Origin of the sequence: Mitsuokella sp. AF21-1AC, assembly GCF_003458855.1 — a bacterium.
Taxonomy (GTDB): domain Bacteria; phylum Bacillota; class Negativicutes; order Selenomonadales; family Selenomonadaceae; genus Mitsuokella.
In genome coordinates, this window is sequence record NZ_QRVW01000005.1 from 55998 (window position 1) to 110727 (window position 54730).

Here is a 54730-nt window from a genome sequence, read left to right on the forward strand (position 1 = left end):
TACCGCAGGTAACCGGGCAGAGCTTGCACTCGACCGTACCCTTGCGGATGACCTTCTTAATCTCTTCCTCGGTGATCTCTTCACCGCCGAGGTATTTCTCCATGAAGTCATCATCGAGCTCAGAAAGAGCCTCGAGGAGGATCTCACGGTATTCTTCAGCCTGATCCTTCATGTCATCCGGGATTGCAACCTCATCCTCGACTTTGCCGAGATCGTCTTCATAGACGATGGCTTCCATCTTGACGAGATCGACGATACCCTTGAAGGAATCCTCAGCACCGATCGGCAGCTGGATGGCAACTGCATTTGCATTGAGGCGTTCCTTCATCATCTTGATGACGTTGAAGAAGTCCGCGCCGGTGATGTCCATCTTGTTGACATAAGCCATACGCGGAACGTTGTAGTTCTCAGCCTGACGCCAAACGGTTTCAGTCTGAGGCTCGACACCGCCGCGAGCAGTCAGGACTGCTACAGCGCCATCGAGTACGCGCAGGGAACGCTCAACCTCTACCGTGAAGTCCACGTGACCCGGCGTATCGATGATGTTGATGCGATGATTCTTCCAATGGCAGGTCGTTGCAGCGGACGTGATCGTGATACCACGCTCCTGCTCCTGAACCATCCAGTCCATCGTTGCGGCACCATCATGTACCTCGCCGATCTTGTGGTTTACACCCGTGTAGAAGAGGATACGTTCCGTGGTCGTCGTCTTACCGGCATCGATGTGAGCCATGATACCGATGTTACGAGTTTTTTCAAGGGAATACTCTCTTGCCACTTTTAATATCGCTCCTTAATGATATAGAAGGGATTACCAGCGATAATGTGCGAATGCCTTGTTGGCCTCGGCCATCTTATGCGTATCTTCCTTCTTCTTGATTGCTGCACCCGTGTTATTGGCAGCATCCATGAGCTCACCGGAAAGGCGCTCATCCATCGTCTTCTCACCGCGCAGGCGAGCGTAGTTGACGATCCAGCGAATGCCGAGCGTCATGCGACGATCCGGACGAACTTCAACCGGAACCTGGTAGTTTGCACCACCGACGCGGCGTGCGCGTACCTCGAGGACCGGCATAACGTTCTTGAGAGCAGTCTCAAAAACCTCGAGAGGATCCTTGCCCGTCTTGGCACGGATCGTCTCAAACGCATCATAAACGACGCGCTCTGCAACGCTCTTCTTACCGGAGAGCATTACCTTGTTGATGAATTTCGTAACCGTCTTGCTGTGGTACACCGGATCCGGCAGTACGTCGCGCTTCGGTACGGAACCTTTTCTTGGCATTGTTTTACCTCCTTCTTCATTAGCATATGTCTCCCGCCCTCAGGCAGGAATCCGTTTCTTATTTCTTCTTCGCTTTGGCTTTCTTCGCACCGTACTTGGAACGGCCCTGGCCGCGATCCTGCACACCGGCAGTATCGAGCGAACCACGGATGATGTGGTAACGAACACCTGGCAGGTCCTTGACACGACCGCCGCGAATCAGAACAACGCTATGCTCCTGAAGATTATGACCAATGCCTGGGATGTATGCGGTAACCTCGATGCTGTTCGTCAAACGAACACGGGCAACCTTACGCAGAGCCGAGTTCGGCTTCTTCGGCGTAGACGTGTAAACACGCGTGCAAACACCACGTTTCTGCGGGCAATTCTTGAGTGCTGGTGCTTTGGACTTCTCCTGCATGCTCTTTCTGCTCTTACGAACTAACTGATTGATAGTAGGCATACATGCACCTCCTTCCTTCATATTGAGAATTTATTATTTATTAAAACCCCGAAGCAGTGCTCCTGAGTTTTTAACAAATAGGCTGCTTGAGGACCGCCGCTGCCGCTGCACCGACTTCGATGCCGCACGCTTTGCCGAGCTCCTGCATTGTCTCTGCATGCTCAACCGTGACGCCATGCTCTTCACAGAGAAGAACGAGCGGCGCCGTCACGCGCTCATCTGCATCATCGGCGATGAAAACGCTCATCACGCTTTCCCGCTTCACAGCTTTGGAAACCTGCTTGATACCAATCACCCGACTGGCACTTTTCAGTGTATCCAGTGTCATTGCTTTCACTCTCCTGTATCACTAAATCGTGCGCTCAAATCAGGCACTCCTATAATATAACACCCTCCAAAACCCTTGTCAACACTTATTTTATAAAGATTTTCTTGTCCACGCACCCTAGCGTATCATTTTCTATATCAAGTGCGATAAAAAGGACATTTGTGTTATATATCCCTACATTTTGAGGATAAAAGATTACAAAAATAAGAGGCCTGCCAAAGCAAGCCCCTCATGTATACAAAACGATACGTTATTTTACTTGTTGGCAGCGATGACCTTCATGGCTGTTTCAACCACATGCTGCTTCGTGAAGCCGAACTTCTCAAAGAGCAGGTTGGCAGGTGCCGAGGCACCGAAGCCCTCCATGCAGACCGTAGCGCCGTCAAGGCCGACGTAGCGGCCCCAGCCGAAGCTCGAGAGTGCTTCAACGGCAACACGTGCGCGGACATCCTTCGGCAGGACGCTTTCCTTGTACTCAGCGCTCTGCTGCTCGAAGAGATCCATGCACGGCATGGAAACGACGCGAACGTCGATACCGCTCTTGGCGAGCTCTTCCTGTGCCTCAATGGCCAGCGAAACCTCAGAGCCCGTACCGATGAGGATACCATCCATGTTCGCAGTGTCCTTGGCTTCCGAAACGACGTAAGCCCCCTTCAGAGCATCCTTGCTGGAGCCCGGCAGCTGCGGCAGGTTCTGGCGCGTGAGCACGAGAGCCGTCGGCGTATGCTCGGACGTGACAGCCAGATACCAGCCGGCAGCCGTCTCCGTGGCATCGGCCGGACGGAAGACGTTGAAATTCGGCAGCGAGCGCAACATGGCAAGCTGTTCGATTGGCTCATGCGTCGGGCCGTCTTCGCCGACACCGATGCTGTCATGCGTCAGGACGTACGTCGTCGGCAGGTGCATGAGAGCTGCGAGGCGCATCATCGGCTTCATATAGTCGCTGAAGACGAAGAAGGTAGCGACATAAGCGCGCAGACCGCCGTGAAGCATCAGGCCGTTCTCGATGGCAGCCATGGCCAGCTCGCGGACGCCGAAGTGCAGGTTGCGGCCCGCATAATTCGTCTTGCTGAAATCGCTCTCGCCTTCCATATGCGTCTTGTTGGACGGTGCGAGGTCAGCACTGCCGCCGATGAGGTTCGGCATGATGTCCTTGAGGAAGTTGATCTTCTTGCCGGAGAGAGCACGCGTTGCCACAGCCTTCTCTTCCTTAGCCCAGAATGCATCGTTGTTGTAGAGAGCCTCAGCGTTGACAGCCGTGTGATATTTCTCCCAGCGTGCCTTGTCTTCCGGGAACTTCTCGCAGTACTCAGCGAACATCTTGTTCCAGGCAGCTTCTGCCTCTTCGCCTTTCTTGGCCTTCTCTGCATAATGCGCATAGACATCCTCCGGGATGTTGAAGGTCTTCTCAGGCTCCGGCCAGCCAAGGTTCTCCTTCAGGGCCTTGACGTTCTCATCGCCGAGCGGCTCGCCATGAGCGCTGGCCTTGCCCTGCTTGGCCGGGCAGCCGTAGCCGATCTGCGTGCGCACCGTGATGAAGGACGGATGCTCTTTATCTGCCTTGGCCTCTTCGATGGCCTTGCCGATGGCTTCAAGATCGTTGCCGTCCTCGACCGTGATCGTCTGGAAGCCGAAGGCACGCATGCGGGCCTGGACATCTTCCGTGAAGGCGATATCCGTGTTGCCCTCGATGGAGATCTTGTTGGAATCGTAGAGGACGATGAGCTTCGACAGGCCAAGCGTGCCGGCCAGCGAGAAGGCCTCGGAGGAAATGCCCTCCATCATGCAGCCGTCGCCGCCGAGCGCGAACGTGTAGTGGTCAACGACCGGATAGCCCGGGCGGTTGAACATCGATGCGAGATGTGCCTCTGCCATTGCCATGCCGACAGCCATGCCCATGCCAGCACCGAGCGGGCCCGTCGTGGCTTCTACACCGACCGTGTGGCCGTATTCCGGATGGCCCGGCGTCAGGGAACCGAGCTGACGGAACTGCTTCATATCGTCCATGGTCAGACCATAGCCGAAGAAGTGCAGCAGCGAGTACAGCATGGCCGAACCATGGCCGCCCGAGAGGATGAAGCGGTCGCGGTTTGCCCACTTCGTATCCTTCGGATTGTGATTCATATGGTTTGCCCACAGCTCATAGGCCATGGCTGCACTGCCGAGCGGCAGGCCAGGATGACCAGATTTTGCTTTCTGGATGGCGTCTGCAGACAGGACGCGGATCGCATTGACGCATTTCGTATCGATGTTACTCAAAACGTATCTCCCCTTACCATTTGATTCTGAAATGTTTTATTTTACTTATTCATTGTACAAGATTTTTCTGTAAAAGTACAGAGCCTGGCAATCCGTAAAATACAGATAACGGCCAAGAATGAGCACTCACAACATGATTCAACATAATTCAACTATATGCATATAAGAAAATAACATAAAAATCTTTTCTTATGTGCATATATTAAATCATTGGTTCGTTTCTTTTTCTTTTGTAAAAATAAACGGCAGATGCATCTGACACAAGCCATGCATCTGCCGTTTTTCAGTTCATAAATCAGCCGGCAATATCCGGACGAAGGCGTGCGGCTTTACCAAGATAGACATGCCGGATCTCCGCCTGTCTGAGGTCCGTATCGGCCAGGACAAGCACGCGAATGCAGAGCGGCAGGCTTCCCTCGATGGCACACTGACGCGCATCAAAGAGCGGCACGAGTTCAAAACCTGGAATACGGCGCACGCCAGCAGTCGGAAAAGACGCTGTGAGATCCTCCGTCATCGAAAAGATGACCGCGCCAATATCCTCGGGCTGCAGCGCATTGCGCTGCAGGATCTCCTGCATCATGTCCTGTGCTGCCTGCCAGATCTCTTCCTTCTCATTGTGTGCAACCGTGATTGCCCCGCGAATCCCTCTCATGCCGTTTCCTCCTCGGACAAATCGTTTTCCTGATCCTGCGCTGCCGGCAGCTTCACCGGCAGCAGGAATATATAAGGGAATTTTACCATGTTTCCCGCCAGAATGCCACACTCAAATCCCCTTGTGGATATCCCAGATGATGCGGATGCTCAAGATAAAGGCAATCGCATAGCCCAGGAATCCCAGAAGGGGAATCTCCATGATCTTCGGCGTCATATTCGTCGTGCATATCGTGCTGGAAGCCAGCAGCAGAGCCGCACAGAGCACGGCCAATATGACCTTGTTGATCATGCGGTCGAGGTGCCGGAGCGGCTCTTCCGCCCCCGTCAGATCGAGATTGACCTTCGTCTGGCCGCTCATCGTCATCTTGAGGATGTCCGAGATCTGCTCGGGCAGCTGCGCGGACTTGCGCAGGAGCACGAGTCCCTCGCGCTTGGCCTTGTCGAGCTCATCGCGCCAGTTGAAGTTCTTCTTGAAATCGACCGACAGGCTCTTGGCAAAGATCTCGACAAAGCTGACCTTCGGACAGCAGAGGCGCATGACGCCCTCTATCGTCAGGACGCCGCGCGCGAACATCGAGAGCCCCTGCGGACAACCGATATGATGCACGCGCAGGATATTCATGATCTGACGCGTCAGCACGCCCATCTGCAGCGAGCGGAAATCCAGCGAACTGTACTGAGCCATCAGCGCATCGATGTCCTGATAGAGCGCCGTGTGATTGATGCGTCCATGGACGACGCCGAGCGACAGGACGGCCGCCTTCATCTCAAAGGTATCGTGATTCGCAAGCGCATAGACGGCCTTGCGGATGGCCATGCGGTCGCGGCTTGAAAGCCTGCCCATCATGCCGAGGTCCAGCCAGACGATGCGGCCGTTGCGGATCCAGATATTGCCGGGATGCGGATCGGCATGGAAATAACCGTCCTCGATGATCTGCTTGACGTAGTTTTCGCCGAGGCGCCGGCCCAAAAGCGTGATGTCATAGCCATTGGCGCGCAGGGCATCGAAATCATCAAGGCGCACGCCGTCGATAAATTCCATGACGAGGATGTGCTGGGTTGAAAGCTGACGATAGACCTTCGGGCAGGAAACGTAATCGACATCGCGGTTGAGATGCTCAAACTCCTCGATGTGATCTGCCTCCATCAGGAAATCCATCTCCTGCTTGGCAATCATCCACATCTCGTCGAGCACCATATTGAAATCGAGGACATCCTGCGAGCGGCTGATGATCTTGAGCAGGGTCGCCGCCCGCTTCAGCAGCAGGATATCCTTGCTCATGATCTCATAGATGCCCGGGCGCTGCACCTTGACGACGACTTTCTCCCCCGTCGTGAGCACGGCGCGGTGCACCTGTGCGATACTCGCTGAGCCCAGGGCTTCCTCGTCAATGCTCTGGAACACCTGATTCCAGCGCCGGCTGTATTCCTGCTCGATGACCTCGAGAATCACGCGAAACGGCAGCGGCTTGGCCCCCGTCTGCAGCTTCATGAGCTCATCACAGTACTCAGGCGGCAGGAAATCCGGGCGCATGCTCATGACCTGGCCGAGCTTGACAAAAGTCGGGCCGAGATCCTCGAGCACCTGCCGGAGTTTTTCCGGCGTCATGCCGCGCACGACCTCGCGCTTGCGCAGCACGGCGATCATCTCGCGCAGCCGTGCCGTGGCACTGGCATCTTCTATGGCATTATGCAAGAATTTATCGAACATCGGTTTATCGCCTTATTTCTTATATTTCTCCGCCAGCTGCTGACGCACCGTCTCATTGGCCAGGAAGTCGTCGTACGTCGAAAGGCGGTCGACGACGCCATCCGGCGTGATATCGATGATGCGGTTGGCAATCGTCTGAACAAATTCATGGTCGTGCGACACGAAAAGGGCCGTTCCCTTGAAGGCAATGAGGCCGTTGTTGAGCGCCGTGATGGACTCCAGATCGAGATGGTTCGTCGGTTCATCGAGCAGCAGGACGTTGGCGCCGGAGAGCATCATGCGCGACAGCATGCAGCGCACGCGCTCGCCGCCGGAAAGAACGGATGCCTTCTTCTGGCTCTCCTCGCCCGAGAACAGCATGCGTCCGAGGAAACCGCGCACGAACGTCTCATCCGGGTCCTTTGAATACTGGCGCAGCCAGTCGACGAGATTGAGATCAACGCCGTCAAAATAAGCGGAGTTGTCGGACGGCAGGTACGCCTGCGTCGTCGTCACGCCCCATTTGAACGTGCCTTCATCTGCCTGTTCCTCACCCATGAGGATCTTGAAGAGCATCGTCTTGCCGATGCTGTTCGGACCAACAAAAGCGACCTTATCGCCGCGCTTCAGCGTGAAGCTGACATTCTTGAGCACCTGCTCGCCGTCGACCATCTTCGAGATACCGTCGACCTGCAGCAGCTGGTCACCAGCCTCGCGGTCCGGCGTGAAGGCAATGTACGGATAACGGCGCGAAGAAGGCTTGATATCCTCGACCTTGATTTTGTCGAGCAGCTTCTTACGGCTCGTCGCCTGCTTGGATTTGGCGGCATTGGCGGCAAAGCGCGCGATGAAGTTCTGGAGTTCCTTGATCTTCTCCTCCGCCTTCTTGTTCTGCTCCTTCTGCAGCTGCAATGCCAGCTGGCTCGACTGATACCAGAAGTCGTAGTTGCCGGCATAGAGCTTGATCTCGCCAAAATCGACGTCGCAGATATACGTGCAGACCTGGTTGAGAAAGTGACGGTCATGCGAAACGACGATGACCGTATTCGGGAAATCCGCGAGGAAATTCTCGAGCCAGTTAATGGACTCGACGTCGAGATGGTTCGTCGGCTCATCGAGCAGCAGGATATCCGGGTTGCCGAACAGCGCCTGTGCCAGGAGCACGCGGACCTTTTCCTTGGCCGTGAGATCTGCCATCTTCATGCTGTGCTCATTCTCAGGAATGCCGAGGCCATTGAGCAGACGTGCTGCCTCCGATTCCGCATCCCAGCCGTTGAGCTCGGCAAACTCCGCCTCGAGCTCCGACGCGCGCATGCCGTCTTCCTCCGAGAAATCCGGCTTGGCATAGAGCGCATCCTTCTCGTCCATGATCTCCACGAGACGCTTGTGTCCCATGATGACCGTGCGCAGGACCTCGTAATCATCGTAGGCGTAATGGTCCTGCTGCAGCACAGCCAGGCGCTCGCCCGGCGTGATCTCGATCACGCCGCTCGTCGGCTCGATATCGCCGGCCAAAAGTTTCAGGAACGTGGATTTGCCAGCACCGTTCGCACCGATGATGCCGTAGCAGTTGCCCGGCGTGAACTTAAGGTTGACATCCTTGTAGAGGACACGTTTGCCAAACTGGAGGCTGACGTTGTTCGTAGTAATCATTAGTAGATCTTCATCCCTTTCAAATACAAATCGCTTTCTTCATCATAGAGAACGTAACAGGAAATTCTATGGAATCATCCGGACGATGCGGTTCTCATTCGGTCAGCATGGCGCGGAACATCGAGAGGATGCTCTGTCCATACGTATGGCCCGGTACGGCCCAGCGTCCGTTGAGGTCTTCCCAGCGTCCAAGCGTGCGGTCACCATAGGAGTCACGCACGAGCTGATAGCGCGGATCGATGACGGGTGCGCTCGGCTCGCGCGTCGAAGCATAGGCCAGGAGGTGCTGGATATGTGCGCGGACGCCGAGCTGTGCCGTTTGGAAGAACGCCCCCTTGACGCCGCCGCCCGTCGTGCCGAGCCCGCAGAAGTTGTTCTGCTGCGGGATGACGTCGCCGCCGTAGCGGAAGAAGCCCGTTTCCTTCAGCGCCTGTGCAAAGGCCACATCGGGGCGGATGCCCTCGCGCTCGCCCTCTTCATAGTAGTATGAGACGAGCTCCTGCGGCGTGACCGTGATGTCCGGATGCGGATTGACGCTCAAGAGATAGCGCACGCACTGTTCCTGGCTGGCAAGCGGCGTGCCGATGATCGAATCATCGTAGGCCGACATGGTCTGCGGCACCGAAAGAGGCGTCATGGACGGGCTCTGCTGTCCGCCCGGATAGAGGATTGCATGGATGCGCGACTGGAAGTCACTGCCTCCCGACAGCTCCTTTTCCGACGTGGCATGCAATTGGTCTTCCCGGCGCAGATCGGGGTGCATCTCCACACGCGAATCCACCTTGGCAGAAGCATGCTGCTCCACTTTGGTCTGCGGCTGTGGCTGCGTTTTATGACGCTTTGCCTCTGTGACATGCGGTGCATAAAACAGGAAGGATCCGAGGACGACCCCCGTCAAAAGATATTTTCCATAAGAATTCCAATGCATTGACACGAATAAGAACACTCCTTATCTTTATTCCATTCACGATATCATCAAATCATTGACCAAAACCCGAAGAAAAAATACAGGGCAAAACAAACGGCGAGCACCCGCATCGGGCGTGGCACCTCGTCATCGCAGCCGGCCAGCAGCTTGAGGCAGACATAGGCAATGACGGAAGCCCCTAGTCCCGCTGCGATATCCTGTGTCAGCGGCAGCAGCAGGAACAGCACTCCCGCCGCTGCCTGCTCGGCAAAATCGCCCTGAAATACCGGTCCCATGCGCCGGAGCATCACGATGCCCGCTCCGACGAGCACCGGCACCATGACGGCTGCAAAGCTCGCCAGCGACGCCATCACAGGCTCTGCCACGAGCAGCAGCGCGAGAACGGCGGCCGTCCAATACGCCATGCGCTGCGGGCGGCTGCTGCCGACAGCCTGCCCAACGGCCGACTCCGGCGCCGCCATGACCGGCATGGTGCCGAGCAGGCAACCGATAAAGCTCACCAGTGACAGCAGGCAGAGCGGCTTCCGCTTCGCCGCTTCCGGTGCCAGTGCGGTGAGACTGCCGGCACCGGAAACCAGCAGGAAGAGCAGCAGGAAAACGGAGAGGTCGAAATAACAGGCCGGTGATATGGTCTGCCAGCCCGTCATGAAGATGAGCTGCAGCCCCGTCCGGTCAAGCCCCTCCGGCTGCAGGAACGGCGCATCCGGCAAGACCCAGAAGCCGCCGATGAAGGCCAGCACTGCTGTCACGAGGAACGCCGCGCCCGGTGCCCAGCGCTTCTTCATGGCCATGAGTCCGAAGAGCACGAGGATGCCCGTAAAGCTCAGATAGGCCATGGGATCTGAAAAGCCGCCGAGCTGCAAAAGCCCTGTCGGCGCGCCCATGAGCAGCCGCCCCTCGAAGAGCCCGAGCGCAATAAGCATGAGGCCGACCGCCCCACGCAAGGCCCGGCGCAGGCAAGGCGGCATCAGCTTTTCGGGAAGTTGCTGCAGCCACGGGAAGCGCAGCGCGCCGGCCAGGAGCAGGAACGATACGAGCGACGCCGCTGCTCCCATGAAGAGCACCATCTGCCAGCTCACGCCCCGCGCGAGGATCACGATATAGACCAGCCAGGATGTCAGGGCCAGTCCCGGTGCTGCCGCGACGGCTAAACGGCACCGTCCCATCAGGATGGTACCGATGATGGCCGTGACAAACGATGCCGTGTAGACACCCGTAAAGGGCATCCCCGTCATCACGAGCAGATTGGTCACGACGAGCAGCGAAGCTGCCAGCGGCAGCGCCGTCATAACGCCTGCGAACAGGCCGTCATGCCAGCGCTGCGGTTTCAACTTGTCCATGGGTTTGCTACCCGCTCCTTTCCATGCCCGGTTTCAGACATATCGTTTTCATTTTACCATAGAATTCATGTAATCTCCATGAGAGAAATGGTATAATAGGCATGTGAATTTGTTTTAGGAGGATACACATCTTGCGCCTGCATAAATCCATGGGCATGGTCAAAGTCGCGGCAGCCTTGGCTATCGTCCTGCTCTTTCTCATCATCCACCTGTTGAATCCGGCTTTCCTGCCGCATCTTGCAGGTCTTCTTTCCCGCGGCGACATCAAGGAAACGGCCGAATACATCGCATCCTTCGGACCCTGGGCCATAGTCTTCAGTTTTCTGCTGACCCTGTTTGTCAATGCGCTGGGCTTCCCGCCCGCCATCATCTTCTCGACGGCCAACACGCTGATCTTCGGCATCTTCTGGGGCATCTTCCTCAGTGTCGTTGCCGAAACCGTCGGCGTGACGCTGAGCTTCGGCCTCATGCGCTTCTTCTTCCGCGATGCGGCCGAAAAGATCATCAGCAAGCACAAGACGCTGGCAAACCTCGACAAATACAGCGGGCGCCAGGGCTTTGTCGTCATGCTGATTGCCCGCATGGTTCCCTACTTCCCGTCCATTCTCCTCAACGCGCTCGGTGCGCTCTCGGCCATGAGCTGGCGTGACTACGTAATCTCGTCATTCGTCGGCAAGTTCCCCTCGACGGGCATCGAGGCCATCATCGGCCATGATACGATCACGCATCAGGAGGACCCGACGCGGCTCATCGTCGTCTGCGTCTTCGCCGTCGTGCTGATTGCCGGTGCCTGGTACTATGAGAAACGCGCGGCCCGGCATGCACCGGAATCGTGAACGCTTCAGATGTTGCCGAGATGCACGTAGCGAAGGAATTTCTGAGCCACCTGCTGCAAGGTATGGAGAGTTGAAGCCAGCGTCATCGGGATATCGAGCTGATACCGTGGGAAATAACGCGAAAGATGCAGCGGCAGTTCCCAGGAAAGCTGCGACAGCCACCGTGCTTCTGCCGCCATGTCCGCTGCGCTGTCATTTTCCCCCGGTATCACAAGCGTCGTCACTTCAACATGAACACCCTGCTCAGCCGCCATGCGAATGGCGGCTTTTGTTGTCTCAAGGCTGCCGCCGATCCAATCGTAGAATGCCTGCGTGAAGCCCTTGAGATCGATGTTGACGGCATCGACGTACGGCAGGAGCTGCAGCCAGGGCGACTCTGCAATCTGCCCGTTTGTCACGAGCACAACGGCAAGGCCGGCCTCCTTGAGGAGTCTTGCCGTGTCGTAGATGAACTCATAGCCGACGAGCGGCTCATTGTACGTGAAGGCCACGCCGATGTTGCCGGACGTCTCCTCAAGCCGCTGGGCCGCCGCCACGATTCCCTTCGGCGTCACCTGCTCCAGCGGCAGTTTTGTCCCCGCAAAGCCTTCGATGCCCGCCTGCGAGATTGTGTAATTCTGACAGAACGGACAGCGCAGATTGCAGCCAAAGCTGCCAAGCGACAGGATATGGCTTCCTGGATGGAAATGGTAGAGCGGCTTTTTCTCGATGGGGTCAAGTGCCGCCGAAGTCAGGAGGCCGTAATTGAGCGGCCGGATGACGCCATCCTGGTTCTGCCGGGCGCGGCAGAATCCCGTCTGCCCTGCCGCCAGATGGCAGCGGTGCGGGCAAAGCGAACAGACGGCCTTTGCCTCAGACATGGCGCGTCACCTCGAAACGCCAGAGCTGTACGGGCTCTCTCGCGCCGATATTGCCCTTGCGGCGGGCAATCGCGATCTGTTCATCCACACGGTCCACACCGGCGAGATCCGGCAGCAGAACGCCGCGCCGCTCACCATTCTGGACGACTACACCATAGCGCTTGACATCAAGCTGTTTCGGTGAATCGATGGGCTCAGGCTCCGAAAGCACATCAACGTCGTAGACGAGCCTTGGAAGTTCTTCCGGCGTGACCTGCGGGAAACGCGGGTCGTGCATGCCGGCTGAAACCGCATTGTAGAGGATTTCCTCAGAGAGGTTGCGGCGTCCCGGCGCCAGCGTGCCGATACAGCCGCGCAGGCGGCCATCCTTCTTGATGGAGACAAAGCAGCCCGCACGCCTGTCCTGAAGTTCCGCGGGCAGGTCCTTCGGCAGCGGCAGGAACACATGACTCCTGACAAACGTCTCAAGGCTCAGACGCGCGAGATGGACATATGCATCCTCGCGCTCACGGATGGCGGCAATATCGCGCACCTCCTTATCATGCAGCTGGCGGCCGATGTCGCGCGCATCGTCTTCCCCTTCTGGCGTAAAGTACGCAACACCGTAGCCGACGCCGAAGGTCCCCTCATGCGAGAGCAGTTCCGCTTTGACAGCCTGCCGATCAAGCGCTCCCGCCATAATCCAGAAGGAACGCAGGCCGCATTCCGCCGCCCCCTCGGCCAAATCAGCCGGGATTGTCAATAGGGACAGGAAATCCGCCCGACCGAGATCTTTCGTCACTTCCTCATCAAAGACCGGTCCTTCCTTGGCAAAGCCATAAGGCCCTTCCGCCTTGAGTTTGTGCGAGAGGTCTCCGCTCGCGATGAATACGGTGCGGCGCCCCAGCTTCCCTGCCGTTTCCCTGATCAGCTGTCCCAACCGGTAGTGCCTGTCTGCTGACAGGCCGGAAAGACCGATGCGGACCACCTTGACGGGCTTTTTGAGCTCCGGCTGCAGGAAGTACAGAGGAATCATCGTACCGTGGTCGAGCGCCGGCTCCCGTTCCCCGAGAAAACCGGCCGGCAGGTCCTCGGCCGCACAGGCATCAGCCAAGGCTTTCGAGAACGCTTCATCGTACTCCGCCCCGATTCTGACCTCCGGGCAGCGGAACGCACCGAAATCTCCCTCCGCCTTCTCGCCCGGCGAGATATGGAAATAATCGCTGTACATCGTCGCATGCGGACTCGTGATGACGACGGTATCCGGCTCCAGTGACGCCGCACGCTTCATGACCTCGCGGTACGCTGCTGTCGTCTTTGCAATCTTTTCTTCTTCTCCCCTGCCGATTTCCGGCAGGATGATAGGCGGATGCGGCACCGCCATCGCAGCCACGATTGCCATAAAAATCCCTCCATTCCATAAATTGAACGTCCTTATACAAATTCATTACTATGTTACTATTACGAGAAAATTCCCAAAAATCCTGCCACAGTCAGGTAAAACCTGTTTTCCAAGATGTTTTACAGAACGTCGCGTTATGCTCTTATGCTATAATGCTATAATAGAAACAAAACAAAGAAGGATTGCGTTGAACAAAATGACCAGAAGAACATTCATCCAAATCTGTGCCACCGCGCTGATGGCACTGGGATTGGGACGTTATATACCAGCGGGAGCAGCCGGCCGCATCATCAGATACCCGCGCCAGATCATCACCGGGGATTCTGCCACGAGCCGCACCGTCATGTGGCAGGCAGACGGCGGCCGCCAGGGCGCAGCTTTCGTGCTGACCACTCCGGACGGCCGGCAGAAGTCTTTTTCCCCTGAAGCAAATACCCTGCTGCAGGATGACACGATCACGACCTTCTACACCGTGCGTCTCAGCAATCTGACGCCAGGTACGCATTACGAGGGCAGTATCCGGATGGCAGACGAGGCGCTGGCGCTGCCGGTCGTGACGGCTGCCAGCGGGCTCTCTTCCTTCGAAGCCCTGCTCATCGATGACTCACAGTGCGGCGAAACGTATGAACCCTTTGCTCAGCTGCTGGCAAAGATACTCGCACGCCACCCCCAGGCCGCTTTCCTCGCCGATATCGGCGACCTCACGGACAACGGTCAGTCCGCCTGGCACTGGGACAGCTTCCTTTCCGTGCTCACGGCCGGCCATGCCAAAGATATCCCGTTCGCCCCCGTAATGGGCAATCATGAGTGCTACGGGCTTGACTGGCAGTTTGCCCTGCCGCGCCGCTATCTCGCTGCCTTTGCCGTGCCTGACAACGGCAGCAGGGATTTTTCCGGCTACTATTATTCGTTTGACTACGGCCCCGCCCATTTCATCGTGCTCAATACACAGTTTGAAGAGCTCGACGGCCTGAAGCCCGGTCTGCTGCAGGAGGAGCTGCTCTGGCTCAAGCACGATGCCACGGCCACAAAACAGCCCTGGAAAATCGTCTTGATGCACAAGGATGTCATCGCCTATGACGAATACCAGCCGGGCACGGGCCATGCTGGCGGCATCAGCGATGTCGGCCACGACTTCATGAAGGCGTTCGACGCGCTCGGCATCGACCTCGTGCTCACGGGCCACATGCACACGTACCGCAACCGCGGCCATATCTACGACGAAACGCCTTCTGACCACGGCCCCACCTACCTGATGTTCGGCCCCGCGGGTAACGAGCGCTACACCGTGCCGCCCGACACGACCTTCGACAAGGTCAGCCTCGACCAGGCGAACCCCAATACCTATCGCAACTACATGACGCTTGCCGTCACGCCTGCAAAGCTCATCGCCACCTGTCACCTCGAGGACGGCGCCACCGTCGACCGCGTCGTGCTCACAAAAGATGCATGAGGATGCGCCCCCATGCGACAAAATCCGCAAGACAGATCATGACAATCGTCTTGCGGATTTTTTGTCTTATCGGAACGCTTAGTCCTCAAACGGCAGGTGCATCGAGGCATACTTCTCTTCTTGAGCGGCGTCGGCCGTGTAGTAGCGCTTCTTGCCGTCGAGCGCAGCAATCTCGGTCATCTCATCCGGCGTCAGTGCAAAGTCGAACAGGTCGATGTTCGAGCGCAGGTGGTCGGGGTTCTTCGTGCCGGGGATCGTGATGAAGCCCTTCTGCACAGCCCAGCGCAGGACGACCTGCACCGTGCTCTTGTGGTACTTCGCGGCAAGGCGCGTGAAGATTGGCTCCTGCAGAAGGCCCTTGTCGCCGTGGCCGAGCGGATACCAGCCCATGAGCTTCGTGCCGTACTCTTTGAGGCGTTCCAGCGTCTCATGCTGGATGCAGTACGGATGCGTCTCGAGCTGGATGACATGCGGCTTGACCGTAGCAGTAGCAAGCAGGCGCTCGAGCTTCTCGCCGTGGATATTCGAGATGCCGAGTGAGCGGGCCTTGCCCGCCTGATAGGCGCGCTCGATGTTATGGTAGCCCGCGAGAAAATTGCCGGCCGGCTGGTGGATGAAGAGCAGGTCGACGTACGTGACGCCAAGGCGCTCGAGCGTCTTCTCCACCGCATCGTCCTTCTCGTAGAGCGTCGGCCAGAGCTTCGTCGAGAGGAAGAACTCCTCGCGCTTCACGAGGCCTTCATCCAACGCACGTTTGAGGCCTTTACCAACAGCTTCCTCATTCATATAGGCATTTGCCGTATCGATGAGACGGTAGCCCGCCTTGATGCCTTCGTAGACCGAGCGCTCGGTATCCTCCGGGCTGATCAGGAACGTGCCGAGGCCCAGAAGAGGCACCTTGACGCCATTGCTCAGATTCGTGTAATCCATTCTTGTGATGCTCCCTTTCTATCTTCTCGATGACCTATGTCTCAATGTATCTCAGCGGAACGGCTTGACCTTGCTCACGGCATCGGCAAGCGTGATGGGCTTCTCGCCATGGTCGCAGTCGAGAAAGACATAGCGGTCGCGGCCCATGCCGAGCTCTTTCATGTAGCTGAGCTGGCGCAGGCCGTGGCGCGTCTCCATTCGCTCAACGAGATCGTGGCGGTAATGCTCCGGCAGCGCGTAGACGAGGTCGACAGACGCCTGATCGATGGCGAGGATGTCGGTCGAAGCTAGGATGCCGATGTTCGGCGTGGTCGGCTTCGCGGCCGTCGTGCCCGCGCAGTCGCAATCCACCGACATGTTGCGCAGCACATTGATGTAGGCGATGTGATCGCCGAAATGGTCTACCGTCGCCTTCGACGACTCCGTAATGCGCTCCATGAGCATTTCCTTCCCCATAGCCCACTGCTCGGATTCGGAGCCCGTATGGATCATCTTCTTGCCGATACGGCCGTCCGCGCAGCCGATGCCGATGTTCTTGTTGGAGCCACCGAAGCCGCCCATCTTGTGGCCCTTGAAATGTGTGAGCACGAGCAGCGAGTCGTAATCCAAGAGATGCGCGCCGACGGACATCTCCGTGAACCACTTGCCGCCCTTGACGGGCAGCATGGCCGTGCCGGACTCATCCATGATATCGACGGGCGCGAAGTCCCAGCCGTTGATGGTCAACGTCTTCCTGTGCTGCTCCGTCGTGTAGCGGTCGCCCTGATAATAGGTGTTCGTCTCGACAATCTTCGCCTCAGGCAGATCCTTCGCGATGAGCTTCTTGACCCACGGCCGCGGGATGATATTCGGCCCGTGCGGCTCGCCCGTGTGCAGCTTGATGCCGACGCGCCCCGTGATGTTTGACGCAATCTTCTCATACAGCTTGAGCAGTCCGGCGGCCGATAGGTCGCGCGTGAAATAGACGACCGATTCGCTGCCCTGACGGTCCTGCGGTGCTTCGTAATGGTCACCACCAGTCCCCGGCTCCGCCTTCGCCAATTCTTCTTCTTTGCCCTCCGCCTTCTTGATTTCGTCCGACGAGAAACCCGGCATGACCGCTGCTGCGGCCACCAACCCCGCCATCTTCACAAAACTGCGTCTCGAAAACTTGTCCATGACAAACACCCACTTTCTGCAACCAGCAATCTTTATTTCCTCATCTTGCTGCATAGCCGCCAAATACTTCAAAATCCATTCCATCGAGTCCGTGTCGATGCGCGCCACTTCATCCGCCGTCAGCTCGACGTCGGCTGCCGCGAGGTTCTCCTTCAGGCGGCTGAGCTTGCGCGAGCCCGGGATGGGAACGATGTACGGCTTCTTAGCGAGCATCCAGGCGAGCGAGAGCTGGCCGAGCGTCGCTTTCTTCTCTTCTGCGATCCCCGTCAGGAAGTCGAGGAGCTTCTTGCCCTTCTCGTAGCCTTCCTCGGAATACTGCGGCATCTGCTTGCGGTAGTCCTGACTGCCCTCGAACTTCGTCTTCGGCGAGTACTTGCCCGTCAGGAAGCCGTTGGCCATCGGCGAGAACGCGACGAACGTTATGCCGAGCTCCTCGCAGACAGGGAACAGCGACTCATGCCAGCGCGCCATCATCGAATAGCGGTTCTCGATGGCTGTGACCGGGCAGACAGCGTTCGCACGGCGCAGGTATTCCTCAGTCGTCTCCGAGATGCCCCAGGCGCGGATCTTCCCTTCCTTGATGAGCTCTTTCATCGTGGCGGCCACGACCTCCGGCTCCACCTTCGGGTCGATGCGATGCTGGTAGTAGAGGTCGACGTAGTCCGTGCCAAGGCGGCGCAGGCTGCCTTCGATGCTCTTGCGGATGGCCGTCGGACTGCTGTCGAGCGAGAGCGTGCGGTCTTCATTGTGGTAAACGCCCATCTTCGTCGCGATGACGACTTTGTCGCGAATACCCTGGAGCGCCTTGCCCACGAGCTCCTCATTGTACGAGGTCGAGCCGTCCGGCAATACACCCGTATAGCACTCCGCCGTATCGAAGAAATCATAGCCGGCCTCTGCTGCCTCGCGCAGCGTGCGGACAGCCTGCTCCTTTGCGACCGGCTCACCCATCGCATGACTGAAGCCCATGCAGCCGAGGCCGACTGGATTGACGAATACATTGCTTCGTCCCAAACGTCTCTTTTCCATCTATATCGATCTCCTGTTCTCTTTCTTTCAAGACCATTATCTCAACGGTCAAGCTTGCGTTCGTGCATCCACTTGACCATTACATCGGCGACCGCGCGGTTGTTGAGGTCAGCCATCATGAAGTGCGTGCTGCCCTTGATGCCGATGTCCGGCAGCGAGACGACGCTGACATCCGCACCGTAGGAACGCATGACTGCCTCCCACTTCTTGGCGAGATTCCAGCGCACGCGCCAGTTGTCCTGGCCCCAGTTCGCGACCGGCGTATCTCCCTTCGGGATGTTGTCGCCGAAGTAGATGACCGTCGGGATCTTCGTCAGCTGCAGGAAGTCTTCCATCGAGACTTCCATCGGCGTGGCCGGGAATGGGCTCGTCGTCTTCTCGACGGCCGGCGCCTGTCCCTTCGGGAACGGGAACGCACCCGGCTCCAGCGAAATGATGCCCTTGACGTGCTCCGACTGGATGCCCGTCAGCCAGCCAGGGCCGCCGCCAGCCGAATGCGTGACGAGCACGCCGTCACCGGCCTTATCCATGACAGCCGTCATCGCATCGGCGACGACCTGCTGGTCAAACGGCGCCGTATCCGGCGTCATCGCATGGAAGAACTGCTCCTCGGCTTCCTTGGTGCGCGGTACAGCGACATTGTCGTACGTATTGGGCCACTCGCCGATGCGGAACATGTTGAACCAGAGCTGGTCATCCGGCTGTGCTGAGACCGTGCCCGGGGTCGTGCGGCGGCCGGCCTTGCCGCGGCCCGGTTCATCCACGACGTACGTCTTGTACCCCTTCTCAAGGAAAATATTCTGGAAGCCATCGCGCCCGTCCGGCGTCGTCTCCCAGGTCTTCCCCGACTGGCCGTAGCCGTGCAGGAAGACCATGCTCGTCTTCTTGGCCTTGACCGGCTTCTGGTAGAACACGTAAGCGTGATCCCCATGCAGCGTCTCGCCGGCGAAGTCCGTCGGCTTCGTGCCGTCATACGTGCCCGGTGCCGTCACCGTCTTGCCGCCAGCCATGAAACTGCCCTGGTCCTCAATCGTCACCGGATGCTGCATGGCAGAGGCCGGCTGATACGAGAAGCCGAAGCTGCCAAAACCCGCGAGCATCAGGGCTACCGCTGCTTTCTTCCAATAGTTCATCGGTTTCATCAAAAGACTCCGTTCTCTCCAGCCACGCCTCAAAGCTTCTGTGCCAGTTGCTCGGCTTCGCGGCGGTTCGTGGCCATGCCTCCATATGCATAGCCGTACATCGAGGCGAAGCGCTTCATCGTGTAGTCACCGGCTTCGAGCATCCACTTTTCCGGAGCGGCGCCCTGGAACAGGAAGAAGCACTTGCCGTGCAGGCTGCCCTCGGCAACGGGGCCGTAGAAGCGGTCGAGCAGCGTGCGCACCGAGCCGCAGATGTTGTGCCAGTAGACTGGAGAGCCGATGACGAGCACGTCTGCCTCGCGGATCTTTGCCAGGACTTCCTCGAGCTGGTCACCTGGCAAATCCTGTCCGTAGACGTTGATTCGGTAGTCCGTCAGCATCAGCGTCTCGTATTCGTGGCCGACGAGCAGTGCCTTTGCCAGATTTGCCGTATTGCCCTCGCGGTTCGGGCTGCCATTGATAAATAAGATTTTCATATCCAAACATCTCCTATCGAAATCTTGTCGATTCTTTGCTTATCGTCTGCAGAGGATCGGCCGCCCCGCCATCCCTCAACTGTCTTCATTATAGGAAAAACGAGACTCCGGCAGAAGTCTCGTTTCGTTAATGAGTATGAACCAGCGGTTATCGGCAGAAACTACTGGTTACTACAGGTAGATACTGGGAATTTATGAGGAAGTGGCATCAGCCGATGCCAACGATCCAGGGTACGCATGCTCCCATGCCGACATTCACCAGCTCGTGCAGATGGAATTTCTTCTTTTCCTCGCCGGCGGGCTGAATGATCTGGATTGCATAAGAATAAAACAATATATTGAACGGGATCAGGAATACCGTCATATAAATCAGAGCATCAGAGCCATAATCGCGGCTTGCGGCGCTGCCTCACTCGCTGCCTGCCAGGGCAGCAGAGATGCTGCGGCCCAAAACGCTGCGGCCAGTGCCCTGTGTTTCTTGTTCATGATATGCCTCCCATTCCCGTGTCTATGCTTTCGCATCATTTCTCTCGATGACTGTATTATAGCCGCCCGTGCGGCCTCGCAGAAGGCTCCATCAGTTAGGCAGTTTGAACCAACTGTTATCACCCGAGCTGTGCCTCCCAGAAGGCGACGGCACGGTCCAGCCAGCCCTCGGCGACTGTGCCATTGCCGAGTCCGAAACCGTGCGCGAGTCCTGGGAAGATCTCGAGCTCTGCGGGAACGCCGCCCGCACGCAGGGCATCGATGCGGCTCTGCACGGTGTGGCAGTCGGCAATCGGGTCCTCGTCGCCGACGCAACTGTACGTCGGGACCTCGCGCCCCGTGACCTCACTGAGGCCCGTGTACTGCAGCACAACGGCCGCCGGGCGCGGCAAGGCGCGCTCGCCAAAGGCGCCCGTGCCGTAGTCGCTGAGCCAGGCCGACATGCGCGCGCCGGCCGAGCCGCCCCAGAGCGAGTACCCTTCCATCGAGATGCCGAGCTCCTGCTCGTGCGCGAAGAGGAAGGCCAGCGCGCGGGCCAGGTCCTCACAGGCCGTCTTGGCACCGGGCCGGTAGATCAGCGCAAAGGCATCGTAGCCGCGCCGCGAGAGCGCCAGCGCGTGCGGGAAGCTGTCGTGGATGGCGCCGACGTAAAGAAAGCCGCCGCCTGCACTGCAGACCGCCGTGCGGTGGCGTTTCGGCGCACGGCTGCGGAAGAAGAACAGGCCCGTGTCCCGCTTGGCCGGCATCTCGGCCTGCTCCGCCTCCGTGTAGATGGGATAGAAGATGGTCTCCCCGCTCTTCGCGTCCCCGTAGAGTGCCGTCAGCACCTCGATGCTCGTCTTCGTCTGTATCTCCGAATACCACGGCAGGAACGCGCGCAGGTCCGACAGAGTCGCCTGCCGCGGTATCGGCCATGTCGTCGGGAACAGCAGCCGCCCGAACGGTTTGAAGTACGGCGCATGGATGACCTCGCGCAGCGGCGTGCTGCCCGTGAACAGCGCCTTGCGTACCTGCCGCATCTTAACGGCCGGTCTGACGGGCTTTACTGGGCTAGTCTCGTTGATTGCTCTTGCATTCATCTGTCTCATAAGCATACTCATTCTTTCTATCTTATCGTTTTATTCTGACTCACTTGCGGCAACGCATTGGTTTCCTCGATTCTTATGATAAAGAAAACGAGACCTCATCAGAAGTCTCGTTTCGTTAGGCAGTATGAACTTGTGGTTATCGTGACAGGATTTTCTGGACAGCGGTCAGGAAGCGGCTCACAGCAGCAGACGGCTCCGTCGCGTGCAGGATGCCGAACGGGATCTCGTAGTCCCAGTCCACGGGGATGACGCGCATCAGCGGGTGGATGTCCTTCCACTCCGGCACGCCGATCATGAGCGTTCCCTCGTTGACACAGCGGTTGAACATGTCGATGTTGTAGAACGGGAACTCGCGCAGCGTGATGTCCGGGTGATTCACCAGGAGGTCCTGCCGCAGATCATCCATGACGGAAGACCAGCCGGGCTGGATGATGTCGACCGTCTCCCCTGCTAAATCGGAGAGCTTCAGGCGCTCCTTGCCCGCAAGTCGGTGCGTGAGCGGCACGACCATGGAAAACGGCTCACGACGGAGTTCCATGCCCTCGCACTTGCCCTTGAGATGAAACATGCTCGCATCGAAGACGCCCGCGACCACATCGATGTTTACGCCGAGATGCGTGAGGATCTCGCGCGCGTTCTCTGGCGTGTTCTCGAACGACACGAGCTGGAACTGCAGGTCGGGACTAACCTCCTGCAGCTTTGGCCAAAGGCTCAGCAGAAAATTCGTCGGCGTCATGACCGAGATGCCGATGCGGATGACCTGCTGCGTATCCTGCATGGCCTTGCGCGCCCGTTCCACAGCTTCCTTGCTGTACTGGACGAGATACGCCGCATCCTTGTAGAGCGACTCGCCCGCCTTCGTGAGCTGCAGGCCGCGATGCGTGCGCTCAAACAAGCGCAGGTTGAGCCGTGCCTCCATCAGGTTGATCTGCTTGATGACGGCCGGCGCCGAGATGAAGAGCGCTTCCGCCGCCTTGCTGAAGCTCCCCTCCTCTGCCGCTTTCATGAAGGTTATCAATTGTGGATTGTACAAAGCCTTGCTCCCCTCTCATTCTGCTCACACGTTCTCTCTGCTGCTGTACTGCCACACTCATCCCAGCACGTGCAGGAGGATGTCCTCAATCTCTTCATCCGTGAGCTTCTTGGCGCAGCCCGGTGTGCGGATGCTCGTCGCAGAGACTGCGTGCAGCACGGCCTTGTCCTCGATGCCCATCGCCTTGAGCGTCGTCGGCAGGCCGATCTCCTCGATGAAATCCGCGAACTTCTCCACTCCGGCCAATGCCGTCGCGAGTTCCGACTCCTGCTCTGCGACGCCAAAGACATCGCGCGCAAGGCGAGCAAACTGCGCAGGAGCCTCCGGTGCCAGATGGCGGTAGAGCTCCGGCTGGATGACGACCAGGCCGCAGCCATGGTTGCAGTCCGTATAGGCGCCGAGCTGATGCTCGATCATGTGGCACTGGAAGTCCGTGACCTTGCCGAGTTTCAGCACGCCGTTCTCCGCCATGGCCGAAGCCCACATGAGTTCCGAGCGCGCCTGCATGTCCTCGGGATCCGCCTTTACCTTGCGGATGTTCTCGATGACTGCGCGCATGACCGACTCATTCATTAAATCCGAGAGGTTCGGTTCGCGCGGCGTGCCGAGATACGTCTCGAGGCAGTGACTCAGCGTGTCGAAGGCGCCCGAGATGACCTGTCGCATCGGCACAGTCTTCGTGTAGTACGGGTCGAGCACAGCAAACGAAGCCGCCGTGCCCCAGAGCGGACCCTTCCAATTCTTCTCCTCGTAGGTGATGACAGCGCCGGCATTCTGCTCGCTGCCCGTACCCGAAGCCGTGACGATGACGCCCATCGGCACGCCAGCCGTCGGCACCTTGTGCTTCGCGTACTCGTAGTCGTAGAGGTCCTCCTCGAGCGCGACCTGTGCCGACACGGCCTTGCAGCAGTCCGAGACGCTGCCGCCGCCGACTGCCAGGATGAGGTCAATTTTATGTTCCCGTACAAGACGAGCCCCCTCCTGCACTTTGCGGTACGTCGGATTGCTCATGATTCCCGCAAACTCCGTGACTTCCTTGCCCTGTTCCTTGAGGATGGCTAGGACTTCATCATAGATGCCATTGCGCTTGACGCTGCCACCGCCATAGGCCAGCAGGACGTACTTACCGTACTTCGGCAGCTCCTCGGCGAGCGCTTTATGCGCTGCGCCCTGACCAAAGTAGTTCTTCGTCGGATATGAAAAAGTAAACGATTCCATGTCATACATCTCCTATTCTTGCCGGCTACCCGGTAACCAATCGATACTTCCATTCCCTCTCGGGAAGCTCTATACTGAGTGTATCAGCCGGTTGTTACTACCGGTCAAGCACATTTCAAAAAAAGTTTTCTCTTTTTGTTCTATCGTCTTATCGTACGGAGTTGATCTCATCATGCCGCTATATACTATGAAGCAAGTCTGCGAAGCCGCCAATATGAAATACGAGACGCTGAAGTTCTACTGCAACCAAGGACTCATCCCCCATGTCAAGCGCGACAAGAACAACCATCGCATCTTTGACGAGCACGACCTCGGCTGGGTCAAGAGCCTCAACTGCCTCAAGAACTGCGACTTCACGATTGCCGAGATGAAAAAATACCTTGCGCTCTGCCTCGAGGGCGTGCCCTCCATCCCCGCGCGCCAGCAGCTGCTCGCCCGCAAGGATGAGGCCCTGCACGAGAAGATTGCCGCCATCCAGGAAGCCATCGACTACATCGCCTGGAAGCAGGGCTTCTACCGCGACGTCCTGTCCGGCAGAATCCCCTACAAGAGCGATCTGCTGCCCAGCGATGACGGCGACGGCACGGACGAGAAATGATCGCACCTATTGCCCAGCAAAAAACCACTTGCCTGCGAGCGCGGCCCGCACAAGTGGTTTTTTCTGTCTCCGTTTACTTTGCTGCGCTCAGCGAGCGAACCCACTCCACGACCTTGGTGTCGTCAAGGCTGCCCGTGAAGCACGTGCCGTCCTGCCAGTTGCCCTTGCCGCCGGCCATCTCGGCGAGCAGCTTGCCGCTGTTACCGAGTGGCGAGCTGTAGGCCGTCGCGAACGTCACGACGTTCTTGCCCGTGAAGTCGTTGGCCTTGACGAAGGCATCGACCGGCCAGGCCGCGATGGCCCACCAGATCGGATAGCCGAGGAAGATCGTGTCATACGACGCCCAGTTGTCCGGCACCGCCTTCTGCAGCTGGATCTTCTCGCGCAGCGAGGCATCGTCGTGCTCACGGCTCACGCGGCTGTTCTTGTCGTTGTAGTCGAGGTCCGCCTCCGTGTAGTCCGGATTCGGCACGAGCTTCATGATGTCGGCCTGGCGCGCCTTGGCGATGACCTTGGCCACGCGCTCCGTGCGCCCCGTCGCCGAATAATAGACGACGAGCGTCTTGCCGCCTGCCGCCACCGTGCCCGAGGACGAAGACGAAGCCACCGTGCCACTGGCTGCACCAGCGGCACTGCTCGCGGCCTGACTGCTCGACGAACTTCCCGTCAGCGAAGACAGGCCGCATCCCCCCAGCACCAGAGTCATCATGCTCATGCCACCCATTTTCAAAAATTCTCTGCGATTCATTTCAAGCGCGCCCCTTTCCAAAGCGATAAAAGCCAACCAATTTCTGCGAATAAGATGATGATGCCGACCTGCGTCAGTGCGTAGCCAGCACCGCTGTACGAGAGTGCCGGCGCCATGAAGATATGCGCGCCCTGCAGGCGCTCGACGAGGATGTCCTGTTGCGCTGCGTGGATGCCGCCCGCCCCGAGCAGCACCCCGAGGCCCAGCAGGAGCATCCTAGCCGGCAACGGCCGCGCATTGATGCCCGCCGCATGCAGCCACCGCTGCCACCAGCTCGGCAGATGCCAGCCAAGATGCAGTCCTGCCAGCACGAGGAAGTACCGTGCTGCCGTGCTGTGCAGCTGGTACAAGGAAGGATTGCTGCGCAGCGAGAACGGCACGATGCCGGCAAACAACTGGCTCGAAGTCAGGCAGCCGCTGACGATCGTCACAAGGAAGAAAACCGCGAGCAGGGCATTCAATATGAGCCGTACCCTGCGCGGCCCATTCCAGTGCCCGCACGCCAGCGAAGAAACATAGCGCCGGTTGAGTCCCAGATGATAAAGGATGGGGAGGAGCATGATGACACCTACAATCTCATGCAGCACGGGCGGCAGGTAGAAGAATGTCATCTCAAAGATGAGCATCATCAAGAGCAACACATCCAATAGATACCTCATGGCTTCACCTCTCTCGTCTCCCGTACTGAGCGTTCCCAGCCCGCCGGCACCGCGTCGTCCGGCAGGCTCTGCCGCACAATCTCCTGCGTCATGCGCACGTAGTCATCCTCAGGGATATGCCCCTGCCGCAGCACACACGTGAAGCAGAGCCAAGCGTAGATGAGCCCTGCAAGAATCAGTGCACCGGCCAGCCATCCATGCCAGTCCTGCCTTCCTTTACGCAACACCATACATTCTCCTTCCCGGAACAAGATCGCTCCTGCTCCCATACTCCAACGATATCATCCGGTAGTTGCTACCGGTCAAGTCTTTTCTGCTCCAGTTCGTAAATCATGTAGTCGATGCACGCGAGTTTCTCCTGTGCTGCATGCAGGTCATCCATGAGCCTGCGGCGGTGGCGCCTGAGGAAGCAGATGCGCGCATCATCGTCCGGCAACGCAGCGAGCTCGCACTGGCAGACATCTGGATCGAATCGGTCTTGTTCCTGTCGCTCTGCCAAACATGTTCTTGCCATTCAAAATCCTCCTGTACATTCGCTTCTTTATATCTTCATTTTAAGTGCTCTGCCTCACAATGTGAAATGCTTATGTCTTAACTTGTGTCATACGTTTTTTCTATCAAACGCTTGCGAAAAAAGCATCTGCTCCCTACAATAGAAGTAGATGCTTTGAACGTATAAAAGGGGGAAATTTTGAGATGGAACTCCGCACGTTATCGTATTTCCTGGCTGTGGCCAGGGAGCAGAACATGACCGAGGCAGCCAATGTGCTGCACGTGACGCAGCCGACGCTCTCGCGCCAGATTGCGGATCTCGAGAATGAGCTCGGCAAGAAGCTCTTCACGCGCACGAGCCGCAGCACCATCCTGACCGAAGACGGCATGCACCTGCGCCAGCGGGCTGAAGAGATTCTCGCGCTCGTCAACCAGACGGAGGACGAGCTCAAGAACGACACGATTGACCTTTCGGGCTGCATCCGCATCGGCGCAGGCGAAACCCATGTCGTGCACCTGCTTGCCGACCTCTTCGTCAAACTGCATGACCGCTACCCGCGCCTGACGCTAGAACTCTTCACAGGCAATGCCGACACCGTCGAAGAAAAGCTCGCACATGGCCTGCTCGACTTCGCGCTGATGATCGAGCCATTCAACGTGGAGCACTACAACTTCATCCGCCTGCCCGAGGTCATGCGCCTCGGCGTCGTGACGCGCGATGACAGTCCTTGGGCCCAGAAAGACGGCATCACACCGGAAGACCTCAACGAGATGCCGCTGATGATTCCTTCACGCCAGTCCGCTAATCGCTTCGATTTCCGACAATGGTCGCAGGGTAAGGTAACAGACGAAACGCTCCACATCGTGGGACGCTTCGATCTCATCGGCAATGCCGCCCACTTCATCCGCGCAGGTTTTGCCAACACCATCAGCGTCGACGAACTGCTGCAGCTTGAGACCGGCCATCTGAAATTCGTACCGCTGAAACCGACACTTTCCCTGACCGCCGTCATCGTCTGGAAAAAATACCGCCTGCTCTCCCGGTCCAGCACAGTCTTCCTCAAAGAGCTCCGTCAGTGTATCGACGAAGCGTCAGAAGCGGATTCCCAGGCCCAGCAGCCCTCCTGAATCGATTTGATGTGTTCTTATAGGTTTGCACCCATCTGCTCCGCCATATCGCCGAACTTCGAGTGCTCGACGAGCGAGCGCGAGCCGCAGCCGATGCCGAGCACTTTGCCGGCATCCTGCCATTCCATATAGCGGACTAAAGTATCGTAGTGATCGACAAGGGCCGACATCGTCCAGTCGTCACGGTTGTAGGCCGTCGCCATCAGGATGGACTTCTTGCCATGCAGTTTGCCCGTGCGCGAATAAAAGCGGTCGACGATGGTCTTGAGCTGTGCCGACATGCCGAAGTAGTAGAGCGGCGTCGTCAGCACAAGCAAGTCCGCCTCGAGCATCTTCGGCATCAAGGTATTCTCGATGTCATCCTTCCAGATACACGGGCCGTCCATATGACACTGATCGCAGCCGCGGCACGGATGTGTATCGCTGTTGGCCGCATCAAAGGTGAACACCTCATGGCCAGCCTGCGTCGCACCCTTCGTGAAGCGGTCAGCCAAATAAATGGACGTTGACTCATCATGCGGATGAGGACTGCTTGTGATCACGACGATTTTCATGTCTTTCCCTCCCGAAACACTGCCTGCTGCCTGCGCAGCATCACCCGACAATCCTGCCGATGAGTCCTTGAGTGCCGACAGACCACACCCGCTCAGGAAAATGGTCATAGCTCCCATGCCCGTCAGCTTCAAGAAGTCCCTGCGATTCATTTAAGTCACTCCTCTTCTACTGGTCTATTTAGCTGCCGGTTCCTGATAGACTTCCTTGGCATAGCGAAATGCCGCCCAGGCCTTCGGCCAGCCGCCGTAGAAGCCGACCTGCGTGATGATCTCTGCCATCTCCGCTTTCGTCACGCCGTTCTTCTTCGCCGACTCGATGTGATATTTGAGCGAGCTGTCGGTGATGCCCTGTGCAATCAATGCAGAGACCGTCACGATGCTGCGGTCATGCAGCGAGAGCACATCGTTCTTGCTCCAGACTTCACCGAACAGGATATCATCATTGTAGCGGGCGAAATCCGGCGCAAAATCGCCGAGCTGCTGGCGTCCTGCTGTCTGTACGATCTTGACGGCCTTCTTGGCCGGTGCGGGCGTCGATGCCTGTATCGCTGCCGCATTTCCATTGTCCGGCTGAGCCGATGCTGCTTCACTTTGAACCATGCCTGTCCCCCAAAAAAGAATACTGAGTAAGGCAATCGCTGCGCTCCTTATCATCTTGAAAACTCCTTTCCCAAATTTCTCTCAGCTACTCTTATGCTATGCCATTCCCGTGCAGCCACGCCTTGACGCGCGGACGGTAACCGCGGCGGATTTCCTCCTGCGACTTGCGGACGACCGTGTCATAGTCTTCATGGTAGTCATCCGGCGCTGCGATCTTCAGGATATCCGCCTGCAGTGCCTGCTGCAGTACCTTTGCGATGCGCTCCGTATTGCCATTTGACCAAGTGAAATAGACGACAAGTGCTTTCATTTCTGGCGGTGATTCATGCGTGCACAGTCGCCGACTTTCTCACCTGTGACGAAGTACTCATAAGTTGGGAACTCGAACAGGACAGGCTTGAACTTGTGGTAGTCGATCTTGCCAGCATCATTGAGGATGGTTTCGTTTGCATAGGTCGCTTCAATGCGGCAGATGAAATTGTCGAAACCATCCAATTCGAGGGTGTTAACCAAGGTGCATTCAATGGAAACCTTGGCCTCGTCGATGAGCGGTGCACCGTTTTCACCGATGGTGTAGGCAAAAGCGGCGGATTTATCCGTCTTATTGCCGGAAACCACACCCATGTAGTCGGCTTCCTTGAGCCAGCTCTCATCAACGACATTAACGGAAACTTTCTTCGTCTCTTTGATGCCCTTATTTGTATGATGTTTTTGTACCATCGACAGCATCAGATGGCTATGCGCCACTATGCCGGCATGGGCGACAAGCGTCCAGTTCGGCTTGCCATCAACCATGCTGCCGACGACGATGAGCGGTGAGGGATAGAGTGCCAATGCCTTACCGATATTTTGCTTCATGCTAGTTCACCTTTCTATTCTTAATCTACCAGTTCTTTGTCCCTCGGATACTCTTATCAATCAATGATGGCAACGCATCCTCAAAGGCTCTCCTTCAGGATCTTGACGATCTCCTCGTGATCCAGTACCTTGTAGCCGCCCTCAAGGATGAGCGTACCGTCGGCAATGCCCTCAATCATGTCTTCCGTCGCGCCGAGCTCAGAGATGTTCATCGCGAGGCCGAGCTCTTTCATCCAGGCTTCCATGGCCTTGAGGCCTTCCTCGGCAATCGCTTCATCCGTCTTGCCCTCTGGATTGACCTTCCAGACCTCGATGGCGAAGCGCTTGAATTTCGGCAGGCCGTACGGCAGTATGTGGCGGTAGTACGGCAGGGAGACGGCGGCGAGCGTCATGCCGTGCGTTGCGTTCGTATAAGCGCCGACGGCCTGTCCGAGCATGTGGACCATCCAGTCCGTGCTCTTGCCTTTGGCAATCAATGTGTTGAGTGCCCAGGTCGCCGTCCACATCAGGTTGCTGCGAGCCTCGTAGTCCTGCGGATTCTTGTTGGCAATGCGGCTGGCATGCAGCACCGAGCGCATCAGACCCTCGCTGATGTAGTCGCTCGTCGTATCGTCTGTGCCGGAGAAATACTGCTCACAGATATGATTGAAGATGTCGTAGATGCCGGCCACCATCTGGCGGTGCGGCAGCGTCATCGTGTACCGCGGGTTCAGGATGGCAAAGCGCGGGATGATCTTCTCATCCGCGAAGACATGACCGATCTTCTGCTTCGTCTCCTGATTGGTGATGACGGCACCCGCATTCATCTCCGAGCCCGTGCCGACCATCGTCAGCACACAGCCGACCGGCAGCGTCTCGCAGGACGGCTCCTCAAAGCGCAGGAAGTACTTCTGCCAAGGATCCTCCTCACAGTTGACCGAGACCGAGACAGCTTTCGCATAGTCGCAGACCGAACCACCGCCGACAGCCAGAAGGAAATCCGCCTGATGCTGGCGCGCAATCTCGATGCCCTCGTAGAGCTTCGCGAGCGTCGGATTCGGCATGACGCCAGAGATCTCCGCCACATTCTTGCCCTGTGCCTCCAGAATCTTGACGACATCATCGTAGATGCCATTTTTCTTGATCGAGCCGCCGCCATAGATCAGGACGACGTTCTTGCCGTACTTCGGCAGCTCCTCATTCAAGTAGTCCAGCGACTGATCACCGAAATAGAGCTTTGCCGGGTTGCAATAAGAAAAATTTCCTAACATGTGTTTTGCTCCTTTTATCCAAACTACGATCTAACTTCTCTCGCTTTTCTCTATGATAGCAAGAGAATGATTCCATGTGAAATGCCTATTGAAAATCATCTGCTATAGAAAAAATGCATGGCATAGAATGGAAACGATGCTTATTCCATGATAGTGCTATGGCGCATTTTACCGGTCTGTTCCGTCCGGCAGTAGCAGATGCTCATCACCGATACGCTCATCCGCCTGGCAGTGCACGAACTTTGTGAGCAGCAGGGCCGTTGTTGCCATCACCAGTCCGCCACAGACGACGTAGGGCAGGCCGAGGCTGCGGATGAAGAAGCCGCTGAGCATGGTTCCCGCCATGCAGCCGAGATTGGCTGCTGTCAGGAACAGGCCATTGCTGAAATCCGGTGCATCCGACGCCACGCAGGCCAGCAGGTACTGATTGATGTTCGCGTTGATGCCACCGAGGATGCCCCAGGCCACGATCAGTGCCGCGAGGAGCGGCAGCAGCTGGCCACCGCTCACAAATAGCAGGCCGTAGAGCACGATGGTGCACAGTGGGAAAAGGCGTACGGTCGCGCGAGGACGCTTGGCGAGGAAATTGCCGCCCAGATAGCTTCCGTAGATGTTCAAGAGGCCGTAGACGAGAAGCAGAGCTGCGATGAACTGTCCCGGCAGCGCCGCAATCTGCTGCAGGTAGTCAGCAAGGTAGTTGTAGACGCCGAAGATCGAGCCATTGAGGCAGATGACCGCCACGATGGACAGCCAGACCGGCGGGCGCTTCAGGACGGAAAGCTGCGCACCGTAGCGCATCGGCTGCGCCACAGGCAAATCCGGCACGAAGGCCATCGTCAGCAGGAACATGAGCCCCGTCACACCTGCAAAGAAGGCCATCGCCACCGAGAAGTCAAACGTCGCAGCCAAGACATTGCTGATGGGCACGCCGATAACCATGCCAGCGGCGACGCCCATATTGATGCGCGCCACGGCTCGCGGTGCATCCTCTGGAACCACCGAAGCCGCGGCCACGCTGAAGGCGAGCGCGCAGTAGACCGGATGGAAGAAGGCCGGCACGACGCGCAGCACCAGCAGGAGCTGGAAATCACTCGCAAAGACAGCCAGTGCATTGCAGAACGTAAACACGCCCAGCACAAGCAGCATCACGCGCTTGCGGTTGAAGCGCGAGAACAAGAGCGGCATCGTCGGCCCCGCTATGGCCACACCGAGTGCAAACAGGCTGACGAGCAGCCCCGCCTGCACGATATTCACCTGGTACATCTCCGCCGCCATCGGCAGGATGCCGATGATGCCCATCTCCGTATTGAGGATGCTGAACACACCGAATGCCAGAAGCAAGAGCAGTAACTGCTGCTGTCGTTTCATCTCATCTCATCCTTTCTTCTTCCTGACCGAGCTCTATCTCATGGATTCAAGGTCAGGAATACATCACCTGCGCCTTAGGCGAACGTCCCCATCATCACGGCGACCATCAGCCAAGCAGCTCTCTTCTTGTTCTTGAAATTCTTCATGGAAAAAACCCCTTCCTTATTGCATCTCATCATTGCCTATCCTGTTGTTTTGCTTGATGAGTTTATTATAAGGGAAGGGGTTTATGATTACAAATACCTTGTTTTAACTATTAATAATGCTTATTAGGCATGATTAGAAAAACCTCGTCCAGAGCCGCCACGACGAGACGGCCGGCGCGGGAGAAGACCTGATCTCTGCGCCAGACCACATAATTCGCCGAGCGCAGCTCTGGCTCCAGCGGCCGGAAAACCAGCCCGCGTGACGTTTCCACAGCATCCGCCATGCCCTTGAAGCAAAGCGCACTGCCTATGCCCGCCTCAATGAAGAAGATCGTATTGTAGAGCAGGTTGTAGGTGCCAGCCACCTCAATCTTCTCCGCTGCACTGCCGAAGTAATGATCCAGCTCATGACGCTTCATCGCCTGCTCCGACAAAATCAGAGGCTCCTCTACGATGTCGGCGCGCGTCAGGACCTCCTCGCACTGCTCATTTCAGTTTCGCATACTCTGCTTCGCTCACAGGCTCCAGCCACTCTGTTGATGCGCCTTCCTTCATAATGGAGAGGTGCTGGAACCAGCTCGTGTGCTGTGCCCCATGCCAATGTTTCACATTCTCCGGGATGGTGACGCTTTCGCCCGGCAACAGTTCCTTCGGCTCCTCGCCCCAAATCTGGTAGTAACCCTTGCCCGATACCCCGGCCAAGACTTGACAGCTTCCATGATGCTTATGCCAAAAATTGATGCACCCCGGCTCAAATGTCACATTGGCTACATTCACGCCCTTGCCCTGCATGGGGAACAGGAAACTCCTGCCCGTGAAATACTTGGCATATCCCGTGTTTGGCTGCCCGATGGGATAGACCGCACCGCCTTCCTGCATGAGTGCTTGCGTGATTTCCGTTTCCGTTTGAGCATTTTTCACATTAAGGTCAGCAGCAAGGCATGTCGGCACAGACAGCGCCGTACTCGCCAAAAGAGCGGAAGCTGCCAGCCCTTTTGCCACTTTCGGAATCACATTGCGGATATTCATATAAAATCCCCCTCGTAATGATGATGGTAAATACTATGTCATTGGAGTGAGTATAGTCCAAGAAAAATAGACGACGAGTGCTTTCTTCGCCAAAATACATCCTTCTTTCTCATTCATCTTCTTACTTGGCCGAAAATTCCCCGCCAGCCTGAGGGAAATTTCTTTTGTTGCTTTTTATGATCAGTCCTGCGGATATTCGCCATCCGTTACGGGCTCGCACCATTCGTTGCTCGTCTCCGTGCCCGGGATCTCGAAGGCGAGATGGGAGAACCAGCTCGCTCTCTTGGCACCGTGCCAGTGCTTGACGCCTGCCGGGATCTCGACGATGTCACCTGGGATCAGGCTCTGCGGCGCTTTGCCCTCTTCCTGATACCAGCCCTCGCCGTCGACGCAGATGATGACCTGGCCGCCGCCCTGCTTGGCGTGGTGGATGTGCCAGAAGTTGCGGCAGCCCGGCTCGAACGTGACGTTGCAGATGGTCAGCGGGTCGCCCTTCTTCGAGAGGACCTTGAGGTACGACTGGCCCGTGAAGTACTTGGCATAGGCATCGTTGGGCTCGCCGAGACCGAAGAAGCCGCCGCGATTCTCTGCATCAGCGGCATCGGCGTAGACTTCCTTGGCCACGGGGAACGCCGCCCAGGCGTTCGGCCAGCCGGCGTAAAAGGCCAGATGCGTGAGCAGTGCGGCCATCTCCTCTTTCGTGACACCGTGCTGCCGCGCCGTCTGCAGATGGTAGCGCAGTGCATCGCCAGCGGTTCCCTTGCCGACGAGCGCCGAGACCGTCGCGATGCTGCGAAGCTTCGGCGAGAGCTCCGCTTCCCTCGCCCATACCTCGCCGAAGAGCACATCGTCGTTGAGCGCCGCAAACTGCGGTGCAAAATCGCCCAATGCCTTGTGTCCTGCTGTCTGTTTTTCCATGATGATTCCTTCTTCCTCGTATATCCGTGCCGCCAGATGCGGCACACTTGATTTCCTTGTTTTCTCTATCGTAACAAAATAAGCATTTCATGTGAAATGCTTATCGAAAATCATCTGCTATTCAAAAATTGTATGGTATGACATCAGGTATCCCACCACTCTGAGAAGGCGGCTGGCGACCACAGGGCGACCTTATCCCCGATCTCGGGCGTCAGGAGCTGCCACGGAGCTCCTGTGCTGGCGGCGGTCAGATCCTGCATCGGGGCCTGCCAGGTGTGCTTGGCCAGCGCAAACTTTGAATTGTGAGCGGGCATGACATAGCGCGCCCGCAGGTCCGTTGCCGCCTGCGCTGTCTCATCTGGCAGCATGTGGATGCGGTGCCATCGGCGGTCGTACTGGCCATTTTCCATCAGGGCTAGGTCAAAGCCGCCGAACTGCTCGCCGATGGCGCGGAAGTGCGCGCCATAGCCGCCGTCGCCGCTGTAGTAGACCTTGTGCTCCGACGTCACGATGGCAAAGGAGGCCCACTGCGTCGCATTCTGCTCGAGCAGGCGTCCGGAAAAGTGCTGAGATGGCAGCACGTGGACGTGGAAGTCCGGGAAGACCTCGATGTCCGTATCCCAGTCCTCCTCATGGAGATGCGCGGGGTCAAATTCCCAGGCCTCAAAGTACTCCCCGACGCCCAGGGGGCAGACGATTTCCCCAATCTTGTCCTTGAGCGCCATGATGGTCGGATAGTCGAGATGGTCCCAGTGGTCGTGGCTCATGATCAGGAGGTCGACGGCAGGGATGTCCGCCGCCCTGTAGACGTTGCTGCCCGAAAAGGCACGATTGAGGAAAAACACCGGCGAGGCATAACTGCTGAAGACCGGGTCGATGAGGATGCGCCGGCCGGCGAGCTGCAAGTAGAACGTCGAATGGCCCATCCAGACGACGAAGTCCTCGCTCGCGTCCTGTGCCCAGAGGTCCGTCTTCGCACTGGGCAGCGGTGCATCCGGCACCGAGCCCGTCTTGTCCTCTGTCAAATAGTTCAGCCAGCCTGTCACGAGATTCTGGTTCTCGTCCTCCATAACGCGCACAGGTTCAAGGCATTCAAAGCGCCCATTGATGTAATGAGGCGATGCCTGCATGCGTGCCAGGCGTTCCGGCCGGAATGGCCGCCCAAAGCGCGCGGAGTGCAGATACCCCGCCCCTCCGACCGCAGCCGCTCCGAGCACGCCCAATCCCCCCAGTATAAAAGTCCGTCGATTCATCTTGCTCTCCATTTCGTCTTTGTTTCCGTTATTTTATCTTCTCCATCATAGCAAAATAAGCATTTCCTGTGAAATACTTATCGAAAATCATCTGTTATTTTTTTTACGTATAGCAGGATCAGGAATCTCGCCGCCATTGCCTTTTGCAGCGCCGGACGCACCAGATGGCAAGCTTCGCAGCGCCAAAGCCGATGAGCACGCCGGCAAGGACGTCGGTCGGGTAATGGACGCCGAGGTACAGGCGGGAGAGCCCGACAAAAGCGGCTACGAGCAGCGCGGGGATGCTGTAGCGCTTCGGCAGCAGCGCGCAGATGACGAAAGCGACGGCAAACGCACAGGACGTGTGGCCGGACGGGAACGAGAAGTCCGCCGGCAGGTGGATGAGCGGATGGAGCTCAGGATGCGTGATGAATGGGCGCGGGCGGGCCACCCAGTTCTTCAGGATGACATTCGCGACCAACGTGTTGATGACGATGGCCAACATGGCCGTCGCTCCGCAAAGGCGCGTCCTGCGGTAAATGAACAGAGCCAGTGCAATGGCAATCCAGATGGCGCCCATGTTGCCAAGGTCCGTCATCGACTCCCAGAAATCCGTCGCATCCTCCCCGCGGATGTTCTGCTGAATCCAGAGCAGGATCTGAAAGTCCAAGTCTGTGATACGCTGCATCATCGTCATCATCTCCTTCGTTTGATGCATCTATCGTATCGAACAGACTTAAATGTGAGATAACGTTGCGCTAACATGCGCGGAAAGAATTACAAAGCCCCGCCTGTCCCAATGGAATGGAACAGGCGGGGCTTTATCGTAACTACCAGCAGCCTCTATCAGATTAAGCTACGCTCTTCTTCACCGACTTCATTGTGAAGCAGATAGTCGAGGCTGTAGCGGCCAGGGCCGGCGAAGATGACGCCGAGGAAGAATACGCCTTCCTCAAACGGACGCGAGGCCTGAAGAAGCGGTGCGCCGGAGGCGAGCTCGATGGAGGTCGCCATCATGAGATTGCCGACGAGGAAGAGGGCCATTGGACGGTAGAACAGGCCGAGCAGGATGAAGAGCCCGCCGAATGTCTCCGCCATGCCAGAGAGCAGGCCGAAGAACGTCGGGAATATATGGATGCCGAGCGCGCCCATCATCGAGCCAAGTGCGTTCCAGCCTTCCGGACCGCTCAAGAGCTTTGGCACGCCGTGCCAGATGAAGGCCAGGCCAATCAAGATGCGGAAGACGAGCAGACCGATGTCTTTCTTTGACGCGATGATACCGTTGATGTACTGCAATGATTTCATAGGGATCTCTCCTTACTTCAATTTGTATATTTAACAAGTATTTATTATCTGTTTATATAATATACAAATTATGCAGTATCGACAAGAACGATTTTTTCATTGACTAGGTATCAAATACTTGCGTATTGCTGGTACATAAAGCAATATGACCGCATTCATCTCGGTCATTCCTGCCCTACTAATGGAAATCTAAGCAGCTCCATGTCATGATGACAAACGATTGCCAAACGAACAGCCGGAACCGTCAGCGGAGTCCTGAAAAAATTCCTGGATAAATAAAAGTTCTGGGAGTGACACGCAAAAAAGCACATACCGCAATTCATATGATGGCAGTATGTGCCTTTTTTCGATTTCCGATTTCCCGCAGCGGGTTCCCTCCGCCAATCGGAGCCTATTTAAGATTGTTCGTGGGCGTAGGATCGATGATGAGTCCTGTTCCACCGGGGGATGGCCCCACGTAGCCCCGGACATTTGAAAAGTAGGTCTGTCCCGAGTCCACGGCACTTTTTCCGTTATTGTTGAACAACCCTTCATCAATTATTACAAATTTATTGTTATTCCCAGCAGCGTCCTTTATTCCCGGCAGATAATATTTGCTGGAATCTTTATTGTAATCCGCTACCAGCTGCTTGTATGTCATACCATTGTTGGCCTCTGCCGAGTAATACGAAAACACGGTTATCCCATCAGTTTGGACTCTGGCAAACCAGGCATCTCCCTCTTTTGTCTGGATATTCAATTTCCGAGCCAGGTTCTGTCCTTCTGCACTGTCCGAAGAAATCACCAGCGTTTTATCTGGTTTCCCCTGAAGCACATCCGCCAGGTCCTCATACCTTCCCTGCCTAAGCCGTTCAATGATGTCTTTTGCTGTAGTGACCGGCGTAAGCGGCTGCTTTGATGCTTCTTCCAGCAGGGTACCGACATTGCTGAAAACAGAGCGGATGGAGTCTGCCAGACTCCCGTTCACATTGGCAAAAAGCAGGCCTCCCACGCTCACCACGAAGGCCAATATCAATGCATATTCAACGATGCCCTGACCTTTCTGTTTTCCCATCCGTTTTCACCTCCCGGTTCATTTATCATTTATTTTATCACAAGAAAGACAATTAGAAAACCGTTTTCAATCGTCCAAAAATACGACAAAACCAGCCTGACGTTTTTCACCGCCAGGCTGGTTTTTTTTGAGCAAGGGAATGCCATCACTTCAGGTATTTCTGGTAAAAGGCCGTTATCTTGTCAAACGGAATCTTCTCCATATTGTCGTAGAGGTCCGTGTGGTTGGCACTCGGAATGATCAGAAGCTCTTTGTTCGTGCCTTTGAGCTTCTTGAAAGCACCCTCGCTGAAGTAGCGCGAATGGGCTTTCTCACCGTGGATGACGAGAACGGGACTCTCAATCTCACCGGCGTAGGAGAGCAGCGGCATGTTCATGAACGAGAGCGCGCTCGTCGCGTTCCAGCCCTCGTTGGAGTTCACGGAACGCGGATGATAGCCGCGCTTCGTCTTGTAGTAGGCGTAGTAATCCTTGACGAACTGCGGAGCATCGGCCGGCAGCGGGTCGACGACGCCGCCCGCACGCTTGTAGGTGCCCGTGCGGTAGTCTTCCGTGCGCTGCGCATTGAGGGCCTTGCGGTTTGCCATGCGCTCCCTGGCAATGGTCTCCGCATCCTTCTCATAGTCGAAGTAGCCGTTGGCAATCACGCGGCTCATATCATACATCGTCGAAGTTACAGTTGCTTTGATGCGCGTGTCGATGGCTGCTGCATTGAGAGCCATGCCGCCGAAGCCGCAGATGCCGAGGATGCCGATACGCTCCGGATTGACATCCGCTTCAGTCAAAAGGAAGTCGACGGCTGCCGAGAAGTCCTCCGTGTTGATATCCGGCGAAGCGACATTGCGCACGCCGTTCACGCCGCCGCTCTCACCCGTATAAGACGGGTCAAAGGCAATCGTCAGGAAGCCGCGCTTCGCGAGCTCCTGTGCGTAGAGGCCGGATGCCTGCTCCTTGACTGCACCGAACGGGCCGCTGACGGCAATGGCCGCAAGGCTGCCCTTCTTGGCGTTCTTCGGCTCATAGAGGTCCGCCGCGAGCTCGATGCCGTAGCGGTTGTGGAAGGTGACCTTCCGATGATTGACTTCCTTGCTCTCGGGGAATGTCTTATCCCACTCGTTTGTCAGATGCAATTTCTCTGCCCCTTTCTGCTCCACAACAGTCTTCGTCTCGTTTGCCGCAGCTGCCGGATTCGCCGCTGCCTCTGCTGCCATGGCGTGGCCGCCAAGGGCAAAAGCAGTGCCAAGCACGGCCATCGCTGCCATCTTCTTCCAGAGTTTTTTTATCATAATAAAGCACCTCTTGCTTTCTGAAAACCATTTCAACACGTTCCTTGAACTGGTTTTATTATACGGCAAAAGGCGCTTATATTACCAATGCTTGGTTTAAATCCCATTTCATGCCTACCAGGCATTGACTCATTCATCAATCATGTGAACCGAAGACTTCTTCGAGGCGGGCGCGCACGATGGCGGCGGCGCGCGAGAAGACCTGCTCTTTCTTCCAGATCAGGTAGTTGTGGGAGGAAAACGCCGGTGCAAACGGCCGGAAGGTCAGATTGGGATGCTCAGGCCCTTCGATGGGAACCAGGCCTTTGAAGGACAGCAGGAGCCCCAGGCGCTGCTCGGCGAGGAAGGCGGCGTTGTAGACGAGATTGTAGGTCGCCCGGATGTCGAGCTCTTCGGGATCCTTGCCGAGCCAGTGTGCAAAGACGTGATCGCGCAGGAGCTGGCGTGAGATGATCAGCTGCTCCCCGTAGAGGTCACATGGTGCAATCGCAGTCTTCTGCGCCAACGGATGGTCTCTGCGCAGGTAGAGTCCCCATTCGTCGTCAAACGGAACCTGACGGTAGACGAAGTCCGCCGGCGGCGTCTGCTGGCACAAGAGGCCAAAGTCCAGCACGCCCTTCTGCAGGGCGTCGAAAGTCTGCTCGTCGTTGCCGCTGACGAAGTGAAAGTGAATCTGCGGATAAGCGCGCCCGAGAGGCGTCAGGGCCTGCACGACGAGCCGCACGGCCTGTGTCTCGCCGCAGCCGAGATAAACGTCGCCCGCGATGAAGTCCTCGAGATGGGCGAACTGGTCGAGCGTCTTTGTCTCGATGGCCGTCATCTCCTCGGCGCGCGCCTTGAGGAAGAGGCCGGCTTCCGTCAGCTCCATACGGCGCTTCTCGCGCGTAAAGAGCGGCGTGCCGAGCTCCGCCTCGAGATCCTGCAGCTGCCGTGAGAGCGTCGGCTGCGTCAGGTGGAGCTCCTCCGCCGCCCGCGTGATGTTGCGGTGACGCGCGACGGCCAGGAAATATTTCAAGACTCGCAGTTCCATGATCTTCCTCCTGAATTCATATACAAAAAAAGAGCCCCTTCAGCAGGAACTCTCTCCCCAGACGGGATGACGGGCAGGCTTTAAACTTCGCACCCTTATGAGGCGCAGGGCTTCATGCATATCCACATCTTCCCGCATGCCCTCCGCCTCGTAGACGCAGAGGGGTTCTTTGACACCGAGCTCGCTGCCCGGCATGTAGACGTATTCGTTATTTTCAGGGTCGCCGTAAATGACGCCGACCCGCAGCTTCGATTCTGCAAGGACCATATGCGTACCTCAAAACATATCGCGGTGCCAGAGCACGTAAGCACTGACGATGCTGATGCTCAGCGCGATGCAGATGACATAGAGAAAGCCGTGCGCATTGTCGGCAAACGGCACCGGCACATTCATGCCGAAAAAACTCGAGACAACCGTCGGGATGGCCAGGATGATCGTCATCGCCGCCAAGAATTTCATGACGAGGTTCTGATTGTTCGAGATGATTGACGAGAACGTATCGGCGAGACGCCCGAGAATCTTGCTGTACATCTCGACCATTTCCTTCGCCTGCTTGTTCTCGATGATGACGTCTTCGAGGAGGTCCTCATCTTCCTCATAGGCCTTGAGGATTGGCGTCAGGCTCTGATTGTTGCGCATACGCAGCAGCTTGTCGAGCACGGCACCGTTCGAGCGGATGGCGGCATTGAAGTATGTCAGGCCCTTCTGAAGTTCCAGCAGGCGCATGATCTCACTGTTCTTCATGTCATGGCGCAGCTGGTCCTCAATCTCGTCGGAAAGCTTCGAGATCTGGCGCAGGTAACGCAGGAAGTACGTGGCCGATTTGTACAGGATCTGAAACAGAAAACGCGTCTTCTTGTACGTGCGGAAAAGGCGCGATGTGCGTTCGTTGAATTCCGTGATGACTGGCGTTTCTTCGAGGCAGACGGTGATGATGTATTCGTCCGTCACGATGATGGCGAGCGGCAGGGCATCGTAGCTGTCCTTGCCGCGGCAGACCGGCACATTCGTCAGGACCATGACCGAGTTCTCTTCCACATCGGTATGCGAGCGTTCCTCATCATCGAGTGCGGAGCGCAGAAAATCGGGGTCAACTTCGGTCAGATTGCTGACGACCTTGAGCTCATAGGGCGTCGGATCGACGATGTTGATCCAAGCCCCTTTTTCAAGTGTCTTGAGCGTCAGCTCCTGGAGAGGGCCGCTCTCCAGGGATTTGTAGATTTGCAGCATGGGTTGGGAGTCTCCTTTCCACGGTTCCGAAAGGAAAGCAGCCGGGTTCCACTAGCAGGATAAGGTGCGGGAACGGACGGTCGTTTCCCCCGGTGGATATTCATATCGCTTGGGATCTATCGTACTAGGGTGATCGTCCATTCTCCCCACCGTCCTTTCTGTTCTGCCTGATCCATTTCCCCCGCCGGCGGCCGGGGAATCAATTCCGCACTTCATTATATTACCAACGTGTCAATCTTGTCTAGAGAAATACTGCTTTTTTTATGCCATTCTTTCAGGAGCTGCGGAAGAAATGAGGGCATGCTCTGCCGAAAGGGACAGTTCACGGTCGGCAAGCTTCCGGATGATAGCCGGATGATGCGAGGTCAGCACGATGGTCTTGCCCGCCTGCTTCAGCGCCTGCAAGAAGCCGATAAGCTGCTGCTGCCCCCTGGCATCAAGGAAATTCTCCGGTTCATCGAGCGTCCAGACGGCCGGATTCATCGTGAAGATTGAGGCGAGAGAGACACGCTTCTTCTCCCCGCCCGAAAGATAATACGGCGGTTTCCTGCGCAGTGCGTCAAGCGAGAAATACGCGATGGCATCCTCGACGCGCTCGCGCACCGCTTCATCGGCAAGGCCCATCTGCAGCGGCCCAAACGCGAGCTCCTCCTCGACACTCGCGCAGAAGAGCTGGGCATCGGGGTTCTGCCAGACGTAGCCAAGCCGCTGATGGAACCATTTGGCATACCGGTGCTCGCGCATGCGCTTTGCTGTGATTTCCGTTCCTTCAAATCGGTAATGGCCGATCTCCGGAAAAACAAGACCGTTCAGCAGGCGCAGCAAGGTCGTCTTGCCCGAGCCGTTCGGCCCCGTCAAAAGCACCGTCTCTCCTTTCTCCACCCGGCAGCTCACATGGCGCAGCACCGGTTCGCGGTCAAAGGCACAGCAGATATCATCAAGTTCCATCACCAAGGAAATCCCTCCAGTCGCAAGTAAAAGCAGGTATAGAAAAGGACCAGCACCAATGGCACGAAGAGGCCCCGCCAGGATGACTGCCCGCTCTTTGACAAAGCCGCGTACTCTCCCGTAAAGCCGCGGCAGCGCATGGCTTCGACCATCTCCACCGACATGCGCTGCGAGCGCTGCATGAGGATGCCCATGATGCCGGCCATCGCCTGGTGCTTGCGGCGGTTGTGCCCGACGGAACGCAGCTTTAGCGCCGTGAGCAAAGCACCGGCCTGATCGCCGAGCAGGACGAGGTAGCGCAGGGTCGTATCGAGGATGAATACAGCTTCGGAAGGCAAGCGGAAGGTGCGCAGAGCCCCCGTGATCTCGTGCCAGGAAAAGTATTCCTGCAGGAGGTTCAGCGCGATGACACAGAGCACCGTCTTGAAGGGAAGCAAAAGATACGGTCCGCCGCCCCAGAGCAGGAGGGCCGGCAGGATGAGCAGCAGCGACAACAGCCCCGCCGTCAGTGCGCCCAGAAGATTCTTGCGCAGTACGTCTCCCGGCAGGAAGCAGAGCAACACGAGCTCTCCGCCGAGCACGAGCCAGAGGAAAGCTGATGTACGCGCCGTGGCAATGAACAGGATGAGCAAAACAAGCAGGAAAAGGCAGAACGGTGCATGGCCGTGATGGCCCCGCGCCGCCTGGGCGCGCAGCACCTGCAGCACGCCGAGGAGACGCAAAAGAGACCGGGAGATGAATGCATCCCGGTCCCTGTCTGGTCTGTAGTTTTCTTCCCGCTTTGCCCATGCAGGCAAATCCATCATGAAGAACACCTCATAACCTATCGCAATTCAAAAATCATACTGCGGCTCAGTGATTCGACACCGATTCACCGTAATCCGTACGCGTCCGCAGAAGCGGTGCCGCCATCTTGAAGAGCAGCACCAGAAGCGCCGTGCCGATGACGGCCGAGAGGATATAGCCGAAGGCATCGGGCAGGCCCGCCACGGCATAATCCGGAAACAGCGCATCAAACGAGAACCCCTGCTCCATGCCGGCCGGCGTATAACCGAGTGCCGTGCCGAGGAAATCCTGCCCTGCAAGCTCTTCAGGGTCCCATTCGCCCCAGGCCGTGCCGGCAGCCAGCAAGCCAAGCGGCGTGCAGAGGATCAGCCCGGTCAGCAGCGCATACAGGGATTTGCCCGTCTTCATCTGCACCTCACCGAAAAGCTCCGGCGACGTTTTCACGAGATAGGAGAGAATGGCCGTCGTGAACACGACTTCCGCCAGGCCAAAAAGCGTCAGATGGCCGATCATCATGGCCGGCACAGAAATCCAGAGCGGATACGGGCAGTAGAGTGCCTGTCCCGCCGCATCCGTGAAGAGCAGCGGCTGGATGCCAAACTCGACGGCTGCAGCAAGAGCCGCCAGATTGATGCCGACATAGGCGCCGAGGCCCGCCGCCACGTAACGGCCGCCCGGCGAAGTCAGGCGTTTTTGCAGCAGCGAATAAACGGCATAGCCGCTAAACGGCAGCAGGAATGCCATATTGAAGCAGTTGGCACCGAGCGCCAGGATGCCGCCGTCACCGAAGAACAGCGCCTGGATGAGAAGTGCCACGCTGACGGCCAGACAGGCCGCATACGGCCCGAACAAGATGGCAATGAGCGTGCCGCCGACCGCATGCCCCGTCGTGCCGCCCGGCAGCGGCACGTTGAACATCATGCCAAGGAATGAGAGTGCCGCGGCAATCCCCAGAAGCGGCAGCTTCTCCTGCGGCACGTGACGGCGCACCTTCGAGACGGCCACGAGCCATACTGGCACCATGGCTGCGCCAAGCACCGCGCAGGTCGATGGACTCAGGTAATTTTCCGGAATGTGCATGAATTTCATCTCCCCAAGATACGATAAAATGATTACGACACAATTGTTGACGCTTATCATTATACGTCATATCCATAAACTCCGTAAGCCTCCCAGGGGGATAGAACTTGCAAAATCAAAGTCCCGTTCCAGAGTCCTACTGCCAATAGGCGCGCAAAAGGGCGAGCACGAAGTCCTGGCAGGCAGGCCCCGTGCCGAGATCCCAGGGGTCCTGGTTCCGCAGGATGCTGTTGGAGATGATGCGCACGGCCAGGAACGGCACGGCAAAGGACTGGCAGATCTGCGCCACGGCATCCCCCTCCATCTCCTCCGCCAGGGAACCGTAGAATTCCCGCAGGAAGGCAATGCGGTCCACCTCACAGTTCCAGCTGTCACAGGTCGTAATCGTCCCTTCGACCACGCGGCCATGCCGGTAGGAAGGAGCAGCCTGACGCGCAGCCGTGAGCAGTGCAGCATCGCCGAAATGGTAGACCTCCTGCGTAAAGGCCTGCTTCCGCTCATCCCAGGCAAAGACGCCGAGCTTCTTCAAGCCGCGGTAATCCACGCCCGATCCTGCTGCCCGGTAATGGCTCTGCCAGGCCGAGGAATTGGCCGTGCGCGCGCCGAGCACGATATCGTAAACATCGAGCGACGGATCATGCGCGCCCGCCGTGCCCTGACTGATGACGGCCTTTGGCTTGTACCGTGCGATGGCAAGCGCCGCCAGCGCCGACGCATTGGCCATGCCCCACTGCGTCTCGCTGACGACGAGCGGCCGCCCCTCATAGAGGCCCCGCACGCAGCGGAACGGCCCGAAGGGCTCCTCCCGCACCTCCGTCATCTGCTCGATGATGTGCTGTGTTTCCACTTCCATGGCCCCCTGTATGATGATGGGCCGCTGCTCCTCCATAACAAAACACTCCTTCTAAAAACAAGGTCCATGATATAAAAAAGGCCCGGAAGCCAGTGACTCCGAGCCTTATCTAAGCCGCCATGCGGCAATGGGTTCTAAATGGTGGAGATGAGGAGAATCGAACTCCTGTCCGAAATACATCCACATCACAAAGCATTATCGCAATAGCCCGAGAATGCGGGCATCATAGGAGCGGAACTCTGGGATTCAGAGTTCTCCACCACCTGTTTTGTACAAAACAGGAAACTGCCGTCTTTATTTAAAGCCTCCGGGTTGGCTGACGGTTCGTACTTCCAGAGGGGCTATCTGAGCTAGGCTCAGGCAGCGTATGCGTATTCAGCTTCGTCAGTTGAATTTAGCGGTCAAGCTTCAGGCATTCATGACCATTGGCCTGCGAACTTTGTGGCTTCAATACCCCGTCGAAACCTTTACATCCCCACATGCATCACATCCCACAGGATGCGCCAGTGTGGACTGCTCCACATTCGGTATTCTTTATGATACCACAGCTTTGCCATCCCGTCAATCATTGAAAAGAGGCTGTGAACAAAAGATAAAATCTTTTTGTCCACAGCCTCTTTCACACCAGATACTATTCAATGTTACAATTTCAATCCACATACTCACGGGAGCCGTAAGTAAGACACGTACATCCTGCTTTCAGTATAGCACGATTTCGCTCCCGGGAGATAGGATTTTTTACGAAACAAGCTGCAAAAGACAATAAAGAACCAAGCCGATGCCCGCACCGACGATGGAGCCGTTCATGCGAATCCACAGGAGATCCGGCTCGACCTTATCGTAAACGAGATGATTGAGCTGCTCGTCCGTCAGGCGCGACAGCACACTCCGGACAATGACGCCGACGAGCGTCTGGGCATGCAGGGCAGAACGGGCAATGAGGTCGTAGAGGAATCGGCCGACCGTGCGGCGCAGCTCCTCATCTTCCTGCATCAGATGCAGGCCCCTGTCATACTCTTCCTCGATAATCATGGCCAGGCGGCTGCGCAGGACCGGCAGATGCTCCTCAACGGCATCGACCTGACGCGCGGCATCGGCATCGAAATGCTCCCGCATATGCGCGGCAGCACGGCTCACGACCTCTTCAATCGGCAGCTCTGCCACGAGACTGTCGCGCAGCTCATGCACGAGCTGATGAAATTCCGGCTCTGCATTGAGAACAGCGGCCTTCTCATAGAAAAGGGCCAGCATGTCCTTCTGCAGATCCGAATCCTTCGTGCCGAGCTCGGTCAGCATTGCCACGAGCTGCTTCTGCATGATCTTGGCCGCGTCCTCGAGATTGACGAGATCCATGGCTTCGGCCAGCCCCGTCAAAAACAGAGCCAGCGTGCTCTTGGCCTTTTCCTTCTCGTAGCGCTCCAGCATCGTCTCGATGGCCTGAGCCGTTTCCGGCTGCATGGCCTTTTCCCGCAGGTATGCGGCTACTTTCGCCAAGAATTCCTTATCGCGGCCGCTCTTCTGAAGCCAGCGCCCGACATTGGAAAAAAGATCCTCCGGCTCCATCGTGCTGAGATGCGCGCGAATGTGCTGAGCGAATTCCGCTGCCTTCTGCTCACTGTCCTTGCGGAGCAGGAACCCCCGCGCATAATGATAGAGATGATGCGATACCTTCGCACGCGTATCGGGCTCGCCGAGCCACTTCATGAGCATCGGCATCAGATGCAGGCGCTCCAGATGATGAAACACCTTGCGGCGTGAAAAGAATTCTTTCTGCACCATCGTCACCGACGCCTTGATGAAGGACTGGCGGCGGCGCGGCAGGATGGCCGTATGATACGGAAAGCCCAGGGGCTTGCGGAAAAGTGCCGTGACGGCAAACCAGTCGGCAATGCCGCCCACCAGCGCCGCTTCCGCACAGAAGAGGAAGCCGGACACGACTATGGAAGACGGCTGCTGCAAATGACAATACAGGGCGATGAGAAAGACCACAAAAGCCATCAGCAGCACGCGGTCCGCCTGATTCCACGATTTGATGCGCTCAATCATATGCCCCACACCCTTTCTGCAGCCCAGACCAAGAGATAGAGCCCCATGCCGACGAGCGAGCCGACAATGGATCCGTTGATGCGGATCATCTGCAGATCATCCTGCACCTTGTCCTCCACAAAGTGCACGAGATCATCATCGCTGAACTCATCGAGCCGTTCGCGGATGAGTCCCGGGATGAGCTCGTGGTGCTTCGTGAGCTCGCTTTCGAGAAAGTCCTTCATGAGCTTGTCAAAACGATGCTGCCAAGCTTTTGAAGCAACAAAATCATCGATGCGCTTTTCCACGAAGGCGTGAAGGCTCGGGAGCCAGAAGGGATTTTCTCCCTTGAGACTCGTATCGATCCACCGCTCCAACAGGCCTTCGATATTGACTTCCTGCAGACAATGCTCCTTCCATGCCGCAAGGGCATGGCGCAGGGATTCATCCCGGCTGAACGCCACAGCCATGCTCTCGAAGCCCGCCTTGAGCCGCCCATAGCTTTCCGTCTGCTCGCTCAAGAGCCCCGAAAGGCCCTGACGGGCCTTTTCATTGAAGATGTTCAGGAGTTCCTTGTCGTCAAGGCCCAGGGCCGAAAGCACGAACGCACGGCCGGCGGATTCCCCTTCATATTCCTTGCGCAGGACCTTGATATTGTCGAGCAGGACCTGCTGCATGGCCGGTGATGCCAGGACCTGTTCACCGATGCTCAGGACACTGTGCAGGATCCTTTTGGCATGACGTTCCTCGCCGAGCATGCGCACGAGTTCCAGCAGGATGTTCTCAAGAGCGAGGCCGCCGAGACCTTCCCGCACAGCCGGTGCCAGTTCTTTCGCGATGCTCTTGCTGTCAAGGTCATTGACGATCTTGAGGACAACGGCATCGACCACCTCGACGACGCCCTCGCGCCCGCCGCGATGCTCCAGATAATCGACGAGCAGCCCGGCCGTATCCTGTGTGCGGATGACGCTCATGATATTCTGCGTGCTCAGGAGATCCTCGCTCGCAAACGTCACGATGGCATCCATGAGCCGCTGACGATTGCGGCGCAGGACATCCGTACGATAGGAAATGCCGAGCGGCTTGTGAAAGAGTGCCGTAACGGCAAACCAATCGGCCAGGCCGCCAATCGTGGCGGCCAGGAAGCCATGATGAAAGAGTCCCACGGCAAAGCTGGAGCCGCCCGCTGCAAACGTGCCAAGGAAGCCCGCGGCACTGATGCCCAGCGCCAGATTTGCCTTATTTTTCTTCTGCAACCTTTACACCTCAGATTCTGGCAACGAGATCCTTGAGATAGTTCCGGAACGGCCCGCCCAGATCCTCGCGGCGCAGCGCAAACTCCACCGTCGCCTTGAGGAAACCGAGCTTGTCGCCGAGGTCGTAGCGCTGTCCTTCAAAGTCATACGCATAGACGGCCTGCTGGCGGGCAAGCTCCTTCAAGGCATCCGTGAGCTGGATCTCGCCGCCCTTGCCAGGTGCCGTATGCTCCAGGATACCAAAGATTTCCGGACGGATGATATAGCGGCCGAGCACCGCCATGCGGCTCGGCGCCTCCTCGAGACTCGGCTTCTCGATCATATCGCGCACGCGCATCAGCCGCGGATTCTCCGTTTCATCCCCTGCGACAATACCATAAGAAGAAACCTTCTCGGCCGGCACAATCTGGCAGCCGAGTACCGAGCCGCCGGTCTTGTCATACACATCGATGAGCTGCTTGAGCGCCGGCTTCTCCGGGCTGTAGACGACATCATCGCCGAGGAGCACGGCAAAGGGCTCATCCCCCATGAATGCCTTGGCGCAAAGTATGGCATCGCCAAGGCCGCGCATGTAACGCTGCCGGATGTAATGGATGCGGATGTTGGCCGTATCCTGCACCATCTTCAGGAGATCGAGCTTCCCTTTCTTCTTGAGCTCTGCCTCGAGCGTCGGCGCCGAGTCAAAATGGTCCTCGATGGCGCGCTTGCCATGACCACTGACGATGAGGATCTCTTCGATGCCGCTCGCGAGCGCCTCCTCGACGATGTACTGGATGGTCGGCTTGTCGACAATCGGCAGCATTTCCTTCGGTGTCGCCTTCGTAGCCGGCAGAAACCGCGTCCCGTAGCCTGCAGCCGGTATGACTGCTTTTCTGATTTTCTGCATGATGGATTCCCCTAACATCTGTATTTGGCAGGTCCCCTGCCTGCCATAAAGTCATAATACTTATATTATACATGAAATATGATTTTTCCTGCTGCAATTTCTGCATGGGAACAAAGATTCCCGTGCTTTCCTCAGAAAAAGCGGCTCCCGGATAAGGCAGAGTTTTTCCTTGCCTTATCCGGGAGCCGTATATCATCCTTTGCCTGCCGCTTCTTACTTGCGCTCAAACACCCACATGTAGGCAGCAAAGTCCGTGTCGATCTTCGGCACTTCGATGCCGCTGTACATGAGTTCATCACCGTAGAAGGACTTGCCCTCAAGGCTCAGACTCCTGTTGCCGGCGCCATCGTGCGAAAGTCCCCGTGCGGGGCTGTACGACGTCACTTCGTATTCTGCCGCCGCGTCGAGCTGCTCAAGTTTCAGCGTGCGCAGCTCCGTCGCCGGCGTTGCGAGCGTCTTGAAGTAGATGAGTACGATTTCCTGCCCATCTCTTGATACAAACTCCCAGGCCGTCTCATTGCCCGTGCCGGAAAACGGCGTCAGCAGACGGTAAAACCGGCCGAGCTGCATCGTCGGACGGATCTTCTTGTAGAGGGCGATGTGGCTGCGTACTTCTGCCTTCTCCTCCTCGCTCATGCGCGTGATATCCATCTCATAGCCGTAGCAGCCCATCATGGCTGCAAATGCACGCGTCTGCATCGGCGTGACGCGGCCGACCTGATGGTTCGGCGTCACGGAGACGTGAGCGCCCATCGTGATGGGCGGGAAGACGAGGCTCGTGCCGCTCTGGATGGAAAAGCGGCAGATGGCATCCGTGTCGTCGCTCGTCCAGGTCTGCGGCATGTAGTAGAGCATGCCGGCGTCGAAGCGGCCGCCGCCCCCCGAACAACTCTCAAAGAGGACATCGGGATGCGACTGCGTGATGCGCTCGAGGACGTCGTAGAGGCCGAGCACGAAGCGCGTGCGGACTTCCCCCTGACGCTCCGGCGGCAGTTTCGCCGAGAAGGCATCCGTCAGATGGCGGTTGAAGTCCCACTTGACGTAATCGATAGGCGCCGTATCAAGAATTTTGCAGACGGAGTCGACAATGTAATCGCGGACATCCGCGCGCGAGAGGTCGAGCACGAGCTGATGACGGCCGAAGCTGACCGGATATGACGGCGCCTTGAGCCCCCAGTCCGGATGCGCGCGGTAGAGGTCAGAATCCACCGATACCATCTCCGGCTCAAACCAGAGCCCGAACTTGAGGCCGCGCTTGTGCGCACTCTCGGCCACCCCCTGCAGGCCTTCCTTGAGCTTCCCGGTATTGACAACCCAGTCGCCCAGCGAGGAATTGTCATCCTCGCGCTTGCCGAACCATCCGTCGTCGAGCACGAGGAGCTCGATGCCGAGGTCCTTGGCACAGGCCGCGAGATTGTCCATCTTAGCGTCATCGAAGTCGAAGTACGTTGCCTCCCAGTTGTTGACGAGGATTGGGCGCACGACGTCGCGGTACTTGCCGCGCACGATGTGGTGACGCACGACCTCATGGAAGGACTGACTCATGCCGTTCAGGCCCTCCGGGCTGTAGACGAGCAGGGCTTCCGGCGTCTGGAAAGATTCGCCGGGCTCCAGATGCCAGCGGAATTCAAACGGATTGATGCCACCGACGACACGCGTCGTGCCGAACTGCTCGACCTCGGTCTTCAGCGAGAACTCGCCGCTCCAGACGAGAGCAAAGCCATACACATCACCCTGCGTCTCCCCCGCATCCCTGCGCAAAAGAGCGAGGAACGGCGACGTCTGATGCGAACTCGCGCCGCGACGGCTCGCGCTCTCCTCGATGCCATGCATGAGAGGCACGCGTTCCATATTGCGTTCCGACGCATGGCCGCCCCAGAGGTTGATGCGGTCGTAATCGTGATCAGGCAAATCGAGCGCGAAGCTCGCGGCATTCAGGAGCTCCAGTGCTTCCGTGCCGCTGTTCTCGATCTTTGTACTGCGCGCGATGACATTCGTCCCAGCAAAAATCGTATACGAGAGGCAAACGGCCAGCTTGCCCTTGGAATCCTCGAGATGGATGAGAAGCGTCTCGGCTTCGTTATCCTCCGCATACGAGGCCGGCAGGCCGGGAAGAGCAGGCTTGCCCTGCTGGATCTCGTAACTCTTGTAGAAGAGTTCCGTCGTCGTCGTGCCGTCCTTGAGGCGCACTTCATATGCCGGGATGCGGTAGTCCGTGTGGCCGTAAGATGGATATTCCTGCGGCAGCACGTCGAGCGAGAACGTACGCTCATTCTCATAGGCCGCCGGCTGCGGCGAGAACGCTCGGTCAATCTGCTGGAATGGACGGCTGTCGCGGAAGGCGCGCAGGGGTCTGCCCCAGTAGCGGTGCATGAGATAGCGGCCGCGCACCACCTGCAGCACATAGCTCATCTGCTCGTTGCGCAGGTGAAAGACGCCCGTCTTTTCATCGTATTGGATCATGTTGATTTCCTTTCTGGATTTCCTATCCGAACAAAGGACACGAGACACTCAGATTCCCTTGAAGTAGAAGGAGAGATGCTTCGACGTATTCTTGACCGTGTATTCCGGCAGAACCGGTGCCCCCCAGGTATTGTCGCCGCCCACGCCGCACTGGCCGAGCGAAGCGCGCAGGAACGTGTGATGGACCTCCGGCAGGTCGTACGGATGGCGCGCATTCTCAAGCTCGTGTGCCGTGTACGGCAGGGCCGAAGCTTCAAACGGCTCCTCATCCATCGAGAGGCGCACGCCGCGGCCGCGCTTGTCGACTGCTTCGAACCAGCGAATGCCGCCGTGATTGCCCGTCTCCTGCGGCAGCAGGTACGGCTCCACTTCTGCCTTTGCCGTCGTTTCGTAGATGCCGAGCTTGGCTCCCTGACTGCGGTCGACGTAATTGTCGAGCGGGCCGTAACCGTAGAAGCGGAGCTGATCGTAATTAGCCGGCAGCGTGAAGATCATGGCAAAATCCGGGATTTCCGGCAGGCCCTCGACGGCCTCGTAATCGAGTGCTGTCCTGATGGCGCCGTCCTCTTCGACCGTGTACGTGATGCAGCAGGAAGAAAGCGGCTGCGTGGCCAGTTCATACGTGAAGCGGACAGAGAGGCTTTTCGCCTCGTATTCCTTCTGGCCGAGCTGGCCGAACCAGTCGAACTCCCGCCAGCTGCCCGTCTCATCGAGCAGTTCCTTCTTAACGCAGCGGCGGTAGAGGCTTGCAAGCTTCCACTGCGCCGTCATGAAGTCGCGGCGGCTGCCGTAATCATTATCGACCGGCGCACGCCAGAACGACGGTTTCGGCAGCTCTTCCACGAGTTCCACACCATTGTATTTGTACGAACTCAGATTGCCGGAGGCACTGGAGAACAGAATCTCGAAGCCTTCGCCGCGGACGCCGAGCGTGATGTCACCGTGGACAATGTGCAGCGGCTTCTCCGCCTTCGTCTCCAGTTCCATATCGGCCTGGTAGTGACGGCAGCGCGCTGCGCGGGCAAAATCGGTCGCTTCCACCGTCTCCTCCTCATCTGGCACCTCGATCTCATCGACCTGCCAGGTTCCCTGACCGAAGGCGACTTCAAAGCCGCGCTTGGCCCAGAGCGTATCCTCCTTGAGGCAGAGCGAGGCCGTGATCGTCTCCTCGCCGGCATTGGTGAGCGGCAGGTTCTCAAAGGAAACCATCCCCTTGCTGCCCGGTGCAATGGAAGGTGCTGCGATCGTCTCCTTCCAGACCTTGCGGCCATCGAGCAGGATCTCAAGATGCAGCTCGTAAGCAGCCGTATCCGTGAACAGGCTCTTGTTCGTGATGGTCACGCCTTCAGCCGTAACAGCGAGATCGAAGTTCTGATAGTTGAACTTGACATCCTGCATCTTCGTCGTCAGGCTGCGGTTTGCAAACAGGATACCGTCACCGCTGAAATTGCCGTCGTTCGGGCGGTCGCCGAAGTCGCCGCCATATGCATAGGCATCCTTGCCATAACGGTCCTTGTGCCAGATGGCCTGGTCGACGAAATCCCAGATGAAGCCGCCCTGATAGAGCGGATCCTCATCCGTGAGTTCCGTATACTTGTGCATGCCGCCGATGCTGTTGCCCATCGCATGCGTGTACTCGCAGCAGATGAACGGCTTGTCGCGATGCTCGGCGAGGAATTTCCGGATGTCAGCGACAGGCGGATACATCTGGCTCTCCATATCGCTCGTCCCGTTGTAGCGGCGGTCCCAGAAAATATTCTCATAATGCACGAGGCGCGTCGGGTCTGCCTGGCGGAAATACTCGCTCATCACGTAGAGGTCCTTGCCGCCGCACGACTCGTTGCCACAGGACCAGATCAGGATGGATGCGTGATTCTTGTCGCGCTCGAGCATGGATTTTGCACGGTCGAGGATGATGTCCTGCCATTCCTCATGGTCATTCGGCAGCGTCTCGGCGATGATGTCACACTTGCCGTTGCGCATCCAGGTGCCATGCGTCTCCAGATTCGTCTCATCGATGACGTAGAGCCCGTAACGGTCACAGAGCGCATAGAGATAACTGGAATTGGGGTAATGTGAGCAGCGCAGGGCATTGATGTTGTGCTGCTTCATGGTGATGATGTCGCGCTCAATGAGGGACGGATCCATGGCGCGTCCGCTGTAGCAGTCGAATTCATGGCGGTTCACGCCCTTGAAGACGATGCGCTTGCCGTTGAGCTTCATGATCGTGCCGTCCATGCGGAATTCACGGAAGCCGATGTCCTGCGGAATGACCTCCTGCAGATGGCCTGCCGCATCGCGGACCGTGATGACGGCGCGGTAGAGATGCGGCTCCTCCGCGCTCCAGAGTCTGACATCCTGGATTTCTGCCTCGAACGACGAAGTCTGGCCTTCGACCTGCTGCACCTCGTCGAGGACGGCCTTCCCTTCGGGGTCGAAGAGCTCGACATGCACCGTATGTGCATCGCCGCTGTTCCACTTCATGTCAAAGAACAGCTGGCCGTCCTGGTACTCGTGGACAGGCTTGGCCGTGACGCGCAGGTCTTCAAGATGAACCTGCGGCTTCGTATAGAGCACGACCTCGCGGAAGATGCCCGAGAAACGCCAGAAATCCTGGTCCTCGAGCCAGCTGCCCGAGCTGAAGCGGAAGACCTGCAGGGCCAGGCGGTTCGTGCCCTGCTTGAGATACGGCGTCAGGTCAAAATCCGACGGCGTGAAGGAATCCTCGCTGTAGCCAACGTACTGGCCATTGAGGTAGACGGCGACAGCCGACTCCACACCCTGCAGGGAAAGCACGGCATTGTCCCAGCCCTGCGGCAGGATGAAATCCTTGACGTAGGAACCGACTGGATTCTCGCGCTGCGGTACCTCACCAGGATGCACGACCTCATGGCCATCCCACGGATACGTCTGGTTCGTGTACTGTGGCACGCCGTGGCCTTCCATCTGCCAATGTGCCGGCACGCGGATCGTTTCCCAGCCGCTGACATCGTACGACGGCTGTTCAAAGCCCTCGGGACGTGCGGCGAGATTGCGCGCATAGTGGAAATACCAGAGTCCGTTCAGACTGCGGCGCAGGCTCGAAACACCATCGGCCATCTCCATGGCATCGGCATATGCGATGTGGTCGCTGTGTGCCGGCAGGCGATTTTCGGCAAAGAACGAAGGGTCTGCTAAACGATCGACAGTAAACATCAAAAAACTCCTCCTTAAAAAATATAGATAAATGTACTTAAATGTGAACTATTAAGCACATTTAAACCAATAAATCTTATCGAAT

General features: G+C 57.4%; 54 protein-coding genes and 1 other RNA gene (1 of these 55 running past the window's edge). 4 read left to right on the plus strand and 51 right to left on the minus strand.

Annotated elements, in window-relative coordinates; translation table 11 throughout:
* The 10 genes from fusA to DWX75_RS03000 all read right to left on the minus strand — a co-directional run.
* Positions 1-778 carry the beginning of an elongation factor G gene (gene fusA, locus DWX75_RS02955; RefSeq protein ID WP_118014826.1) on the minus strand. The gene continues 1301 nt to the left of window position 1, outside the view, so only the first 778 of its 2079 coding nucleotides appear in the window; it begins with the start codon at positions 776-778; its stop codon lies off the left edge, out of view.
* A gap of 33 nt (positions 779-811) precedes the next feature.
* A complete protein-coding gene (rpsG, locus tag DWX75_RS02960; protein ID WP_005842089.1) occupies positions 812-1282 on the minus strand; it encodes a 30S ribosomal protein S7 in 471 nt (156 codons plus the stop codon).
* A gap of 58 nt (positions 1283-1340) precedes the next feature.
* The gene (gene rpsL / locus DWX75_RS02965; RefSeq protein ID WP_005842087.1) at positions 1341-1724 is read right to left on the minus strand and encodes a 30S ribosomal protein S12; all 384 of its coding nucleotides are present in this window, start codon (positions 1722-1724) and stop codon (positions 1341-1343) included.
* Between the two features lie 70 nt (positions 1725-1794).
* A complete protein-coding gene (locus DWX75_RS02970; protein ID WP_118014828.1) occupies positions 1795-2052 on the minus strand; it encodes a ribosomal L7Ae/L30e/S12e/Gadd45 family protein in 258 nt (85 codons plus the stop codon).
* A 255-nt stretch (positions 2053-2307) separates the two neighbouring features.
* Complete coding sequence (tkt, locus tag DWX75_RS02975; protein WP_118014829.1) at positions 2308-4311, minus strand: transketolase; 2004 nt, start codon at positions 4309-4311, stop codon at positions 2308-2310.
* A gap of 295 nt (positions 4312-4606) precedes the next feature.
* Positions 4607-4966: a chorismate mutase gene (gene aroH / locus DWX75_RS02980; protein WP_118014831.1), complete on the minus strand. Its 360-nt coding sequence runs from the start codon at positions 4964-4966 to the stop codon at positions 4607-4609.
* A 111-nt stretch (positions 4967-5077) separates the two neighbouring features.
* A complete protein-coding gene (locus tag DWX75_RS02985; protein WP_118014833.1) occupies positions 5078-6679 on the minus strand; it encodes an AarF/ABC1/UbiB kinase family protein in 1602 nt (533 codons plus the stop codon).
* A gap of 12 nt (positions 6680-6691) precedes the next feature.
* Positions 6692-8311 carry an ABC-F family ATP-binding cassette domain-containing protein gene (locus DWX75_RS02990; protein WP_118014835.1) on the minus strand — a complete coding sequence of 540 codons (1620 nt, stop codon included), beginning with the start codon at positions 8309-8311 and terminating at the stop codon, positions 6692-6694.
* A gap of 94 nt (positions 8312-8405) precedes the next feature.
* Positions 8406-9239, minus strand: a complete 834-nt coding sequence (locus tag DWX75_RS02995) for a glucosaminidase domain-containing protein (protein WP_233519451.1) — start codon at positions 9237-9239, stop codon at positions 8406-8408.
* 47 nt (positions 9240-9286) lie between these two features.
* Positions 9287-10579 (minus strand): hypothetical protein, encoded by a 1293-nt coding sequence (locus tag DWX75_RS03000; protein WP_118014837.1) that lies wholly within the window; start codon positions 10577-10579, stop codon positions 9287-9289.
* A 155-nt stretch (positions 10580-10734) separates the two neighbouring features.
* Between DWX75_RS03000 and DWX75_RS03005 the strand changes: the two genes are divergently transcribed.
* On the plus strand, positions 10735-11415 hold the full coding sequence (locus tag DWX75_RS03005; protein ID WP_118474708.1) for a TVP38/TMEM64 family protein: 681 nt from the start codon (positions 10735-10737) through the stop codon (positions 11413-11415).
* A gap of 5 nt (positions 11416-11420) precedes the next feature.
* Here the strand turns inward: DWX75_RS03005 and amrS are convergent, their stop codons facing one another.
* Both amrS and amrA read right to left on the minus strand, forming a co-directional pair.
* Positions 11421-12275 (minus strand): AmmeMemoRadiSam system radical SAM enzyme, encoded by an 855-nt coding sequence (gene amrS / locus DWX75_RS03010; protein ID WP_118014841.1) that lies wholly within the window; start codon positions 12273-12275, stop codon positions 11421-11423.
* Entirely contained in the window at positions 12268-13656 is a 1389-nt protein-coding gene (gene amrA, locus DWX75_RS03015) for an AmmeMemoRadiSam system protein A (protein ID WP_118014843.1), read from the minus strand. Before amrA ends, amrS begins: the two co-directional genes overlap by 8 nt.
* Positions 13657-13852: 196 nt before the next feature.
* Between amrA and DWX75_RS03020 the strand changes: the two genes are divergently transcribed.
* Entirely contained in the window at positions 13853-15109 is a 1257-nt protein-coding gene (locus DWX75_RS03020) for a metallophosphoesterase family protein (RefSeq protein ID WP_233519452.1), read from the plus strand.
* 78 nt (positions 15110-15187) lie between these two features.
* On the opposite strand, the gene DWX75_RS03025 is transcribed toward DWX75_RS03020, so the two are convergent.
* From DWX75_RS03025 to DWX75_RS03060, 8 genes are all read right to left on the minus strand, one after another.
* The gene (locus DWX75_RS03025) at positions 15188-16039 is read right to left on the minus strand and encodes an aldo/keto reductase (RefSeq protein ID WP_118014847.1); all 852 of its coding nucleotides are present in this window, start codon (positions 16037-16039) and stop codon (positions 15188-15190) included.
* 51 nt (positions 16040-16090) lie between these two features.
* Positions 16091-18226 (minus strand): aldo/keto reductase, encoded by a 2136-nt coding sequence (locus DWX75_RS12345; protein ID WP_369974325.1) that lies wholly within the window; start codon positions 18224-18226, stop codon positions 16091-16093.
* Between the two features lie 41 nt (positions 18227-18267).
* Positions 18268-19368, minus strand: a complete 1101-nt coding sequence (locus tag DWX75_RS03040; RefSeq protein WP_118014851.1) for an alpha/beta fold hydrolase — start codon at positions 19366-19368, stop codon at positions 18268-18270.
* Between the two features lie 29 nt (positions 19369-19397).
* On the minus strand, positions 19398-19844 hold the full coding sequence (locus DWX75_RS03045) for a flavodoxin family protein (RefSeq protein WP_118014853.1): 447 nt from the start codon (positions 19842-19844) through the stop codon (positions 19398-19400).
* A 208-nt stretch (positions 19845-20052) separates the two neighbouring features.
* Positions 20053-20208: a hypothetical protein gene (locus DWX75_RS12045; RefSeq protein ID WP_158558753.1), complete on the minus strand. Its 156-nt coding sequence runs from the start codon at positions 20206-20208 to the stop codon at positions 20053-20055.
* A gap of 241 nt (positions 20209-20449) precedes the next feature.
* Positions 20450-21418, minus strand: a complete 969-nt coding sequence (locus tag DWX75_RS03050; RefSeq protein WP_233519445.1) for an alpha/beta hydrolase — start codon at positions 21416-21418, stop codon at positions 20450-20452.
* Positions 21419-21554: 136 nt separating this feature from the next.
* The gene (locus DWX75_RS03055; RefSeq protein WP_233519446.1) at positions 21555-22451 is read right to left on the minus strand and encodes a LysR family transcriptional regulator; all 897 of its coding nucleotides are present in this window, start codon (positions 22449-22451) and stop codon (positions 21555-21557) included.
* A 57-nt stretch (positions 22452-22508) separates the two neighbouring features.
* Entirely contained in the window at positions 22509-23669 is a 1161-nt protein-coding gene (locus DWX75_RS03060) for an iron-containing alcohol dehydrogenase (RefSeq protein WP_118014859.1), read from the minus strand.
* A 187-nt stretch (positions 23670-23856) separates the two neighbouring features.
* Between DWX75_RS03060 and DWX75_RS03065 the strand changes: the two genes are divergently transcribed.
* Complete coding sequence (locus tag DWX75_RS03065; RefSeq protein ID WP_255424253.1) at positions 23857-24267, plus strand: MerR family transcriptional regulator; 411 nt, start codon at positions 23857-23859, stop codon at positions 24265-24267.
* Positions 24268-24340: 73 nt separating this feature from the next.
* Here the strand turns inward: DWX75_RS03065 and DWX75_RS03070 are convergent, their stop codons facing one another.
* The 4 genes from DWX75_RS03070 to DWX75_RS03085 form a co-directional block, all read right to left on the minus strand.
* Entirely contained in the window at positions 24341-24976 is a 636-nt protein-coding gene (locus DWX75_RS03070; RefSeq protein ID WP_233519448.1) for a flavodoxin, read from the minus strand.
* A 35-nt stretch (positions 24977-25011) separates the two neighbouring features.
* A complete protein-coding gene (locus tag DWX75_RS03075; RefSeq protein ID WP_118014865.1) occupies positions 25012-25674 on the minus strand; it encodes a hypothetical protein in 663 nt (220 codons plus the stop codon).
* Positions 25671-25904 (minus strand): hypothetical protein, encoded by a 234-nt coding sequence (locus DWX75_RS03080; protein ID WP_118014867.1) that lies wholly within the window; start codon positions 25902-25904, stop codon positions 25671-25673. Before DWX75_RS03080 ends, DWX75_RS03075 begins: the two co-directional genes overlap by 4 nt.
* A gap of 65 nt (positions 25905-25969) precedes the next feature.
* The gene (locus DWX75_RS03085) at positions 25970-26188 is read right to left on the minus strand and encodes a hypothetical protein (protein ID WP_147671516.1); all 219 of its coding nucleotides are present in this window, start codon (positions 26186-26188) and stop codon (positions 25970-25972) included.
* Between the two features lie 182 nt (positions 26189-26370).
* Here DWX75_RS03085 and DWX75_RS03090 point away from each other — a divergent pair, with 182 nt between their 5' ends.
* Positions 26371-27294, plus strand: coding sequence for a LysR family transcriptional regulator (locus DWX75_RS03090; protein ID WP_118014871.1), 924 nt, complete (start codon positions 26371-26373; stop codon positions 27292-27294).
* A 17-nt stretch (positions 27295-27311) separates the two neighbouring features.
* On the opposite strand, the gene DWX75_RS03095 is transcribed toward DWX75_RS03090, so the two are convergent.
* From DWX75_RS03095 to DWX75_RS03225, 27 genes are all read right to left on the minus strand, one after another.
* Positions 27312-27998: an NAD(P)H-dependent oxidoreductase gene (locus tag DWX75_RS03095; protein WP_118014873.1), complete on the minus strand. Its 687-nt coding sequence runs from the start codon at positions 27996-27998 to the stop codon at positions 27312-27314.
* A 24-nt stretch (positions 27999-28022) separates the two neighbouring features.
* A complete protein-coding gene (locus tag DWX75_RS03100; RefSeq protein WP_233519449.1) occupies positions 28023-28448 on the minus strand; it encodes a carboxymuconolactone decarboxylase family protein in 426 nt (141 codons plus the stop codon).
* Between the two features lie 91 nt (positions 28449-28539).
* On the minus strand, positions 28540-28758 hold the full coding sequence (locus DWX75_RS03105) for a hypothetical protein (RefSeq protein ID WP_118014876.1): 219 nt from the start codon (positions 28756-28758) through the stop codon (positions 28540-28542).
* Positions 28755-29306, minus strand: a complete 552-nt coding sequence (locus DWX75_RS03110; RefSeq protein ID WP_118014877.1) for a flavin reductase family protein — start codon at positions 29304-29306, stop codon at positions 28755-28757. Before DWX75_RS03110 ends, DWX75_RS03105 begins: the two co-directional genes overlap by 4 nt.
* An 80-nt stretch (positions 29307-29386) precedes the next feature.
* A complete protein-coding gene (locus tag DWX75_RS03115; protein WP_118014878.1) occupies positions 29387-30556 on the minus strand; it encodes an iron-containing alcohol dehydrogenase in 1170 nt (389 codons plus the stop codon).
* A 168-nt stretch (positions 30557-30724) separates the two neighbouring features.
* A complete protein-coding gene (locus DWX75_RS03120; RefSeq protein ID WP_118014879.1) occupies positions 30725-31924 on the minus strand; it encodes an MFS transporter in 1200 nt (399 codons plus the stop codon).
* Between the two features lie 256 nt (positions 31925-32180).
* Positions 32181-32540 carry a LysR substrate-binding domain-containing protein gene (locus DWX75_RS03125; RefSeq protein WP_118014880.1) on the minus strand — a complete coding sequence of 120 codons (360 nt, stop codon included), beginning with the start codon at positions 32538-32540 and terminating at the stop codon, positions 32181-32183.
* Positions 32541-32556: 16 nt separating this feature from the next.
* Positions 32557-33099 (minus strand): cupin domain-containing protein, encoded by a 543-nt coding sequence (locus DWX75_RS03130; RefSeq protein WP_005841978.1) that lies wholly within the window; start codon positions 33097-33099, stop codon positions 32557-32559.
* Between the two features lie 180 nt (positions 33100-33279).
* Positions 33280-34017, minus strand: a complete 738-nt coding sequence (locus DWX75_RS03135) for a carboxymuconolactone decarboxylase family protein (protein WP_118014881.1) — start codon at positions 34015-34017, stop codon at positions 33280-33282.
* A 143-nt stretch (positions 34018-34160) separates the two neighbouring features.
* Positions 34161-35270 (minus strand): MBL fold metallo-hydrolase, encoded by a 1110-nt coding sequence (locus DWX75_RS03140; RefSeq protein ID WP_118014904.1) that lies wholly within the window; start codon positions 35268-35270, stop codon positions 34161-34163.
* 118 nt (positions 35271-35388) lie between these two features.
* Positions 35389-35940 carry a phosphatase PAP2 family protein gene (locus DWX75_RS03145; protein ID WP_158558754.1) on the minus strand — a complete coding sequence of 184 codons (552 nt, stop codon included), beginning with the start codon at positions 35938-35940 and terminating at the stop codon, positions 35389-35391.
* 155 nt (positions 35941-36095) lie between these two features.
* The gene (locus tag DWX75_RS03150) at positions 36096-36554 is read right to left on the minus strand and encodes a DoxX family protein (protein WP_118014884.1); all 459 of its coding nucleotides are present in this window, start codon (positions 36552-36554) and stop codon (positions 36096-36098) included.
* 391 nt (positions 36555-36945) lie between these two features.
* On the minus strand, positions 36946-37608 hold the full coding sequence (locus tag DWX75_RS03155) for a Flp family type IVb pilin (protein WP_118014886.1): 663 nt from the start codon (positions 37606-37608) through the stop codon (positions 36946-36948).
* A 145-nt stretch (positions 37609-37753) separates the two neighbouring features.
* Positions 37754-38893 carry an alpha/beta hydrolase gene (locus DWX75_RS03160; RefSeq protein ID WP_118014888.1) on the minus strand — a complete coding sequence of 380 codons (1140 nt, stop codon included), beginning with the start codon at positions 38891-38893 and terminating at the stop codon, positions 37754-37756.
* A gap of 136 nt (positions 38894-39029) precedes the next feature.
* Entirely contained in the window at positions 39030-39923 is an 894-nt protein-coding gene (locus DWX75_RS03165; protein WP_118014890.1) for a LysR family transcriptional regulator, read from the minus strand.
* 39 nt (positions 39924-39962) lie between these two features.
* Positions 39963-40190, minus strand: coding sequence for a hypothetical protein (locus DWX75_RS03170; protein WP_118014892.1), 228 nt, complete (start codon positions 40188-40190; stop codon positions 39963-39965).
* A gap of 9 nt (positions 40191-40199) precedes the next feature.
* Entirely contained in the window at positions 40200-41153 is a 954-nt protein-coding gene (locus tag DWX75_RS03175; RefSeq protein WP_118014894.1) for a magnesium transporter CorA family protein, read from the minus strand.
* A gap of 261 nt (positions 41154-41414) precedes the next feature.
* Positions 41415-42101, minus strand: coding sequence for an energy-coupling factor ABC transporter ATP-binding protein (locus DWX75_RS03180; protein WP_233519454.1), 687 nt, complete (start codon positions 42099-42101; stop codon positions 41415-41417).
* Positions 42101-42907, minus strand: a complete 807-nt coding sequence (locus DWX75_RS03185; protein WP_199497503.1) for an energy-coupling factor transporter transmembrane protein EcfT — start codon at positions 42905-42907, stop codon at positions 42101-42103. Before DWX75_RS03185 ends, DWX75_RS03180 begins: the two co-directional genes overlap by 1 nt.
* Positions 42908-42953: 46 nt before the next feature.
* Entirely contained in the window at positions 42954-43967 is a 1014-nt protein-coding gene (gene cbiM, locus DWX75_RS03190; RefSeq protein WP_118014895.1) for a cobalt transporter CbiM, read from the minus strand.
* A gap of 136 nt (positions 43968-44103) precedes the next feature.
* The gene (locus DWX75_RS03195; protein WP_118014896.1) at positions 44104-44856 is read right to left on the minus strand and encodes a 5'-methylthioadenosine/S-adenosylhomocysteine nucleosidase; all 753 of its coding nucleotides are present in this window, start codon (positions 44854-44856) and stop codon (positions 44104-44106) included.
* A 103-nt stretch (positions 44857-44959) separates the two neighbouring features.
* Positions 44960-45297, minus strand: a transfer-messenger RNA (tmRNA) gene (gene ssrA, locus DWX75_RS03200).
* Positions 45298-45558: 261 nt separating this feature from the next.
* Entirely contained in the window at positions 45559-46866 is a 1308-nt protein-coding gene (locus tag DWX75_RS03205; protein WP_118014897.1) for a DUF445 domain-containing protein, read from the minus strand.
* Complete coding sequence (locus DWX75_RS03210) at positions 46863-48101, minus strand: DUF445 domain-containing protein (RefSeq protein WP_118014898.1); 1239 nt, start codon at positions 48099-48101, stop codon at positions 46863-46865. The genes DWX75_RS03205 and DWX75_RS03210 overlap by 4 nt, the downstream gene beginning before the upstream one ends.
* Positions 48102-48111: 10 nt before the next feature.
* A complete protein-coding gene (gene galU, locus DWX75_RS03215) occupies positions 48112-48987 on the minus strand; it encodes a UTP--glucose-1-phosphate uridylyltransferase GalU (RefSeq protein ID WP_118014899.1) in 876 nt (291 codons plus the stop codon).
* A gap of 213 nt (positions 48988-49200) precedes the next feature.
* Positions 49201-51450, minus strand: a complete 2250-nt coding sequence (locus tag DWX75_RS03220; RefSeq protein WP_118014900.1) for an alpha-galactosidase — start codon at positions 51448-51450, stop codon at positions 49201-49203.
* Positions 51451-51498: 48 nt separating this feature from the next.
* Positions 51499-54645 (minus strand): glycoside hydrolase family 2 TIM barrel-domain containing protein, encoded by a 3147-nt coding sequence (locus DWX75_RS03225; protein ID WP_118014901.1) that lies wholly within the window; start codon positions 54643-54645, stop codon positions 51499-51501.
* Positions 54646-54730 lie beyond the last annotated feature (85 nt).

Excerpts from the sequence above, each read along its gene's own strand:
- DWX75_RS03205 (WP_118014897.1), bottom strand. The coding sequence starts at position 46,866 with ATGATTGAGCGCATCAAATCGTGGAATCAGGCGGACCGCGTGCTGCTG.
- DWX75_RS03225 (WP_118014901.1), bottom strand. The coding sequence starts at position 54,645 with ATGTTTACTGTCGATCGTTTAGCAGACCCTTCGTTCTTTGCCGAAAAT.
- DWX75_RS12045 (WP_158558753.1), bottom strand. The coding sequence starts at position 20,208 with ATGACGGTATTCCTGATCCCGTTCAATATATTGTTTTATTCTTATGCA.
- DWX75_RS03160 (WP_118014888.1), bottom strand. The coding sequence starts at position 38,893 with ATGATAAAAAAACTCTGGAAGAAGATGGCAGCGATGGCCGTGCTTGGC.
- DWX75_RS03090 (WP_118014871.1), top strand. The coding sequence starts at position 26,371 with ATGGAACTCCGCACGTTATCGTATTTCCTGGCTGTGGCCAGGGAGCAG.
- DWX75_RS03120 (WP_118014879.1), bottom strand. The coding sequence starts at position 31,924 with ATGAAACGACAGCAGCAGTTACTGCTCTTGCTTCTGGCATTCGGTGTG.
- DWX75_RS03220 (WP_118014900.1), bottom strand. The coding sequence starts at position 51,450 with ATGATCCAATACGATGAAAAGACGGGCGTCTTTCACCTGCGCAACGAG.
- DWX75_RS03170 (WP_118014892.1), bottom strand. The coding sequence starts at position 40,190 with ATGGTCCTTGCAGAATCGAAGCTGCGGGTCGGCGTCATTTACGGCGAC.
- DWX75_RS03150 (WP_118014884.1), bottom strand. The coding sequence starts at position 36,554 with ATGAAATCATTGCAGTACATCAACGGTATCATCGCGTCAAAGAAAGAC.
- DWX75_RS03050 (WP_233519445.1), bottom strand. The coding sequence starts at position 21,418 with ATGAGACAGATGAATGCAAGAGCAATCAACGAGACTAGCCCAGTAAAG.
- DWX75_RS03065 (WP_255424253.1), top strand. The coding sequence starts at position 23,857 with ATGAAGCAAGTCTGCGAAGCCGCCAATATGAAATACGAGACGCTGAAG.
- DWX75_RS03070 (WP_233519448.1), bottom strand. The coding sequence starts at position 24,976 with ATGATGACTCTGGTGCTGGGGGGATGCGGCCTGTCTTCGCTGACGGGA.
- DWX75_RS02970 (WP_118014828.1), bottom strand. The coding sequence starts at position 2,052 with ATGACACTGGATACACTGAAAAGTGCCAGTCGGGTGATTGGTATCAAG.
- DWX75_RS03165 (WP_118014890.1), bottom strand. The coding sequence starts at position 39,923 with ATGGAACTGCGAGTCTTGAAATATTTCCTGGCCGTCGCGCGTCACCGC.
- DWX75_RS03045 (WP_118014853.1), bottom strand. The coding sequence starts at position 19,844 with ATGAAAATCTTATTTATCAATGGCAGCCCGAACCGCGAGGGCAATACG.
- DWX75_RS03085 (WP_147671516.1), bottom strand. The coding sequence starts at position 26,188 with ATGGCAAGAACATGTTTGGCAGAGCGACAGGAACAAGACCGATTCGAT.
- rpsL (WP_005842087.1), bottom strand. The coding sequence starts at position 1,724 with ATGCCTACTATCAATCAGTTAGTTCGTAAGAGCAGAAAGAGCATGCAG.
- DWX75_RS03115 (WP_118014878.1), bottom strand. The coding sequence starts at position 30,556 with ATGTTAGGAAATTTTTCTTATTGCAACCCGGCAAAGCTCTATTTCGGT.
- rpsG (WP_005842089.1), bottom strand. The coding sequence starts at position 1,282 with ATGCCAAGAAAAGGTTCCGTACCGAAGCGCGACGTACTGCCGGATCCG.
- DWX75_RS03040 (WP_118014851.1), bottom strand. The coding sequence starts at position 19,368 with ATGAAACCGATGAACTATTGGAAGAAAGCAGCGGTAGCCCTGATGCTC.
- DWX75_RS03180 (WP_233519454.1), bottom strand. The coding sequence starts at position 42,101 with ATGGAACTTGATGATATCTGCTGTGCCTTTGACCGCGAACCGGTGCTG.
- DWX75_RS02995 (WP_233519451.1), bottom strand. The coding sequence starts at position 9,239 with ATGCATTGGAATTCTTATGGAAAATATCTTTTGACGGGGGTCGTCCTC.
- amrA (WP_118014843.1), bottom strand. The coding sequence starts at position 13,656 with ATGGCAATCGTGGCTGCGATGGCGGTGCCGCATCCGCCTATCATCCTG.
- DWX75_RS03025 (WP_118014847.1), bottom strand. The coding sequence starts at position 16,039 with ATGGATTACACGAATCTGAGCAATGGCGTCAAGGTGCCTCTTCTGGGC.
- aroH (WP_118014831.1), bottom strand. The coding sequence starts at position 4,966 with ATGAGAGGGATTCGCGGGGCAATCACGGTTGCACACAATGAGAAGGAA.
- DWX75_RS03060 (WP_118014859.1), bottom strand. The coding sequence starts at position 23,669 with ATGGAATCGTTTACTTTTTCATATCCGACGAAGAACTACTTTGGTCAG.
- DWX75_RS03140 (WP_118014904.1), bottom strand. The coding sequence starts at position 35,270 with ATGAATCGACGGACTTTTATACTGGGGGGATTGGGCGTGCTCGGAGCG.
- DWX75_RS03110 (WP_118014877.1), bottom strand. The coding sequence starts at position 29,306 with ATGAAGCAAAATATCGGTAAGGCATTGGCACTCTATCCCTCACCGCTC.
- DWX75_RS03195 (WP_118014896.1), bottom strand. The coding sequence starts at position 44,856 with ATGGAGGAGCAGCGGCCCATCATCATACAGGGGGCCATGGAAGTGGAA.
- DWX75_RS03020 (WP_233519452.1), top strand. The coding sequence starts at position 13,853 with ATGACCAGAAGAACATTCATCCAAATCTGTGCCACCGCGCTGATGGCA.
- DWX75_RS03130 (WP_005841978.1), bottom strand. The coding sequence starts at position 33,099 with ATGAATATCCGCAATGTGATTCCGAAAGTGGCAAAAGGGCTGGCAGCT.
- amrS (WP_118014841.1), bottom strand. The coding sequence starts at position 12,275 with ATGTCTGAGGCAAAGGCCGTCTGTTCGCTTTGCCCGCACCGCTGCCAT.
- DWX75_RS03145 (WP_158558754.1), bottom strand. The coding sequence starts at position 35,940 with ATGATGCAGCGTATCACAGACTTGGACTTTCAGATCCTGCTCTGGATT.
- DWX75_RS03000 (WP_118014837.1), bottom strand. The coding sequence starts at position 10,579 with ATGGACAAGTTGAAACCGCAGCGCTGGCATGACGGCCTGTTCGCAGGC.
- DWX75_RS03185 (WP_199497503.1), bottom strand. The coding sequence starts at position 42,907 with ATGATGGATTTGCCTGCATGGGCAAAGCGGGAAGAAAACTACAGACCA.
- cbiM (WP_118014895.1), bottom strand. The coding sequence starts at position 43,967 with ATGCACATTCCGGAAAATTACCTGAGTCCATCGACCTGCGCGGTGCTT.
- DWX75_RS03135 (WP_118014881.1), bottom strand. The coding sequence starts at position 34,017 with ATGGAAAAACAGACAGCAGGACACAAGGCATTGGGCGATTTTGCACCG.
- DWX75_RS02985 (WP_118014833.1), bottom strand. The coding sequence starts at position 6,679 with ATGTTCGATAAATTCTTGCATAATGCCATAGAAGATGCCAGTGCCACG.
- DWX75_RS12345 (WP_369974325.1), bottom strand. The coding sequence starts at position 18,226 with ATGGAAAAGAGACGTTTGGGACGAAGCAATGTATTCGTCAATCCAGTC.
- DWX75_RS03095 (WP_118014873.1), bottom strand. The coding sequence starts at position 27,998 with ATGAATCGCAGGGACTTCTTGAAGCTGACGGGCATGGGAGCTATGACC.
- DWX75_RS03105 (WP_118014876.1), bottom strand. The coding sequence starts at position 28,758 with ATGAAAGCACTTGTCGTCTATTTCACTTGGTCAAATGGCAATACGGAG.
- DWX75_RS03100 (WP_233519449.1), bottom strand. The coding sequence starts at position 28,448 with ATGGTTCAAAGTGAAGCAGCATCGGCTCAGCCGGACAATGGAAATGCG.
- galU (WP_118014899.1), bottom strand. The coding sequence starts at position 48,987 with ATGCAGAAAATCAGAAAAGCAGTCATACCGGCTGCAGGCTACGGGACG.
- DWX75_RS03175 (WP_118014894.1), bottom strand. The coding sequence starts at position 41,153 with ATGCTGCAAATCTACAAATCCCTGGAGAGCGGCCCTCTCCAGGAGCTG.
- DWX75_RS02990 (WP_118014835.1), bottom strand. The coding sequence starts at position 8,311 with ATGATTACTACGAACAACGTCAGCCTCCAGTTTGGCAAACGTGTCCTC.
- DWX75_RS03080 (WP_118014867.1), bottom strand. The coding sequence starts at position 25,904 with ATGGTGTTGCGTAAAGGAAGGCAGGACTGGCATGGATGGCTGGCCGGT.
- DWX75_RS03155 (WP_118014886.1), bottom strand. The coding sequence starts at position 37,608 with ATGGGAAAACAGAAAGGTCAGGGCATCGTTGAATATGCATTGATATTG.
- DWX75_RS03075 (WP_118014865.1), bottom strand. The coding sequence starts at position 25,674 with ATGAGGTATCTATTGGATGTGTTGCTCTTGATGATGCTCATCTTTGAG.
- DWX75_RS03005 (WP_118474708.1), top strand. The coding sequence starts at position 10,735 with ATGGTCAAAGTCGCGGCAGCCTTGGCTATCGTCCTGCTCTTTCTCATC.